Here is a 57228-nt window from a genome sequence, read left to right as displayed (position 1 = left end):
CAGAGCTGTATTAGTGGCTTTGGCGGCGGCTGTTAGTAGTTGAGTGCTGTTAGTTATTTGGCTGATATTGCCGGCTGCGGAGTTTATCTCGTTGACGGCTATTGCTTGGATAGAATCCACAACCACCAGATCGAATTCGCCACCGGAAATAGTAGCCGCGATGTCGTTAGCCACCGTAGATACCGCCAACTGCAAAGATTGTCGAGTGGCGCCAAGACGCTCAGCACGCAAGGCCACCTGGCGAGCTGACTCTTCGCCGCTGACATATAAAACCTTGTTTTTGTCAGCCGCAAGATAAGCAAGTTGCAGCAATAAGGTGCTTTTGCCAATGCCGGGTTGGCCGGCTACCAGATTAACGCTACCGGCAACCAAGCCGCCGCCCAAAACCGTATCAACTTCTTCGATGCCAGTTTTGATTCGAGTCATTTTGTCGGCGGCCGCGGCCGTAACTGATTGGATTTTGAGTTGATTGCCGCTGGCGCCGGCAGTAGCCGTGGTAATCTCGACTTGTTCAGTTAGAGTATTCCATTCACCACAGTTTTGGCACTTACCTGTCCAAGTTGAATATTCCGCCCCGCAATTGCTGCAAACGTACCGAACTCCCAGTGTTTTCTTTGCCATTATTTACATTTTACCTAAGTTACCAGCTTTTAGGTATCTCGCGGGGCTCTGTCCACTCTACGCCCGCGAAAATATCTTCTTGACCCTCATACTGCGCGGCGTGCCGAGCCAACACGCCAACCCCAAGAACCATGCTCAGCGATTGCCTGGCGTAATCCCAGTTATGCGCATTCAGATGATAAAGCTGCAATCGATCACTTCGTAGCGGAATATGGCCTCTGTCTTCGCCTAAGGCTCCCCAGCAAGCACAATCCCCTAGAGTGGTTAGCTTTAGGTTATTCCATGCCACTTCGCCGGTTGTTTCTACATAGAATTCAGGAGTTTCTTCTAGCTTATCCAGGCCGAACTTGGCTGGCGCCAAACCCAGATCAAAAGACCATGTTGTGTGCTTGCCGTAGTAGCCGCTATAGTCACTTATTGCCCTTTTTTCTAGCTCACTTCCAAAAGATCTAGCCATCGCAGTTAGCGTTTCTTTGGCCACGTCATCCGAAATGCCGGCATTTATATATCTTTGAAAACTAGGGAAAATATAGCCTTTGGCCGCCCGATCAAACCAATCTCTAAGAGATATAACGCGGTCCGAACTAAACGGGTCGGCAAATACCAATGATTCCATCCGATTGATTATCGAGGCGATCTCGGCGTCTTTTTTATTTTTAAAGGCATCGGCCATTAGTTTGAGAACTTCTATTCTGGTGTTCACGGTGCCATTTTCGACCTCGGCCTCTACGCCCGGTTCGCGAGCCAGCGCCTCGGCTATAATTTGCTGCCTGGCACTAATTTTAATGTCCTCATCAAGCTGGCTGTTGATTTCCAGAGAGTCGGTTTCTAGGTTATAGGTAATTTGCGGGGAATGCTCGGCCATTACCTCAGTATTCTCCACTTTTTCAAGGAATAATTGCAAGCTTAAGCGTTACTGAGCGGGTTGAGGCGCCAGGCGGGTGTCGATCGAATCTTGCAAGCTACGCAGCTCACCGGCTAAAGAGTTGTATTCGCTAACCAGCGAGTTGTATTCGCTAATATCTGATTGAAGTTGTTTAACACCTTGGTTATAAATGTCTACTTCGTTATTAAAGCCGGGCACAGCCGCGTTGTATTCATCCGTTTGACCGCCGTTAGCCATGCTGTCTAGCCGTGCACGATCCGAGTTAATTTGATTCAGCTGTTTTTGCAGCGAATTCTCTTCGGATGTAATCTTACCTTTTAGGTCGTCTAGCTTGACTTTATACGCATCTAGCTCGGTAGTTCGAGTGGTAAAGGCCTCTTGATAGTTGTCGGCTAGCGACACCACCGCCGATCGATCACTAAAGTAACGCTTATAATAATTCTCGAGCGGTGCTGGTAAATCCGAAGCTTCCGTGCCAAACACCGAATGCATTTCGTTCACCACGTCATTTGGTTCGGTCTTTTTGTAGCCGTTAATTTCATCTTTGATACGTTGGTCGGTCAGGTCTTTGTTGTAGTAATCTTCAAGCAGACCATCGATGTACTTTTTGTCGCCGCTAGACAGGCGATCGTAAGCGGCGTGCAACATTTCGTGGGCGGCCGTAACCTCTTCGACACCATTTAAGCGAGTGTCGTTAACCACATAAACAAAAATGCCATTTTGCACCGGATGGTAACATCCTAGAACAATCGCCTGCTCGCTCTCGGGGCAATCCTGGCGGAAGTTAGAGACACCGTTAATCAACTGGGGGTGGTTAACATAAAAATCATGGGTAGCCTGCGGCGTCATTGTATCGCGCTGAGCCAGTTCCGTTATGCTGGGCGGCGGCGTGTAGCCACGCAACTTCCACCAATCTTCAATAGCCTGAGCCCGCCACCAGCCAATAAATGGCAAAGACAACAAAGCAAGCGCCAAGACGACATTAAAAGCTTTTTGTATCCGCTTCATTGCCTCTAAAGTATACAGTTCCGGGAACTATTCGGCGATAGCGGCGTAAGCGAGTTCGGGCGTTTTATTTCTGGATTGGTGAGTGGTTACCTTAACAACGTCGCCCTTATGATAGCTTTCGTCCAGCAGACCAGCAGCTACGGCGTCTTCTAGGGTTTCTTGTAGCAAGCGGCGCATCGGACGGGCGCCATTGTGAGCATCGTAACCGTGTTCAAGCAAGTAATCCTTGGCTGTTTTGTCGACTTCCAGCCCAATACCTTTTTTGACCAAGCGTGAACGCAGATCGTCAAGCTGCAGGTCCAAGATTCTAAGAGCGTCTCTCTTAGTTAGAGCACGGAAGATAACAACTTTGTCGATGCGGTTCAATAGTTCCGGGCGCATCATTTTCTTGAGCTCGTCGGAAACTTTGTCTTTGTTGGTCTTGTGCAGTTCGTCTAAATTATCTAAATCAATTTCTTTAACCGCGCCAAAACCAAAGCTGGCTTCTTTTTGCAGCTTTTCGGCGCCAATATTGCTCGTCATGATGACGATCGTATTAGTGAAGTCAATTTTGCGGCCCTTGGCATCCGATAGTGTTCCGTCTTCCAAAATCTGCAGCATCATGTTGAACACTTCTGGATGAGCTTTTTCGATTTCATCGAACAGGACTACGCTATACGGCTGGCGGCGAATTTTATCAGTTAGCTGTCCACCATCATCGTAGCCAATGTAGCCGGCTGGCGCGCCCACCAAACGGGCAACATTGTGATGTTCGCCGAACTCGCTCATGTCGATTTTAACCAGAGCGTCTTCGCTGCCAAAGAACTCGCGGGCGAGTACGCGGGCAAGCTCAGTCTTACCAACGCCGGTTGGACCAAGAAATATAAATGAGCCGATTGGACGCTTTTCGCTAGAGATTCCTGAGCGGCTGCGGCGGACTGCTTTGGCGACAGTTTCTACCGCCTCGTCCTGACCAATGACATACTTGCCAAGATTCTTTTCAAGATTAATCAAGTACTTGGCCTCACTCTTGATAACTTTAGTAACCGGCACGCCTGTCATACGGGCTACGGTCTCAGCCACATCATCGCTAGTTAAAGTAATGGCCTTGCCGGCATGCAGGGTCTCTTCTAAAGACTTGATCTTTTCGTTGACCTGGCTGGCCTTTTGCTTCTGCTGAGCGGCTTTCTCGTAGTCTTCGTTGTCGACAGCATCCTCAATTCGGGTATTGATGAGCTTTAGCTCTTTTTGTAGTTGGCGCAACTGTGGTGGAGTTTTACCCTTGTTAACGCGCAGGTAGGCAGCGGTTTCGTCCAAAAGGTCAATGGCTTTGTCGGGCATATAGCGGTCATTAATATAGCGTTTGGCAAATTGGACAGTGTCCTCTAAAACCTCGTCGCTGACTTTAACATTATGATATTCCTCGTAATGGCCACGAAGACCTTTGAGGATGGCGATAGTTTCTGGAATGTTGGTTTCTGGAACCTGAACCGGCTGGAATCGGCGTTCTAGAGCAGCATCCTTTTCTACATAACGGGCGTATTCGTCAGTGGTGGTTGCACCGATCAGTTGGATTTTGCCCCGGGCCAAACTTGGCTTTAAGATATTTCCGGCATCCATACTGCCTTCGGCGGCACCAGCGCCGACAATCAAATGCAGTTCGTCAATAAAAACAATAGTGTTAGCGTCTTCTTCGAGCTCTGCAATAACTTTCTTGAGTCGCTCTTCAAATTCACCACGGTATTTAGTACCGGCGATCATGCCAGCGAGATCAAGCGTAACAATACGCTTGTCCAGTAGGCTGTCAGGCACTTCTTCGTTGACGACTCGCTGCGCCAGACCTTCAACAATAGCGGTCTTGCCCACGCCGGGCTCGCCAATCAGTACCGGATTGTTTTTGGTGCGGCGATTCAAAATAGTAATCACGCGCTTGATTTGAGCTTCTCGGCCGACTACCGGATCGAGTTTGCCGTCGCGAGCGAGCTTGGTTAGGTCTGAGCCAAAATGCTCTAAAGCGGTCTTTTTGCCATTTTTGCCGCGGCGGCGAGTGCCAGCGCCGGCCATTTGGTCGCCCTCGTACTGTTGGCGATTTAGGAATTGTTCAACCTCGGCAGACAGTTGATCAACATCAATGCTCATATCACGCAAAAGCGTGGTAGCACGGGCGTTCTTTTGGCTCAAAATACTGTAGAGGATATGTTCGGTACCGCAGTAATCCTGACTGAACTCTTGGGCAATTTCCCAAGCCATTTTGAGTGTTAACTTGGCAGTCTCACTCAAACCCTTACCGCCCATATTTATAACTAAGGTTTTAGGAGTAAGATTCAGGGCGAGACGTGCCCTATCCAGAGTTATGCCCTGGTTTTCCAAAATTTTAGAGGCCATTGAACCCTCTTGAGCGAGCACGCCCAAAAGTAAATGTTCGGTGCCAATATAAGCACTGCCCGAGGCCCGGGCAATAGCGTCAGCATGCTTTAAGCTGTGCAACGCATTATTAGTTAAATGGCTTAAAAATTCTTGAAAGTCTGGAGAGTTTGGAATCATCTATTTTTTGTAACCAATAGGGTTTGTTGGTTACTTCTCCTTTCTATATCGTTCTTATACCCGCTATTGTATTTCTTACTTCTTAAAGCTAGCTGTAATGACTTTAACGGAATCGCTTTAATTCAGTACTCCAATAATACCATAAATTAGCACTCACGAGTCAAGAGTGCTAATTGCGTCTTGGCGTCTTTACTTTCGACGTCCGTCTAATTTTTTAGCAATAGCTTCCAAGCTTCCGGCAAACAAGCGAATATACTCCTCTTGAGGATGCACGACTAAGTCTGCCTTTTCTGGGTCATAACCGTTCATCCTATAGCCACGCTTAGAAGCATCCACCAGAGCTTCGCGCTCGCTGGCCATCCTTGGTTCAATGCCATAGTCGGCCATTACCATGAGCCAGCGGGCTCGCGTACGACACTTGGCGGCATTGACCTGGTCGTCAAAATCTCTTTTTGAAGCTGCGTCTTCAGAGATTTCGCCGTTTACTCCACTGACAGAACGATAAAAATTTAGTCCCGTCTGGGGGTCTTGCACTTGGTACGAGGCTGGCTCTTCGTCTTCAGAACCAATTCGCAGTGGTTCGCCCATTTATTCTCCGTGTTCTTCGATAGCTTCGAGCAAGCTGCTTTCCAGCTCGGTCTTCTTTTTGAGCTTCTGAACTACCGGCTTAGATTCAACAGTGCTAACGGGCTGCTCTTCATCGCTAGCTGGCACTGAAGAGTTGGCTTTATCGGCTTCGACATCCAGCTCATAGCCAGTCAATTTGCCCGCCAAACGGACGTTTTGACCTGATTTACCAATAGCTATACTTAGCTGATCCTCGGCCACAACAACAGTAGCCTTTCCTTCTTTGCCAAGCTGAACGCGAACGACATTTGCCGGCTTCATGGCATTGGCAACAAAAGTGGCCTTGTCTTCATCCCAAACGACAATATCGATCATTTCTTGGTTGCCGATTTCGTCGCGGACCGCATTGATACGAGTACCGTGACCACCAACAAAAGTGCCAACCGGGTCAACTCCAGGCACATTGCTGGCAACGGCGATTTTGCTACGGACACCAGCTTCACGGGCGATGGCTTTAATTTCAACCGCACCGCCCTCCATTTCTGGAACCTCGGCCTTAAACAGCTCTTCGATAAATTCCTTGCAGCCGCGGCTGACAATCAGCTGTGGGCCACGGAAGCCTTTTTCGACGTCCTTCAAAAATAGTTTGAGGCGCTGGCCAGGGTAGTAGCGTTCACCTTGAATTTGCTCGCTGGCTGGCAATAAACCTTGGGCGCGGCCGAGCTCCATGCGAACTACACGGCCCTCTACGCGGGCAACGACACCATTAACCAAAGTGCCTATTTTGTCTTCGTACTCAGCCAGAACAATTTCGCGCTCGGCTTCGCGCAAGCGCTGCATAATAACCTGCTTGGCGGTTTGAGCGGCCACGCGGCCGAAGTCTTCCACCTTTTGTTCTAGCTCAACGGTCTCGCCAACCTTGGCGTTCTTGCGAATAACCTGAGCTTGGCTAAGGCTAATTTGAGTATGCTCGTCTTCGACTTCGTCGACGACTTCTTTAGTTACATAAGCCGTAACTTCGCCGGTGTTTAAGTTCATAGTCACGCGAACTTCTTGCTCGCGGTCGCCGTAGTCGCGGCGCCAGGCAGCAGCCAAAGCTTGCTGCACAACGTCCTGCACCTGCTCTTCCGGTAGGTTTTTTTCTTCGGCGATCAGTTTTATAGCCTGGGCTAGTTGTTTAAAATCCATTTCCACGATGTTTTTTCCTTTCTTAGGTTACCCAATCAGAAGTTTCACATTTGGATAAACTGCAAGGCGTCGGCGAGAAACGGACGGAACTGTATTGTAATACAGTGACGGAGTATCGCAGCCGACAACACTGCAGTTTGCCAAAAGCGTCGGCGGAGTTTCCGGCTTCACCGGAAAGCAGGCTGACGCGTTGTGAAAGTTCTGTTCTGAATGAAAAATCCGACCAATTCGGCCGGACATTAGCTCTAATTATAGCAAATTTCTAACTTCCTGCAAATTTTAGCCTGGTACAATAGAATAAGTGAAGAAAGTAAAACGACTGGTTGCGGAGTTTCGGCCGGAACATTATTCCCTTTATTTGGCCCCGGATCGAGAGGCCATGACGTTTGCTGGAACTATCAAAATCCGCGGGCGCAGGCATGGCAAGCCCAGCCAGCGGCTTACCTTTCATCAAAAAGGTCTTAAATTTACGTCGGCCAAAGTCACTAAGTTTGATAAAAAACGCGGTGAACTACAAATTGAAATAGACCGCATTAACCGCCACGAAACTTACGACGAAGTCCGCCTGCATTCAACCGAGATGGTTTACGCAGGTGAATACGAGATCGAGCTGGAGTTCAGCGGCAAAATAACAGATCAAATGCACGGCATTTACCCTTGTTACTTTACTCATAACGGCCAGGATAAAAAACTTATCGCTACCCAATTCGAAAGCCATTACGCCCGCGAGGTTTTTCCGTGCATTGACGAACCCGAAGCCAAAGCGACTTTTGATTTGAGCCTGCTCACACCAGCCGGTAAAAACGAAACCGTACTGGCCAACACGCCGGTTAAAAAACAAATTAAAAAAAGCGGTGGATTATTAACCGAATTTGAAACCACGCCCAAAATGAGCACCTACCTGGTAGCTTTTGTGTTTGGAGAACTGGCCTATACCGAGGCAAAAACCAACAGCGGTGTGGTCGTTCGGTCTTACGCCACGCCAGACAATGCTAAATTTACAGAATTCGCCACTGAAACCGGCGTACGCTGCCTGGAGTTTTATAACGAATATTTTGATATTCCCTATCCTCTGCCCAAACTCGACATGATAGCTCTGCCGGACTTTTCTAGCGGCGCTATGGAAAATTGGGGACTGGTTACCTACCGCGAACAGGCTCTGTTGGTTGATCCGGCCAACACGTCGATTGAAATGAAACAATACGTCGCCATGGTGATTGCTCACGAGCTAGCTCACCAGTGGTTTGGCAACTTAGTGACTATGCGTTGGTGGACTGATTTATGGCTTAACGAAGGCTTTGCTAGCTGGATTGAATATCTGGCCTGCGACGAGCTGTTCCCTCAGTGGGATATGTGGGCTCAGTACATTGTTGACGATCAGTTCTTAGGACTTCGAAGTGATTCACTAGCAAACACTCACCCAATAGAAGTGCCAATCAACCACCCGGACGAAATTCGCACCATCTTTGACGACATTAGCTACCAAAAAGGCTCGGCTGTAATTCACATGCTCCAAGCCTATCTGGGCGGTGAAGCTTTTCGTGACGGTCTGCGCTATTACTTAAAAACTCACGCCTACGGCAACACAGAAACTAACGACCTTTGGGCAGCACTAGCCAAAATTAGTGGCAAACCAGTTCGCGAATTTATGCACACATGGGTTGGCGAACCGGGTTATCCGGTGCTATCGGTTAAGCATCATAACGACGAACTAGTCTTGCATCAACAGCGCTTTTTTGCCCTCCATGGTGCCGGACACAACTCCGATACAGTCTGGCAAATACCACTGAACTGCCCAATGATTGGACTAGACGCCCTCACAGATAAATCCACTTCTATCGAATGGTCTTCTGATACTCCTCTACTAAATCAGGGTCACAGCGGTTTTTATTTAACAACCTACGACAAAGAGACTTATGCCCGCTTTGGAGCGCTCGTTGAAGCGGGTAGTTTAAATGAAGCTGAGCGGTTAGGTTTACTCTTCGATAGTTTTTCCGCCGCTCGCTCTGGCTATTTACCTACCGCTCAAGCGCTTAATTTACTGAGTTTTTACCACAGCGAACACAGTTCGCCCGTCTGGGACACCATATCTATGGTTTTGGCCGATATTCGCCGCGTGTTTGGCAGCGACGAGTTGATTGAAGCAATGAAACCATATCTTGCCCGGGTAACTGCCGAACAGGTTGAACGGCTAGGCTGGGAACAGGCCAAAAAAGAGACGCACTTCGATAGCTTGCTGCGCCCAACCGTACTGGGGCTAGCTTCTCTTGGAAATAATCAAGAGGTAGTCAAAGAAGCGCTAAGCCGTTTTGAAAAAATGACCAAACCAGAGGACGAACGACCCGATATCCGAGGCGTTATTTATGCCACGGCGGTAAGAAAGGGCGGCGATAAGGAATTTAAAAAACTAAAGAAATTTTACGAAGACTCTAACTCGGCCAGCGAAAAAGTCACTTTAGCCAGCGCCCTAACCGGCTTTAAGCAGCCCGAACTATATAAAGAAGCGTTGTCTCTGATTAAAAGTCCGGTAGTGCGGGCGCAGGACATTGGCTACTGGGTAGGCTACAGCTTTGCTAACCGTCACGCCAAGCACGCTACCTGGCAATGGCTGAAAGAAAACTGGAAGTGGCTAGAAAATAGTTTGGGCGCAGAGTTAGGCTTTGCCCGCATGCCAGCCTACGCCGCTCGCTCATTTTCTGATGATGAATTTAAAAAGGACTTCGTAAAGTTTTTTGAACCACAACTAACACCAAGTATCCGCCGCGAATACAAAAAAGCACTCGAAACTATTGAGTGGCAAGCCGCTTGGCGCAAGCGAGACTTTGATTCAGTCCAAGATTTCTTTAAAGAGCGATAGCTAAAGCTCGATCATTTCAATTTTGCTAGCATCAATGCCGCTGACCGCTGCGGCCAGCAAGCAATAGTCGCCGCGCCAGTCGTTTTCGGCCACCCAATTTCGTGCCGCAAATGTCATCTGCTGTAGTTTACGAGCAGTTATGTGGTCAAACCCGTCTCCCTGTAAGCTGGAGGCACGGTACTTAACTTCAACAAAATAAATGGTCTTTTTCTTTTTGGCGACAATATCGATCTCGCACAAGCGAGTCCGCCAGTTTTGGGCAATAATTTCATAGCCCTGAGATTTTAATTGATTAGCGACAGCTACCTCCGCCGCCCTGCCTTGCTCGGTAGTTTTCATAGCTGCTGTGGTAATTCCTGAAACGGAGCAAAGTTGGTGCGATGAACAAATTTAAGCGGGCCAAGTTTTTGAATTGCCAAATAATGCGCCTTGGTTCCGTAGCCGACGTGGCTTTCGAACCCATATTCGGAATATTTTATAGCTAGTTTGCGCATATAATCATCGCGTTTGACTTTGGCCAGTATGCTGGCCGCACTAACAATTGGATAATTATTATCGGCTTTAGCTTCGCACCGACGGTTGATAAATTTTTTGGGAATGTAATTGACGATGCCGTCCATCATAATCTCTTCGTCTAATTCAACCTGCAAATCATCAATTGCCCGCTTCACTCCCAGCCTCAGGCACCGGCCCAGTCCAAGTTTGTTAATTTCGGCCGCGCTTACCCAGCCTTCGCCAAAGTCGCAGACTTCAATTAAGTTTTTATAAAAAGCTTCGCGCTGGGCACGAGTTAATAATTTGGAATCCTTAAGCCCTGGCGGCAATTCGCCTTTTGACCGGGCGGCAACCACTAAAAGCGGCCCCGCCAAACAGCCCCTACCGACTTCATCAATGCCAATTATTTTACAGTCCCCCGCTCTATTGATATTTACAATTATACCGCTAATGAGTTTTCGAAGAAGAAGATTTGACCGCCGGCAGGCCGATCGACAAGCCGAACCGGTAGCCGCTCAGCTTTATTTAGATAACGACTACACTTTTCCTGTTTATGAAGTTCAGGTAATCGAGGCTAATCGAATTTTGGGCAAATATATCAGAGCGGTTACTAAAATGGCAGAAATAGCCGACGACATCGCCGAACACTCACGTTTGGTAGGTGCCAAGGCGCCCCTTATGTTCAATAGTTTAACTATCGACATTCTGGATGAGGCTCTTTTGATAGTAGACAGCCCAATAGACTATCAATCCTTCACATTAAATCCGGCAGACAATAAGCCGGTGACAGTAGGCGCAGGCACCAAACCGATAGGATCATTGGTCCGATTTGATTCTATTTGTTTAAGCGCCGCTCAAGACGAAGATTTGCTCTTTGTGCCACAGGCAGAGGTTATAGAATATCAGGCCGGAAGTCGACCGAGTGTTTATAATAAGTTGACCTTCAACCCAGACGAGCAACGCATCGCTCTGATGGACATCGACACCCCTCAAATACAAATAAGCTAACTAGCGCTACCACTCACGTTTTTGGCCAAAGCGCCAAAAAAAGCCGGATTCTTTCACCGTTTGCACGATATCGTAGATGTCTTGAGCGACCTCGTCTGCTTCCCTATCTGGCTGGAACACATCATCACCGGCTTCGTAGCCCATGTCCGTCCTTACCCAGCCCGGATCCAGAGACGAAATAATTACCCCTTGACCTTTTAGATGGAAGGCTAGGATACGCGTATACATATTGAGCGCCGCTTTTGACAATCTGTAGCCAACATGGGTGTCATCATCGATTGGTAATGATTGAGCTCCATAGTTGGAGTCTATGTTTATGACATGGGCGCCTTTGGCCATTAACGGGACGAGTCGCTGAGTCAAATCAACAAGGTTAAATAAATTAACCTCAAAAGTCTTTCTAATAACGTCTATATCTATGCCTTCGCTTTTTTGGTCCAGAGCTACGCCGGCGTTATTTATCAAAGCGTCAATATGCGACGAATGTTCGGTGATAGATTTTGCGGTTCCAGCAATATCTTTGGGCTGGGACAAGTCAAGTCTAACTCTAATCAGATTTTTGTGTTGAAGCGGAATGGCGGTTTTATTAAAAGTACCTATAACCCGCCAACCTTTATCTAAAAATAGTTGGGCCGTAGCCAAGCCAATGCCCCTGCTAGAACCAGTTATAACGACCGTTTTCATATTTGAATTATAGCCTAAAAGAAAAGAGCCCCGCTCGGTCCGAAGACCAAGCGGGGGGAGGTAGGTTCGCAGCGTCGGGTCGCTACAATCCTCTCCTAGGTTTTCCCGGATCTCTCTTGCGGAGTCCGGAGGGACCTTTGCCCCGGCTTTTTTGTGCGATCAGCTTTGGAGGCCGACCGACCCGAACACGTTGAGTGACGTCTTGGACGTCCGGGCCGCCCTCAGGCGACGCCACTCGGTGGAACCCGGCTTTGTAGGAGGAATAGTTCCTGCCTAGCCGTAAAACGACTAGAGGACAGCGGGAACTGTGTGCGACCATCGACTGCGGTTCACCGCGCCGATGCCCTCGATATCGCACTAGCGAATGCGAGTCTTCCTCAAGACCCGTCTCAGACAGTGCCCGAAGGCGCATCTCATCCCGAAGGACCCTGATGTTTGCGCGCTGAGCTCGCGACTTTAACAGGAACGGAGATCTGGTAGACCGAAGTCTTGCCAGTGGGAATCTTCCGTTATGGCCAGGTTTTGGCTCCCTTGATGGTGATCAGGCTCCCAAACCCGCCGGAGATTAGACCCTACCGGGTAGACGTGGCTCTCCGGAAGTCACGACGTTGGCGATATAATAACAAAATTAATAAACATTGTCAACAATGTTTTTGTAATAAAAGCAAACTTATTCCTTATTTTGCTGTTGAGCGGGAGATTTAGCTTCCGCTCTTTCTAGGGGTTGGGCTTCTAGTTTTTCGGCTTCGGTTTTTGGCGCTTCGGCCTTGGCTTCTGCCTCAGCTTCGGCTTTTTGTTCTTTAGCCTCTGCGGCTAGAGGTTCGTGCTCTTCGGTGTGTTCGTGAACAATACGCTCTTCTTCGGCGGTAGTAGCAGCATCGTGAACATCGTTTACGGCGCGGCGGTCAAAATCAACGCTGGTCAAGCGGGCACTCTTGCCGGTGCGGGCGCGCATGTAGGTCAGGTAGTTGCGGCGAACTTTGCTGCGTTTGGTAACTTCTACTTTCAAAACATTTGGTGAGTGAATCAAATAAGTCTTTTCAACCCCTACGCCGCTGGCAATGCGGCGAACAGTAAAGGTGCTAGTTAGGGAATTGGTACGGCTGACGCGAATTACTAGGCCTTCAAAAATCTGAACGCGCTCTTTGCCGCCTTCGACAATTTTTTGGTGAACGCGAACGGTGTCACCGCTCTTGATTGTCACTACGGCGCTTTTCTTGTGCTTGTCACTAATTTTCTGAGCTAAACTTTGCATAAGTCAAAGATCATATTACCTTAAAAACCCCTATAAATCAACTATTTAGGAGGCATCTTTGCTATATTTAAATAATATGAGCATGATGGTTGGTGAAGACCAGATATTCTATAACCCGGAAACAGACGGCGAACAAATGAGTTTATTAGGTGAAAATATAGTAGTAACGGATGAAGCCATTATTCCGGATGAGATCATTGGAGACGGCGAGTTAGTCAGGGCCAGCAACGCTTCTTATGGGGCTAGAGTGATGCGGGGCGATAATCCAATTTTAGACGTCGAAATATTTACTTCAGATCACCAAGCGGCGGGGCAAACCCTGGAAGTCTACCCTTTAGATGGTCGAGACAAGCCTGTCGTAGTTGAACTGCCTCGCTATTATTCACGCGAAGATGTTATTCCTGGAGCCGTTAGAGCGGTTCTAGTGGCTAAGGCCCTAGGGCAAATCGAATCCTAGTTTCAGCTGACTGATGGCTAGCCGACGACGCGGTAGACCCCGACACTAAAATCTTGACGCTCCAAAATAGAACTATTCATTCTCTTCTCCGCTCAGGATTTAGTGCGGGGCAGGCTTCTTTAATCAGCCAACAACCCTATAAACCTCTTCAATAGTCGTAAGCCCTTCGATAGCCTTCAGGACGCCGTCTTGGAGCATGGTCAACATGCCTTCGCTTACGGCTTGGTGCTCGAGCCCGTTAGTCGTCAGCTGCCCCGGCGGCAAACCCAGCATTTTTTGAACGCCAGGCGTCATAATTAACTGTTCGCGCAAGGCCATTTGGCCTTTGTAGCCAAATGGGTTTTCGGCGGTTTTGACTGGTTGATAAAGAGTTATATCGTCGATATTAGGGCGCGAGACATTTGGCGGCAAGGTATCAATTACAGTTTTAAGTTGAGCCTTTAAGGTTTCGTCTGGTTTATAAGCCTGCTTGGTAGCATCATCGAGACGCCGCACTAATCTTTGAGCCATAATCAGGTGAATGGCGCTGGCAAACAACGGATTTACGCCAATCATATCTACCATTCGGGTCAAAGCTGCTGCTGAACTGCTAGCGTGAAAAGTTGACAGTACCAAGTGGCCGGTAAGTGCAGCCTGCAAAGCTGTTTTAGCGGTGTCTTGGTCGCGGATTTCGCCGACCATCACGACATCGGGATCCAGGCGCAAAACGGCCCGCAAACTTTCGGCAAAGCTCTGTTCTTTCAAGCTACCTTCTACCGGAATCTGAACTACGCCAGGCATATTGTATTCCACTGGATCTTCGAGAGTTATAATTTTGCGTTCTGATGTATTAAGCGTGTTAATCAAAGAGTAAAGCGTGGTAGTTTTGCCACTGCCAGTCGGACCCACAACCAGCACCATGCCAGTTGGATGTTTAATAACGTCATTAACTATTTCGGCCTCGTCCGGACTTAAGCCAAGATTTTCAAGCTTGAAGAATTCCAGCTTGAGATTAAACAGACGCATTACTACGTCCATGCCGTAAACGCTTTGTACCGTTTCGACACGTAGGTTTAGAGTTATGTCTTCGCCGGTGGCCAAATGGTACTGGCGGCTAATGTGGCCTGTTTGCGCTTCTTTGGAGGCCGTCGATACGTTAGCCGCACTGGCCAAACTGGCGCTTAAATGTCGGTAGTTGTCGTGACTTAAATAAGCTACTGGATGCAAAACGCCGTCGACTCTAAAGCGAATGCGTACGTTTTCGCGCATATTTTCGATGTGAATATCGCTGGCCTTTAGCTTGTATGCTTGCTGCACCAAATAAGCCAGCATGTCATCGGGGCGAACCCGCTCTAAGCTGGCGCTAACTTCGGCAATTATGTCTGTTTTGTCAGCCAGCTCGATATTTTCGTAATGAACTTCTTTGGGCGGATCATAAAGCTTCATGTAGTCGCGATAGCCGGATTCACTTATAAGCGAAAAGTCTAAGCGCTGGTCACTAAAACGCTGGCGCAAGCTATTGATAGTCTGCTGAGAAGTAGTAGTCGTAACCCCGAACTGAATGTAGTGCTCATCGGCTACTAACGGAATGATTTTGAGCTGATAAAGTTCCGTCACACCAAGAATATTCGGGTACAACTGCTTATGCACCTTAGTAGTATCAACATAGGCGAGATTGAGAACCCCCGCCCGGCGTTGTGTAGCCGTCTCCTCAATGGTCCTAGCGTCTTGAGCCATATTCAAACTCTAGTATAAAGCACAACCATCTTCAACGCACGCGCCGCGAGCTCCTGCTTTCGGGCAGAGCCCGAAACACTGACCTCGCTTTTAGTACTCTGCGGCGTCACCGGCTACAGTACTCGCTAGCAGTATCTATAATACAGCCACGCTCCGTGCTTCGCCGGTTCCTTGCATAGTATCCAAACGCGCGCGTTTAAGTCAGCGAGCAGTAAATAGTTTATGCTGATGTTATGAGAGAAATTGTTTTGATAGTCAACGATATCCGCTCCACTCATAATGTGGGCAGCCTGCTAAGAACAGCCGACGGCCTGGGCGTAAATAAAGTTTACTTAACAGGTTATACGCCGTTTCCTAAAATAGCCGACGACCCACGCTTGCCGCATTTGGCTGCCAGAATATCCAAGCAAATAAACAAAACTGCTTTAGGCGCCGAAGAAAGTGTGGACTGGCAGCACTGCGAAGATATTAATGACGTTTTGGCCGATTTATATGCCGAAGGATTTGATGTCGCTGCATTAGAACAATCCAATACCTCCATTAAACTCAATGAGTATCAGCCACCCGAGAAAATAGCCTTGTTAATCGGCAGCGAAGTGGAAGGTGTAGATAAAAATCTGCTTAAGAAAGTTAAACTCCATATAGAGATTCCAATGTTTGGCAAAAAAGAATCCTTTAATGTAGCCAACGCCGCAGCCATAGCGCTGTATCACTTGAGATTTAATTAATTTTATTGTAAAATATGCACGTTTCGATCCTTCGACAAGGAGAGTGCACATGTTGGCACGGCAAGTCCGTGTGTTCCAGAATCCATGGAGCCACACGGTGCCCAACGAGATGCTGATCGCAATCGTCGATCGCATCTCCGTCCTGCGCGCCGAGCACGTGGAGAGGCTCTTCGCCGACCGCAAGTACAGCCGCGACAGCCTCGGCCTGGCGTTCCTGAACCCGATGGCGCCGCTCTGGTAACCCAGCAGCGACACGCTGCTGGCGACGATCGCCATCGGCCCAGAGGGCGAGCGGTTTGTCCCGAATGCGATCGCCAAGGCGGTCTACCACCGCGACCACGGACAGCCGGCAGGCTTCGGCGTCTACGTCGACCTCACCCAGTCAGGCGATGGCGACTTCACCTACGGCTTCTCGACCAAGGTCGATGGCACCATCGCGGGTGCCAGCGGCCAGTCGGAGCTACAGGACGCAATGGAAGCTGGTCACGCCGCCGTCACGTTCAACTATCTCACCCGCGAGACGCGGGAGGGGTGGCTGAAGGGCCAAGAGGAACGCCCGCGCTGGTTCTGCAACACGAACAAGCCGGGTGAGCAGTACACCGCGATGGCCGACGCCAAGGCGACGATCGCCGACTACGGCGCCTGAGCATGAACGAAGGATCGAGCACGGAGACGCCTCTACGGCGTCTCCTCGATCCCAAAACCTACAAAGTAATTTGCAAGTTTTGGGATCGATTGCCATAAACAGTTTAATATTTTAAAATCTAGCTAAGATGGCCAAAATCAAAACTCATCCTAAATACGACACTCGAAAAACCGCTACGCCCAAGCCCAAGGGCATAGACCACAAAGCTTTCGAAAAAGTCTATTGGCCGTTTATTCCTGTTTTTATTGCCACCGCCCTGCTGCTCAGCTTGGCTATCCAAACCGTGCCGTTGCATCATTTAACCGGCAAGGTTCTGGGCTACCAGACTAGCAAAAACTCAGATCAATTATTAAAGGATACTAATCTTCAGCGCGAGAAAGCCGGTGAGTCGGACCTTAAAATTAACGACGAACTTACCAAGGCCGCTCAGGCCAAAGCCGACGATATGGCTAAGCGCGATTACTGGAGTCATAACACACCGCAAGGAGTCGCTCCTTGGAGTTTCGTGACGGCCACCGGCTATGTTTACCAAAGCATGGGCGAAAACTTAGCTGCCGGCTTTAACGACGATGATGCTGTAGTGAACGCTTGGATGGCCAGCCCTCACCACCGCGAAAACATTCTTGATAAAAACTACAGCCAGGTTGGCTTTGGCTACGCTAATAATCCAAATTACACAGCTGCCGGTGGCGGACCTATGACAATAGTCGTGGCTTTTTACGCCCAACCGGCCAGCGTGTTCGTTAATCCAAAGACTAATTTTACAGGACAGACTCTGGGAGCCTCTACTACCCGTGTCGCTGCCGCCTTTAACAGTTCTTTGTCGCCGTGGCTGCCGGTAATATTGCTCTTTGGGGGATTGGCTGCTTTGGGTATATTTATCGAAAAGCACCGCCGCTATTTTGCTACCGCGGCTGCTCAGGGCGAGCGTTATATTTTGCGCCATCCGGCAACTGATTTTTGCCTGCTAATAATTGCTTGTCTGGTGTTCCTGCTGAACCAAACCGCCGGGTTTATCAAATAGTATGGCTAGCCAGAACCAGCCCTCATATCTACTTTGGTAAAGTAACAAACATTTCACCACCTTTTGCCGAAAAGGTGGCGCCAAAACTCTCGGGCTAGGTTCCGCCGAACTTGCAAGTGATGTAAAACCAGTCTTTGCTTGAAGAACTCCTCGCAAAATTGCCGACTGGCAAATTTGTTCGTCAAACACTTCAAGACTCTAAAGACAGACTGTTTTACATCACTTGGGCAAGTCGTCTCCACATGCCCGACCTTAGCTGCAATCCTCATCAGTTTCCTCAAGCCTGGATTAGCTGCACAGCTCCAAGCTAAACGTTATGCTATCGATGCAGCGGTGGGCCCGGGCATCGGCTTGAACAGATGAAGATAAACTAAATTGGCAGGATTAAAGCCGCAACTGTGCCGAGCCTATTCTTTGAAGAATAGGAGGTGAGGCCGCTTGCCGTTGTTGCGGCGCCTGCCAATTTAGTTTATCTTCAATCCAGCTTCAAACGTAGCCCGGTGGTTTTGGTTACTTTGGCCGAACCAAAGTAACGTAATATTTGGTTCTTTGGAAAAGAACATGCTGCACTGCTTTTGGGCCAAAATAAAACCTAGTTCTTAAGAAAAAAGGTTATCGGACCACTACGTTCGTAGAGCCGAAGATGGCGGCCAGGTCGCGCAAACATTGCTCGTTAATATCAATGGTTTGCGGTAATTTTATAATTTGTTTGTTATCTTGCGGGCCGGTGACCAGCACGACTTCGGTTCGGCCTTTGTGGCCATCCAGCTTTTCTTTAAGCGACATCAAAAGTTCCTGATTCTTGCTGTCTTCTAATCGCAAATAGAGACGTTGGCGGCTGATTACCACCGGATCGGAGCCAGTCCGCGCCGCTCTTACAGGCTTGTCTTTGAGATTATAGTTGAAGGATTTTTTGTCCTTGGCAAAAGCCGCCGCATCTTCTGGCGACAAAGCCACAGCATCATCAACCAGGATTTTTACTTCTGATCCACGGTCGGAAGCTCGGCCGCCGCCAACCTTGCCGCGAGCCAGAATAACTTTATCGCGTTGCCATATATCAACGCTCTTTAAATAAGTTTTAGGAAACAGCACGAGTTCGATTTCGCCGCTGATGTCTTCGAGTTTAACAAAGGCCATCTTGGACCCGTTTTTGGTAGTAATTTCTCGTATATCGCTCACAAAGCCGCCCACTGTCACGCTCAGTCCGTCCATGCCTTCGAATATTTCTTTGACGGGCGTCGCCTTTGACTCGAGAATCTCCTGATAAGCCTCCAGCGGGTTGCGACTCAAATAAAGCCCAAGCAGTTCGCGCTCCCAACCAAGTTGTTCGTGGGCCGAAGCAACAGGCCCCGATGTATCGAGCGTTAGCTTCAGAGCCATTTCACTGACCACATCCGACTCGCCAAACAAATCCACCTGACCACTGGCAGCATCTTTTTGAATCTTGTTAGATAAATTCAAGATATTTTCTAGGTTGTTATAAAGCACGCCGCGGTCGCCAAAACTATCAAACGCGCCAGCTTTAACTAAACTTTCCAAAGCTTTGCGATTACAAATCCGCGCGTTAACATGCTTGCAAAAATCTTCCAGCGAATTAAAACGACCGCCATTGGCCTCGCGAGCCCGCAAAATTTCTTCTACGGCGCCGTGGCCAACGTTCTTAATTGCGTCTAAGCCAAAACGAACTTGTTCTTTGGCCTTAACCACGGCAAATTCGTGGAAAGATTCATTAATATCTGGCGGCAGAACATTAATGCCCATGTGTTTGCACTCTGTGATTTCTATGGCTAAACGATCGGTATCGTCGTAGTCGCTAGTCATTAAGGCCGCCATGAAAGCTGCCGGATAATGCGATTTAAGATAGGCGGTTTGGTAGGCGATCAAGGCGTAGCAAGCGGCGTGGGATTTATTAAAACAGTAAGCCGCAAAATCTTCTAGCTGACCCCAGAACCTTTCCATTAATTTGCGCTCGGCACCAGAGGTTTTAACACCGCCCTCGATAAAGTCTTTTTTGAGCTTTTTCATGACTTCCGGAATCTTTTTACCGATAGCTTTGCGCATTGTGTCGGCTTGGCCACCGGTAAAACCGCACATTTCTTTAGATATTTGCATGACTTGTTCTTGGTAAACGATCACGCCGTAGGTGCTTTTAAGCGCCGGCTCCATGGCAGGATGCATGTATTCAATTTCTTTTTTGCCGGTTTTGCGTGATATAAAATCTTCGATCCACTGCATTGGCCCAGGACGATATAGAGCATTCATGGCTACCAAATCCTCAAAAACAGTAGGCTTTAGCTGCCTTAGGTAACGCTTCATGCCAGCAGATTCAAACTGGAATACACCGGTGGTATCACCGTTCTGGAATAGTTTAAAAGTTTTTGGATCGTCCATTGGAATAGACAAAATATCGATATCTTTGCCATAAACTTTTTTAACGATTCGAAGAGCGTTCTTAATAATTGTAAGGTTAGATAGACCCAAAAAATCCATTTTAAGTAGGCCGAGCTCCTCGATTGGACCCATTGAATACTGAGTGGCAAGAGAACCTTTCTGGGCTACTTCAAGCGGCGTGTATTTAACTATGTCTTCCGGAGCGATAACCACGCCCGCAGCGTGTACGCCGTGACTTCTAATAGTGCCTTCTAGTCGGGTAGCCAGGTCGAAGACTCTTGCTGATTGCTCGTTTTTTTCGTTCTCGGTTTTTAGGTCTGAATTTTCCGTGAGCGATGTGGTCAGTGGAATGTGACGGCCCTGGATTGGCGGCGGAATCATTTTGGCTAAACGATCAGCTTCCGCATAGGGGACCTGAAGCACGCGGGCCACATCTCGCACCGAGTTGCGAGCGGCCATTCGGCCGAAAGTTACAATGTTGGCTACCTGCTCGCGGCCGTATTTGTCTACGCAATATTCAATGACTTCTTCGCGCCTAGTATCCTGAATATCAATGTCCATATCCGGCATGCTAATGCGGTCAGGATTCAGAAAACGCTCGAACAGCAAATCAAATTCCAACGGATTTAGCTCAGTAATTCTTAAACCATAAGCCATTATCGAGCCAGCCGCACTGCCCCGTCCCGGACCAAACACGATGCCGCGGTCTTTGCCCCAGTTGATAAAATCCTGAACGATCAGGAAATATCCGTTGAAGCCCATGCTATCTACCACGCCCATTTCGTATTCGGCGCGCTCGATAATTTCTGGGCTTAATAATTTTTTGGCCTGCGTGATCGAAAGTTTAACTGCTTCATCTCGAGTTTTGCCGCCATAGCGCCAGGCAAGACCTTGCCAAATCAACTTATCCAGCATTTGTTTTTCGCTTTCGCCGTTGGGGGTTGGGAACTTTGGAATTAGTATTTCGCCGAGCTCAATATCAACCCGGCAACGATCGGCAATTTTTTTGCTGTTGGTTATTAAGTTGGGATCGATTTTTTCCCAACGTTCGATAATTTCTTTAGGGTCGGCAACATGCAAATGAAAGTCTTTAAGACTAAACCGGTTCTCGTCGGTTAAGAAAGCGCCCGTTTGAACACAGAGCAAAATCTCGTGCGCTTCCTGGTCTTCGTGATTTAAATAGTGAGCGTCGCATGTTAGAACCGCCGGAATATCTAATTCTTTGGAGAGCTTTAATAAGTCGTTGTTAACCCTGTCTTGCTCGGCCCAGCTCGACGGATGCTCCGGATGGCCATGGTCCATGATCTCAATGTAATAACGATCGCCAAAAACTTTTTTATACCATTCGGCGGTTTTTTTAGCTTGGTCGTACTGGCCCTCACGAAGGGCATCGCTGACTTCACCGCCAATGCAGCCAGATAAGACAATTAAGCCTGCGTTATATTTCTCTATTAAGTCATGGTCGATTCTTGGCTTATAATAAAAGCCTTCCAGGTTGGCTATACTCGATAGTCGCATTAGGTTTTGATAGCCTTCGTTATTCATAGCCAGCAATGTTAGGTGAAAATACTGGCGATCTTTGCCTGGATCTTTGTCTTTATAAGTTCGCGGCGCCACATAGGCTTCCATGCCAATGATTGGCTTAATCTCACCCGCATTCGCGGCTTTATAAAACTCAATTACGCCGCTCATGGTGCCGTGGTCGGTCATAGCAACGGCTTCCATGCCCATTTCTTTGACTCGGTCAATCAAAGCCGGTACTTTGGTTAACCCATCGAGCAAAGAATATTGAGTGTGATTGTGCAAATGCACATAATCAGATGGTTTTAGTTTTACCCTCTCGGACATCTTAAGTTAATTATACAAAAACTTAAGCCCTTTACGGTTGCTCAGCACCCTAAATTACAACGCCACAAATAAGAGAATGAAAGAGTTAGCTGGATGCAAAATATGGGCAGAAGCGAGGTGCGCAAACGAACTGTATTCTACATACAGAGAGTGCGCACCGCAGCTTATAACCGTATTTGGCGCCAGATAGACTAGCTTTTAAGGAATTTGGAAAGATTCTTCTGAGCTTGACGGGCCTGCTTCACGGCTTTGTTAAGCTCTGGATCGTCAGCTTCGCCGGCTTTTAAGGCCTTGAGCACCATTTTAGCCTTGTTCTGGGCGTCTTTAGCGCGGATTACTGCCTCGTTAAATTCATCACGGGCTTGGGAACTCAAAGCCACCGTTTTGGCCTGAGCTTTTTTAAGAGTATCCCCTAATTCTGCTTGGGCAGCCTGCAGTTGTTCGGCGGCGTCGCTTTTAAAATCATTAACTTTAGCTTGTAAATCATCCCGCGTATCTTTGCCGCTTTTAGGGGCTGTCAAAACACCGGCTAAATATCCGCCTATGCCGGCGACTGCCGCGCCAAGGGCAATTTTTCGACCAGTTTTAGGATCTTTACGCATTCTCATGAGAGTCTAGCCTTTCTTTTTAAAGCCGGCCGTCTGTTCGACGATCTTGCCGATTAATTTAATAACCGCGATGGGCGAGCTGGCGCGTTCAAACGCACTGGCTGCTGATTCTACAGTATCGGCCACGCTCTCAGCGCGCGCCGTAATTCTTTTTACTTGTTTAAGCACGCTGATAAAGTAGCCGAGGGCCACGATCAGAAAAACCAAAAAAACGGACAGAACCGAACTAACAATTATTAGTAAGACTAGGGCTGCTGTATTCATAAGCCAAGTATAACGCTACAGTGTCAAGTGGCGCAAATAGTCGGCAAAGTCATCTTTGATATCATCGTGCATTAGCGCAAAGTCGACAACCGTTTTAAGGTACTCGAGCTTATTGCCGGTGTCGTAATACGTGCCGTCGATTTCGCATGCATAAACGTCCAGACCATCATCCATCATACGCTGCACCGACGGCTGAAAAATTAATTCATGCTTGGGCTCCAGCTTCTCTAAATCCTGTTTTATGTAGTCAAAGATTTTTGAATCAAAAACGTAACCGCTCAGACTGGCTAAATTGGATGGCGAGGACTCCCGGCTACCGGGTTTTTCTATGATTCTTTCCATCCGCAACAACTGGCCCTGCCTCTCGCTGCCGCCCACAAAGGCGTAGCGTTTATAGTCTTCTTCGTGTTTGGCCGGCAAACAAGCAAAAATTGCCGAAGCTTTGGTCTGATCGTAGGCCCTCACTAATTGCGAAAATCTCGGCGGGCTGGACAATATGAAATCGTCACCCCATGTATAAATAAAAGGTTCGCCGCCAATCAAATGTTCAGCATTCAAAAGCGGCGTAGCATTGCCGTATGGACCTTTTTGGCGCACATAAACAAAGTTCGCGAGGTTGGCAATTTTTTTGATTTGATCTAAAAGCTCGTCTTTGCCGCCGTTTTTAAGATTGCTAACAAGGTCTTGGCTGGGATTATCAAAATGATCTTCAATCGCCCGTTTGGAATAGCCGGTAACGACTATGATGTCTTCGATTCCGGCGTTTACGAGTTCTTCGACTACATACTGAATGATCGGTTTATCTACGACTGGCAGCATTTCTTTGGGCATCGCTTTGGTCTGCGGCAAAAAACGTGTGCCGAAGCCGGCGGCTGCGATAACCGCTTTTCTAATTGGTTTTTGCGCCATTTTATACCCCCAGTTGTTTTTTGATTATTGCCTGAGCTAAACCCGGATTGGCTTGGCCTTTGGATTTTGCCATGACCTGGCCGACCAAAAAGCTGATAGCTTTCATTTCGCCATTCTTAACATCATTGGCGGCTTTTTCGTTTTCGGCAATGACTTGTTTAACAATTTCTTCAATCGCCCCTTCATCCGAAACCTGAATTAGTTTCTTTTCTTTTGCAATTAGCTCAGGATCATTTTTAGAGATAAGCATCTCATCGAAAATTTCCTTAGTGGCCGTAGAGCTTAATAGTCCGTCTTCTGCCATCTGGCATAATTTAACAAGGTTCTTGATGCTTATGTCGACTTTTGCGTCAGTATTGTCCGGCTCTTCGGGTTGTGGGCGTAAAAGCAAGAACGCTATCCGTCTGCCGAATTTTGCATTCAACTTGCCATCGTAGCGATATACAAGGTCGACATTTCTAGCTACGTCGGGAATAGCAACAATATCTTCAGTTGCTTTCTTATCAATTCCAATATCGCTCAGCGTTTTTCTGTAATAGCTTGGCAGATCGGGCATGTCTTTTCTGATATTTTCAATGAATTCATCGCTAAGTTCGGTTGGGGGGATGTCCGGTTCGGGCATGTAGCGATAATCTTCGGCTTCTTCTTTGCTGCGCTGGCTGGTTGTAACTTGCTTATCTTCGTCCCAGCCGCGGGTTTCCTGCACAACCTTTTCGCCATTTTCTAAAAGTTCAGTCTGCCTTTTAATTTCGTACTCAATCGCCGCCTCTACACTACGGAAACTATTCAGGTTTTTAACTTCCGCGCGGATTCCGGGTTTGCTGGGATCTTTGCTAACGCTGACATTCACGTCAAAACGCATGTGGCCGAGGTACAGGTCGCAATCAGAAACGTCTGCATATTTCATAAGTAAATAAAGTTCGCGTACGTAAGCTTTAGCGTCAGCGGCACTATGAATGTCCGGCTCGCTGACAATTTCTAGCAGCGGCGTACCAGCGCGGTTCAAATCCACCAAGCTATAATCAGCACTGGCCGGGTGAGTGTTTTTGCCGGCATCTTCTTCCAGGTGCGCCCTGGTGATGCCGATCTTTTTGCCGTCCGGCAATTCTACATGGCCGCCGATAATAATTGGGTTTTCATACTGAGTAATTTGATAGCCTTTGGGCAAATCCGGATAAAAATAATGCTTGCGTTCAAACTTAGAGAATTTCTGCGGAGTAGTATTTAGTGCAAAAGCGGCTCGGCAAGCAAGCTCCAAAGCTTTTTCGTTCAAAACCGGCAAAGCGCCAGGCATACCGACATCAATGTGGCTAATCAAAGTATTTGGCGCCGCGTCTCGAGCATCATTGCCCACAGCCGAAAACATCTTGGTTTTGGTCTTTAGCTGAACGTGCGTTTCGATTCCGATTGTCGGCAAGTAATCACTCATCTAAAGTACTCCCAGATCTTTAAGGCAGGCACGGAAACCAGCCAATGCATTTTGAGCTTCATTTTTTCTGAGCTTAACGTCCGGTTCATGTACCAAGCGATTGCGCAATTTATGCGCGTACCAAACAGAGTCGTTGTCTTTAATGTCGCGCTGAGCTGCAACAAGCCGCTCCCCAGTGGTTTTGCCTTTGTAATGTTTTTTGCGTAAGGCTTCGTCTAACAATTTATCCGCGTCAATTACGGCTAATACCATGCCTTCCGGCGTTCTGACGCGAGTTAAAAGTTCAACCCATTTTTCCTGGAAATACTTTTCTCCGGACGGGCCGAAGCGGCGCTTTCCAATCGTGGCTACTAACATCAGGACCAAAACACCAAAAACGATTATGCCAAGCAGAAAAATAACAGTCATCTATAGCTCCTCGAACCCTTTTGCCGCTGATAATAATTCTGCATCATGACGGCGGTCGGCTATCATCTGCAGACCAACCGGCAAACCATCAACCTTGCCGGCCGGCACGCTGATAGCTGGGTTGCCGGTAATATTGGCAGCTACGGTCATGATATCAGTTAAGTACATTTGCAATGGGTCAGCGGTTTTTTCGCCAATTTTAAAAGCAGTCATAGGTGCTGTCGGCCCAACCAAAAAATCAAATTTCGCGAACGCCTCATCCATTTCTTTGATAATTTTTGTCCGCACCGTTTGCGCTTTCTTATAATAGGCGTCGTAATAGCCAGAGCTCAACACATAAGCGCCAATCATAATACGACGCTTTGCTTCCGTGCCAAAACCCTCTTCGCGCGCCAGCTCGTAACTTTCGTTTAAATCTCTAGCTTTGTCGGCAAAATAGCCGTAGCGCTGGCCGTCGTAGCGGGCCAAATTAGACGAAACTTCAGCCGGACAAATAATATAATAAACCGCGAGCGCCAACGGCAAACTTGGCAAGCTAATCTCACTGATCTCGACGCCTGCGGAACGAAGCTTTTCAATAGCCTGGTCTACAACGCGCTTAACATCGCCTTCTAGGCCTTCAAAATACTCTTTGACAACGCCAACTTTTTTGCCCTTGAAACTAGCTGGCCCGGCGACATAAGTATCTTGGCGATCAATCGTAGTGCTATCTAGCTCGTCTTTGCCAGCCATCACATCAAGCACCAACGCCACGTCATCTACGTTACTCCCAATTGGCCCGATTACATCTGTGCTGCTAGCCATGGCAATCACACCGCTACGGCTGACTAAACCATAGGTCGGTTTATAGCCAACGCTGCCGGTAAAGCTGGCTGGCAAGCGAATGGAGCCGCCAGTATCGGTGCCGAGCGCAAAAGGCGCCATACCGAGCACAACCGCCGCCGCCGAACCGCCACTACTGCCGCCCGGCACACGGGTTTTATCGTGCGGATTCAAAGTGGTAAAGAAATCACTGTTTTCGGTAGAACTGCCGTGAGCAAAAGCGTCCAGGTTGGCTTTAGCCACACAAATGGCGCCTTCGGCCTCTAGTTTATTGATCGCCGTAGCCTGGTATGGTGCTTCAAAGGGTTTAAGAATATTACTTGCAGCTGTAGTTTTACCGCCGAATACCAAGAAATTATCCTTGGCAATAAATGGTACACCTGCCAGTTTGCCTGGGTTTTTGCCGCTGGCTACCATATGATCTATCTCGTGCGCGCGTTCGCGTGCGCGGTCTTCTAGTGTACTGATTATGGCTTTATACTCTTCGTTTTCTTTAATGGCAGTTAGTGATTTTTCAATTAGATCGATAGCTTTAGTTTCGCCTTTTTGCACAGACGCGACTATATCCGCTATTTTTGGCCAAGAATTTGGCATTTTATAAAACTCTCTTTACTTTGAACTGATTGTCTTGAATGGCCGGAGCATTAGACAACAATGTTTCAATTTTATAGCCGTAATCTTTGACTTCGTCTTTTCTAGTGACGTTCTTCAAACCCGTTACTTGATAGGTTGGCGCTAAGTCCGCAACGTCCACTTCATCTAATTGTTCAACGTAGCTAAGTATTCCTGATAACTCGCTACGAAACTTTTCTATTTCTTCTTCAGATAACTTCAGCCTGCTTAAATGCGCCAATTTCAAGACGTCTTCTCGGGTAAGTTTGCTCATAATCTTCTTTAAATTATAACAAACAAGCGTGGTAAATATCACTGTTATATTTCTGGTTGAACGGTGCTAAGATTTAATGCGTCATAGGGCTAACTTTAGGCAAGTGGGCTTCTTTATGACTGGCAGAGTAGTCAAACATCTTAAGAAGGGGGGTAGGCTGTGTCTAAGCACTGCATGCCGCTCGAGCGCGTGGACGACTTCACTCGCTGGTACGGGCTGCGGAGGTCCGTCGTCGGGCACTTCCACTTCAAGAAGGACGAGATCGTCGTTCAGCGCACCGGCTCTGGCAAGCTCGAGCTGACCTGCGGTGGCGCACCGATTCGGCTCGAGGAGCTCGACAGCTACGTGCGCGAGTTCATCGCGACGCTGTTCGCCAACCAGTCGGTCAAGAGACTCGCCTTGAGCAAGACGCAGTTCGCGCTCGAGGTCAACGAGCTCAACGCCTGGGGCAACATCGAGCAGCCAGCGATGGAACTCGCCGACAGGATGTATCTCGAGAGGAAGGTGTTCCTCTCGACTCGTCCCAAGCAGACAAGCATCGCGCTGCCGGCGACGGCGTAGACCTTCCCGAAGACCGGCGCGCTCAAGAGCGAGCGCGCCGGTCTTACCGGTCTTTAGATTTTTAGCTAAGGGAAACTTTGGCACTCAAGAAGCGACTACTCTGCCCTCTTCCCTGGTATTCCTATTTTTATAAAAATTGTATAATTTGCTTTATCGTGCTCCCAAAGGCGTCAAGCTACCGCTCCGCTACGGAGCCGACGCAACTTGAGGAGCAAATCTAGATCCACCTTCGGAAGGAGGTGAAGATGGAGTCTGACGATTGGGGCGTACTGAGCGTCGCAGTTCCGGCGGGAATCGTCGTAGGAGTGCCCTTGTCTGCGATCTTCGCGGCATTGCACTACATCTTCGGGTGGCCGCACAACCTGATGGAAGCCTGCGGCCTTTCGTTCGCGGTTCCGTTCGCCATCGTGCTCATTCTGGGCACCGGTGAATGAACCCTGACTCACCTTGGGAAGGAGGTGAAAGCAGTGAAACTCCTAGGCGCAAGATGGTTCGTCTTCGCCGGGCTGTTCGTTCTGGCCGCAGAAGTCACCGTCTCGTACGGCCTTTTCCGGCTATCGTGGTGGGCTGTCCCCGCCTTCTGGGCGATCATTGGCGTCGTGGTCCTTGTCTCGGGCCACATGGTCGACAAAGCTGGCGCTCGAATGCCACGCGTCGACAACGTGCAGGACGCCCTTTGGCTGTTCGCCGTGGTCGTCATTGCGTTCGCGGTCATCGTCGTCATCGGCGCCATGTGGATCGTCAGCACGATCGAGCGCCGAGGCGACAGCCATGCCCCGGTCCTCACCGGCTAGCCCCGAGCAAATCGACTCGTCTCGAAAGGAGGTGAAAACATGCAACAGCATCAGAAAGATCTTCTGATTAGCGTCTTCGCCGCCGTGCTCATTACTGGCGTCGAAGCGGCAGCGTTCTTCTGGGGCGGTCACGGATGGCAGATCGCCGGTGCGGTCTGGTACATCTGCGGGGTGGTGGCATTCTTTGCTGCCATGCTGACGAACCTTCCTGACCGTTCTCGCGCCCAGGACTGGAGTGGGTCGCTCATGGCCTACGTCCTCGGCGTGATCGGGCTTGCCTTCATGCCCATACGAGGGTGGAAGTTCTACAAGGCCGTAAAAGCGGCGTAGACCTTCAGGGGTTGGGGTGGGAGTCAGTATTGGCGACTCTCACCCCCGCAGCAAGCGCTCCTCAAGTTACAAAAACTTTATAATTTGCTTTTGACTTCTTCGATTAGGTCGCGCAGTTCGGCGGCTTTTTCGAATTCTAGGTTGGCCGCCGCCAGATCCATTTGGGCCGTTAGATCTTTGACCAAATGTTTATATTCGTCTTTAGGGATTTTGCGCAGATCAACTTTGGGCGCTTCCTCTTTGGCCGACCGCGGCAAATAACCTTCAGTAATCTCACGCTGGATGCCGCGCGGCGTAATGCCGTGCTCGTTATTGTATTTATTTTGAATCTCGCGGCGACGGGATGTTTCATCAATCGTACGCTTCATGCTACCGGTTATGTTATCGGCGTACATAATCACCCGGCCTTCTTCGTGGCGGGCGGCGCGGCCAACTGTCTGGATTAAGGCTTGCTCACTACGCAAAAAACCTTCTTTGTCGGCATCCAAGATAGCTACTAGGGATACTTCTGGCAAGTCCAGGCCTTCACGCAACAAGTTAATACCGACCAGCACGTCGTAAACACCCAGTCGCAAGTCGCGAAGAATATCGGTGCGTTCCAACGTGTCGATTTCGGAGTGAATGTAAGCAACTTTGATATTTAACTCTTGCAGATATTCGGCTAAGTCTTCGCTCATCCGCTTGGTCAGAGTGGTTACTAAGACGCGTTGGCCTTTTTCGGTTGTGCTGCGGATTTCGGCAATTAGATCATCTACCTGACCTTCTACCGGACGAACCTCTATAACTGGATCAAGCAGTCCTGTCGGGCGAATGATTTGCTGGGCCGGTTCAGGGCTGCGACTTAGCTCCCACTCAGCCGGAGTAGCGCTGACATAAACAACTTGATTCAAGTGGTGCTCGAATTCGCTGAACGTCAACGGCCGGTTATCGAGCGCGCTCGGCAGGCGGAAACCATACTCCACCAGCACTTCTTTGCGGGCACGATCGCCGTGATACATGCCGCGAACCTGCGGAATAGTCATGTGGCTTTCATCAATAATCATTAAATAGTCGTCCGGGAAATAGTCGAGCAAGGTAGCTGGCTGCTCGCCGGGCTCGCGGTTAGTTAAATAGCGGCTGTAATTTTCAATGCCCTTCACGAAGCCGGTTTGTTCGAGCATTTCGACGTCGAATTTAATGCGTTGCTCTAAGCGCTGGGCTTCGAGCAATTTGTTATTTTTCTTGAACCAAGCAATTCGCTCTTCGGCCTCGTGCTGGATTTTAACCAATGCCCTTTTGAGTTTTTCTTCTGGCGTTACATAGTGGCTACCCGGAAAGACGGTCAGCTCATCGAGATTAGCCTCGATTTCACCGGTAAGTGGATTAATTCGCGTAATTCTATCTAGTTCGTCGCCAAAAAATTCTACGCGGTAAGCCGCCTCTTCGCCGGCCGGGAAGATATCAACCACGTCGCCATGTACGCGGAAAGTGCTGCGGTGAAAATCTATATCGTTGCGGTTATATTGAATGTCGGTCAGCTGGCGCAGCATTTTATCGCGCAAGCGGCGTTCGCCACGCTTCAAGCGCAGGGCCATGTTATCGTAATCTTCCACTGAACCGATTCCATAAATACATGAAACCGATGCCACAATAATCACATCGCGGCGCGATAACAACGCTGCCGTAGCTGCATGTCGCAAACGGTCAATCTCTTCGTTAATATCACTGTCTTTTTCTATATAAACATCGGACCGGGGAATATAGGCTTCTGGCTGATAATAATCGAAGTAGCTAACAAAATAGTGCACGGCATTGTCCGGAAAGAATTGCCTAAATTCGTTATAAAGCTGTGCGGCCAACGTTTTGTTGTGGCTCAAAACCAGTGTCGGTTTTTGGGTATTCTGGATTAAATTAGCCATGCTAAAAGTTTTGCCAGAACCGGTCACGCCGAGCAACACCTGGTTTTTCTCACCAGCATTTAAACCTTCGGTTAACTTGGCAATAGCCGCCGGCTGGTCGCCCCGCGGCTCATAATCACTCTTTAAGCTGAACTTAGCCATCATTTAATTGTAACAAGAGTAGGCTTATTGGGGTATGACCTGAAGGTTGGGCAATAGTGCTTTGACTGCGTTGTTTGTTTGAGTTTCGACATTGCTCGAAGCTTGATTGTCACCGCAGGCGCTTTGGGCATGCTGGAAAAAATAGTAATAGTCGCCCGCATGGCCGTAATCAGACTTACTCAAGGTTGTGGCGTATTCTGCCGCAGTTTGACCCGAGGAAGTACCGTCGGCCAATCTCACGACATCCGTCGAGCGGTAGCGATCTATTGAGCCACCGTAGGTTTTATTCGCGCATTGAGCAGACGTTGCATCCAACTGAGTTGAGCTGAAAGTTCCTACCCACGGCAAGCTATCGCTGCTATTAAGGCTGTATTCGAGAGTTAAGTTGCCGCTGTATGGCGCGCGAACGCCCCACTGCGAAATCGTGAAATATTCAGTGGAGCTGGTCGAAGAACTGGAGCTAGATGTTTTGGACGAAGCACTTTGACTGGCTGAGCTTGATGCTCCGGAAATTTTTATTGAGTTAACGATTGACTCGAAGCCCGCTAGGTCTTGGCTGTCGCTCCAATTTTCGTAAGGCGAATCATGATAGTAGTTCTCCCGGAAGGTTAGGCTGATACTAAAGCTGCCAGAAGTAATTATGTACGTATCGTCCGTGTACTTTTCGGCAGCAGATGGCCCGGTAAAAACCAGCTTGTCGAGGATTGCCTGCTGCCCATTGATAGTTAATTCTTTGATCGTGTGGAATTTATCGGCTCTGGCCTTATCGTTCGGGATGGCATCGGCTGCGCCAAATTGGATGTTCAGTTGGTTTTTTTGATTATGCGGCGGCAGCAGGGTGAATGGCCGGCTTTGTTTCGAATAATCCGGCGTAGGTACCGGACTGTCGGTGCCAGCCGGATCGATATACTTAAATTCCCAGTCGTTTGAGTACTTAAGGCTGAACGCCCCGGCCGAGTCGGTGTAGGTAGCTATCGACGAAGTTGACGCCTGATCTGAAGTTGCAGCAGGCTTATTTTTAGAATTTTCGTTGTGCCATACTAGATAGATACCAACACCGATAACGATAACGTAAAGAAATATAATAACAGATTCTACGAATGCAAATCCTGTTTGTTTTGTTTTCATAAGCAGAGTGTAAGCTTAAGCACTTAAAAGCACAAGTAGCCTACTCATATAGATTTCTGTAGGGTTTATGGAGCTCATCGAGTATTTTAGTCAACTTAGCCACCAAGCTATCTGGATCATCGTCAAAGACAATCAAGTCAGGATTAGCGTTTGGCAGAAGTTTCATCAAGCCTTCGAGCTGTTCGCCAATGCCGCCAGCGCCGGTCAAAATTCCAATTGGCGTATGCGTCTCGGCGGCAATCGTGAATTCGTGCAAGGTGCCAAGCCGTCCGCCGACACTGACTACGGCATCGGATGAATTAATGAGCAAAGCATCGCGGCCGGAATAGTGCAGGCCTGTATACAAGATGCAGTCATAGGCTTTGATGGGCAGCCGATACTTCATAACGTGCTCGACTTTAGTGCTAGCCGGGCTGATGCCCAAACTCATCTTGCCACCGGCGGCCTTGTAGCCTTCGGCTGAATCGTTAGGTAGCCCAGTGGTGGCACCCGTCATCAAACTATGACCAGCACGGGCAATGGCTTCGCCAGCAGAATGAGCCAGCTTTTTGCCCTGCTCTACGCTTTGGCCCTTAGCCGCTCCAGAAACACAAAATTGATACTTACCCACCTTAAGCCTCAACCAATTCTGGCACCAAATCAATCGCCGGTTTAAACGCTTTGGTAACTTCTTGGCTGGCGGCAGCTGCCGATACTGGCAATTCTTCAACATATTGGCGATAGCGGTTCATTAGCCCTGCCCAAAAAAGATGGTGACCATTGCTGCGCAGACGGTCTTGGTAATTCGCGCCAACAAGATGGTTATGCGATACGTCTTTAAAATTGAGCGAAACCGGCTCGCCGTCATTAAACATTAGCAAGTGCTCGGCGCCCAGCCACCAGCTAAGTGCTGGATGCGCCCTATGTAAATTGTGGCTCAAACGATTTTCGCTCAGACTTTCTAAGCCGTCTATTAACAGCAGTGCCATTGTTAACGTAGGAGCATTGCCAACTTTAGGATTCAGAGCTATAGAACCTACCGCTCCGTTTGCTAACACTTTGAAGGCGTTCTCTGTTCCAGGAATTTTATCTGGCAAAGCAACCGTCTTTAGAGGCTTGAGTTCATAGCTGGTCGAACTAAGTCTGGCGAGCTTGGCCTCAACTTTTTTATGCCAAGTTGAAACTTCTAGCAAATCGGCGCTTACAAAAATAGCGGCAATATCTTCGCGCTTAAGCAAAGAGTCTACGGAACGATAATGCAAAGTTTTCATCAATTTTTTAGGCGGATTTTGCTTAATTAGATTCTTGGCCGCGGAGTTTTTCAGAGTCCAGACTTCTTTAAGATCAACGCTGTGATAAACAAGCTCGGCAGCTTTTTGCGCCCGTTCAGCAAATGAGGTTTGGGCATTAACTCCTAGCGCGCGGTCCACGCTAGCCGCATCCTTTTCATAGCGGGCTTGCAAAGCGTAATAAAGCTCTTCGCCGGTTGTATCATCTGGGTCTAAGCCGAGTTGTGCAACTTTGGCCCTTAGTGCTTGGGTGGTTTCTGATAGGTGCCTGACGTCCTCGCTCGGGAAACCGCTGCGCTCTTCTAGCTCGGCTACGATATCCTTAAACTCTTGCTCGTCTTTACCGGCAAGGGTTGCCAGCAAGTCGCTCATGGCTAGAACTTCTCCGGATGGTAATTGCGCGGAGCAATTCTTAAGTAATGCTCTAGTTCGTGTTCGGTCAAAAGCCCAGCTTGAGCGCCGACTTTCTGGACTACGCTCATGCTATTAACGGGCGCCCAAAGTAGTGCGCCTTCAATATCGGCGCCTTTTAGGATGGCAGCCACAAAGGTACTGGTAAAAGCATCGCCGGCACCGGTTCTATCATATGGTGGCTTGATATCGGGATAAATTGGCATCTTCAAACGCTTAACGCCATCGCTGGCATAAGCGCCGGCGTGGCCGTCGCTGATTACCACGATTTTGGGCCCGAGGGCATGCAGTCTATCTAACAAGTCGTGAACATTGCCGTGGTCGCCGCCGGTAATGGTGGTGGCCTCTTCTCTATTTACGGCTATGAGTTCGCTGTGTTCGTAAATTTTCTTTAGACGATGCGCGCCGGCCTCAATCTGGAAAGTACCCGGCTGAAAAGCCATTTTTACGGAAGGGTGGTATTCTAGCCAAGCAGCGATTTGGTCGTGGTATTCCATAGCGTGCTCGCTGATGGAGCTAAAATAAATCCAACGTGGTATATCGCTAATTCTGAAAGTCGGCCATTGGTAGTCGTACTCTTCGTGTTTAATTAAAATTGTGCGCTCATCTTTATACCAAAGCACGTAGTGATAGTTGCTTTTCTTGCCATGGTTTATATGAACAAAACGGGAATCTACTCCGGCTTTATGCAGGGCGTCTAAAATAGTGCGGCCACGGTCGTCGTCGCCAATGTTGGCCACCAAGCCGCTTTTTAGCCCGAGTTTGGCAAAAGCTACCGACGCATTACTGGCATTGCCCACCGCTGGCACCACCTCGTTATGATCGAACGGGATTTTGGTCCCAAACGGAATGGCCAGCCACTCGCTGCCGTCTTTTGTGTGTTCTACTTTTTCTTCTTTGTCTAGCAGGCGGATAAAGTCATCAATTACGACGTCGCCCACCGATAATACGTCTAGTTCTGATTGCGCCATTAAAATATTTTTCTTTCTATTACGCTCACGCTTAACTACCTAAATTGTACCACAAAACTGCTTATGCCAAGAGGTTAGGGTCGGGCGTGGCCAGTGCTGTTGAAATCATCGATCTTTGACAGCACGACTTTTTCGACTTCGTCTATAACTTCGCCCATTAATTTAACAACCGCAAATTCAGTCTTGTTTTCAGCCAACACCTTTTCTAGGGTCTCGCGGTAAGCCATGCGCATATCGGTATTTATATTTATTTTGGTAACACCAATTTTTACAGCCTCTATAAAATAATGTCCAGGCGTGCCGCTGCCGCCGTGCAAAGAAATATTGCAATCAAGTGCCTCGCAAATTCGCTTTAAAAGCTCCAGATCGAGTTTTTTGGGCACCGGGTAATGGCCGTGCAGGTTGCCAACTGCTGCCGCAAAAGTGTCCACACCAGTCTCGTCCACAAAGGCCTTTGCGCCTTCTGGGGTTGAGAAAGTTTTCTTGATCTCTGCATAATCGAATTTTTTGGTGAAAACGTTGCTACCACCACCGAAATAGTGCGGTTCGGCCTCTACCAAAGCGCCCGTAAATTTAGCAGCTTGCACTACTTGCTTGGTGCCGGCAATTATTTCTTCGTCGCTAGCGTCGTGCTTGGCTTGAGATATGTCAATGTGAATGCACTCAAATCCAGCCATAACGCCAGCAATCGCAGCTTCGACGCTTGGGCTATGATCGAGGTTTACGTACATCTCGATGTTATATTCGCGTTTGTAGTTATCGACTAGGTCACGAATATTATCGAGCCCCATGGCCTCGACTTCGCCATGGCTGACCTCTACTAAAACCGGAGCCTTCTTTTTGGCGGCTGCCCGAGAAACAGCTATCAAAGTCTCTTGGTTGTCTAGATTGAAGGCGCCCAAAGCAAAGTGTTCGCGGCGAGCTCGGGCAAATGTATTACGGGCCTTCTGGCAGTTATCACGTATTTCGTTAAGCGTAAGCGGCATTTCTTCCTCCTAATGTTTGTGCCCGTTATGATCTGATAGAAAATGTTGGGTAGCTTGAGTGATATGTTTGGCGGTCAGGCCAAAGTGCTCTAGCAATTCTTCTGGTTTGCCCGATTCGCCAAAACGGTCTCGCATACCCATTCTTATCATTGGCGTTGGCAGATTTTCGCTCAAAAGTTCTGCCACCGCCCCACCCAAGCCGCCATTGATCTGGGCTTCTTCGATTGTAATAACATGTCCGGTTTTGGCGGCACTTTCTAGGATGGTTTTGCCGTCTAAAGGCTTAATGGTGGCAACATGAATAACTTCGGCCTTTATTTTATGCTCGGCCAATAAATCGGCGGCTTCCATAGCTTGATAGGTCATGGTGCCGGTGGCTACGAGCGTGACGTCTTTGCCCGGCCAAAAAACTTGGGCTTTACCAATTTCGAAAGGCGTCTTTTCGGTGGTAAACACCGGAGTGGCTTCTCGGGCCAACCGCATGTAATTAGGCCGTTTATCACTCACCATAGCTAGCGTGGCTTTGTAGGCCTCCACGCTGTCACACGGCGCAATAACTACCATGTTTGGCAGGGCACGCATAAGAGCCAGGTCTTCAAGCATTTGGTGCGTAGCGCCATCCGGCCCCACACTGACACCGGCGTGTGATCCAATGATTTTCACCGGTCGGTCGTTCAAGCAAATAGTGGTGCGGATCTGCTCCCAGTTACGCCCAGGGCTAAAAGCAGCATAGCTCGAGACAAAAGGAATTTTGCCGGCTGCCGCCAACCCGGAGCCAACGGTTACTAAGTTTTGCTCGGCCACGCCAATTTCTATGAATCTTGAAGAAAAGGCTTCGGCAAAAAAGTGCATGTTGGTTGATTCGGTCAGATCGGCACAGGCTGCAACTACGTTATCCCAGCGCTTGCCGGCCTCGGCCAGGCCTAGGCCGAAGCCTTTACGAATTGGTTCACTTTTTAGCTCGCCGGCCGCTAAATGCATATCCGTCATTATTGGTGCTCCGATCTGATTTTGCCGCCCAGAGTTCTAAGCTCGGCCAAAGCTTTCTTGGCTTGTTCGTGGTTGGGCGCAATACCGTGCCAATGAAAATCTTGTTCCATAAAATCAACGCCTTTGCCAGGAACCGTGTGCGCTAGAATCGCAACCGGTTTTTCGGTGATGGCTTTGGCGGTCTGCAGAGCTTCGATCACGGCGCCGATGTCGTTACCATTAACTTCCATAACGTGCCAGCCAAAACTAGACCATTTGCCGTGCAGGTCTTCGAGCGGCATTACGTTTTCGGTGGTACCATCGATCTGAATGTTATTGCGATCAACAATTACCGTGATGTTGCTGAGCTTGTATTTGCCGGCCAGCATGGCGGCCTCCCAAATGTTGCCCTCATCCAGCTCGCCATCGCCAGTCGTCACATAAACGTGACGATGAGTTTGATTATCCATACGCATTGCGAGCGCTATACCGCAAGCTTGACTTAAACCACTGCCCAAGGGCCCGCTGGTAGTCTCTAGTCCAGGCAAACGAACTCTTTCCGGATGACCTTGCAATCGGCTGCCAAATTGTCGCAGAGTTAGAAGTTCTTGCTTAGGAAAATAGCCGGCCTCGGCCATGGCCGCATAGCGGACCGGCACAGTATGTCCGTTAGATTGCAGCAAAATATCTCGGTCGGCCCAATCTGGATTCTTCGGATTATGCACCAACATATAAAAATAAAGGGCCGTAAAGATATCGGCCTGGCCAAGGGAGCCCGCCGAGTGGCCGCTGCCAGCGTGCTCTAGCATCCTAATAATATTAACGCGGATGCGGTTGGCGGTTTCTTCTAATTCTATTAGTTTTTCTGGTGCCACACCCATCCCGTTAGAACTCAAAAAGCCTCCAAAGTTAATTGCGCGTCTTGAAGCAAGCACTGATTTTCAAACGATAACCAGAGGCTGGAAATTAAGTGAGTTCTAACGGGACTCATACTGCTTAAGATTATACACCTATTTCAAAGAGGGTAGATATTTACATATATGTCATATTATTATAAGATATATTTTTATGAGCGCTCCCGAGTTAAAACCCCTTAACGAATTTGAACCAAGCTACTGGTTCCCGCTGTCTTCGGCAAATGCCGAGTATAGCAGAAGAACCCCTGGGGAAGTTTTGAGGCGCTACCGGAAAAAGGCAGAAGACATCGCTAAGGTGTTTGAGATAAGGGCCGCCAAGCCCAAGCAGCCCATTAAAGAACTACTTTACGGAGAGGTGTTTGATTTAGCGGAGTTACCCGTTGAAACCTTTATTAAGTTCGGTCGAGAAAGGCTGACGGTAGCCACTCACGCCAATTTGGCCATCGCTAGCGAGGCCGCAGAAAAAGGCGTTTTCTCTAGAGGTGGTTTGGTGGGCATTCAATATTCTCCCAAGCCCGACCACGAATACTATCCAGAAGAGGGACTGCACGCCGTCTCTCGCTTCGAACGACAAGAAGGTTTGGGCGTAATACTTTACGACGATTGGGGTAGACCGGCAGTATTTGGAGTCCGCCCGGTGAAAGAACGAATCAATACGGGCATGTCCCGACCGTTCGGCGTTGGCTTTCATTCGAACGTGCAGGAAACTCTAAAATATGAATTTGAAGATTTACGATTGCCTACCAATAAGCCTGCGGTTATAGGAATTACGTCTCAAAGTGTTACTAAAACCGGCGAGGGCCTTAAAGAAGTAGAAGTTTGCCGGCTAGAACGAATAAGATACGTAGAGATTTTTGGCTAATTAGGTGGTGCCGGTTTCTTCGGCGATTCTAAGCAGCGAGCTATAGGCATGTTCTGGATTTTCGGCTGTTTGGATAAAACCGCCAACATTTACTACATCAACGCCGCCAAAGACTATCTGCGAGATATTCTGAGTATTGGCTCCTCCGTCCCAACCAATTTCTAGACTCGGTTTCTTGGATCTCAGCATATTCACTTTGGTTAGCAAATTAAGGTTGGCCTGACTGCCGCCCTGGTAGCCAAGATTGCCCGAAAAAATCAGCACGTGATCTATAAGTTCAAGCGCGCCATAAATTTCTTCCGGAGAAGTTTTGGGCAGCAAAGCTACGCCCACAGATACGCCATGACTTCTGCAAAGTTCTGCAAGTTCTTCAAAGTTGCCGTCGGCTTCGGCGTGTATGATTATTAAACTAGGCTTGTGCTTAAGGATTTCTTTGGCGGCTGGCAAAGGATTCTGAAACATTACATGAAAGTCTGCCTTAATACCCACCGGCCACCAGGCTTCTGCCGGCTGAACGGTTTGGCTAGGCGCAAATTTTCCATCCGTTAAATCAATGTGAATACGGTGGGCAAAGCTCGCCACCTTTTCCATTTGTTTATGGTACTCATCTAAATCCTCGGCGGTAATTGTCGGACAAATCCAGGGCATCAGGCGCGGCCTCCGGCCGCTACCTTAGGTTTTAGGGTATAGGGACTAGGGGTTAGGCAGCTCTGGTTTTCTAGACCCTTTACCCTAGACCCTAGGCCCTGATGATTCGCAAAGCTAATCATCATTGTTTGTCCAGTTTTTCGATTCGGCGAACATGACGCTCTTCGTTCGCATAAGGTGTTTCTAGCCAAAGCTTAACAACTTGCTTCATATCTTCTAAGGTTAGGTAAGAAGCCGCCAAGCTGAGCATGTTGGCATGGTTGTGCTCGCGACTTTTCTTGATGATCTCATACGGGTCGTGGCTGACCTGCCCACTGGCGTCAACGATATTTTTCGCTACGGCCGTTCCGTAAAAAACAGCGCAGCGCACACCTTTTACGCGGTTAGCGGCCATGGCTTCGCCCTGCCCGCTACGACCTAAGATAATGCCGGCTTCGCACTCACCGCCCGCCACGGCTTTGGCAGCCGGGAAGATAAAATCCGGGTAATCATCGCTCGGATCGAGCTTGGTCGGCCCAAAATTCGTATAAACGTGCCCTAGGCTCTCTAGAAAACCCTGAAGATCCTTGAGCTGTTCAAAGCCAGCGTGATCTGTAGCTAGGGCGATATTCATGCTATTTGCCTTAGAATTGTCGAAAACCGTCAATCGAACCGTTAGGATTCGTCAATGGTTGAGCTGGCGCCTGGTTGGCTGCTGCTGGAGTCGGTGATTCCTGGACTGATGCCGCTGGGGTTGGAGCAGGAGCTGCGAAATCAGAAGCTGGAGTTGGCTGGAAGGGTTGCTCAGCTTGGGGTTGCATGGATTGCTGCGGAGCCGGCAGTAGCTCTTCTTTGGCTTCGGCTGGCGCCTCTAGCATTGGCTCGGCCGCTGGTGTTGGAGTTTCTGGATCTACCGGTGCTACCCCTGGCTGTGGTTGAGCGTCGGCTGGAGCTGCGACAGCAGCTGGTACTGGAGCACCGCCAGAATCACCGCCTTGCAGTAATTTGCCGACGTCGGCGGTAACCTCTACCAAGCGGTTAGAATAGCCCCATTCGTTGTCGTACCAGGCAACCACTTTAAGCAGATTGCCACCAACAACGTGGGTGAGCTTAAGATCAACAATTGCCGAGTGGCTGTTGCCAATAAAGTCGCTAGAAACTAGTTCTTCTTCGGTTACATCCAAAATACCTTGGTAAAACGGATCAGCCGCAGCTTTCTTGAAGACTTCGTTGACTTCATCAACCGTGACTTCTTTTTTAGTAACCACGACAAAGTCACTCAAGGATACGACAGGAGTTGGCACACGCACGCTCAAGCCACCGAACACGCCTTCAAGTGCTGGCATAGCTTTGGCGGCCGCAATGCTGGCACCAGTAGTGGTGGGCACAATATTTTCGGCCGCGTTGCGGGCCTCGCGCAAGTCTTTGGCCGGTGCGTCTTGCAGCTTTTGACTGGCGGTATAGCTGTGAACAGTGGTCATCATGGCTTTGTCGATACCAAAATGCTGTTCAAGTACGGCCATAACCGGCGTAATGCAGTTAGTGGTACAAGAGGCGTTGCTAATAACTTCGCCCGCCAGTTTTAATTTATCTTCGTTGACGCCCAGCACGATAGTAGTCGCGCCTTCGCCCTTGGCTGGCGCGCTCAAAACCACTTTTTTGGCGCCGGCAGCAATGTGGGCTTTGGCCTTCTCTGGATCAACAAAGAATCCAGTCGATTCTATAACAACTTCAACGCCCAGATCTTTCCATGGCAAGGCTGCTGGATCTTTTTCGGCTAGCACTCGAATCTTTTGACCATTAACAATTAAGTTTTGGTCGTCGTAGCCAACCTCGGCATCATAAGCACCATAGTTGCTGTCGTGTTTTAATAAATGCGCCAAGGTTTTGGTGTCGGTCAGGTCGTTAACGGCCACAATTTCTAGATCACTTCGGTCGTGCGCGATCTTAAAAGCGTTGCGTCCAATGCGGCCAAAGCCGTTAATTGCGATTTTTGTCTTCATGAATTAAATGCCCATCCTTTTAAGTTCAAATTTAAACTATGTCTTTATTGTAAAAGCATTAGGATTATGGTGCAAGTTTAGAGAAGTCTACTGGTTTTTGTAGCGCTCGATTGATTCGGCAATAATTTGCTTGGCAGCTTCAATATCGCCCCAGCCCAGAACTTTGGTGCTGCCTGGCTTCTTGAGGTCTTTGTAGTGTGTGAAATGATGAACGATTTGCTGCTTCCAGCGCTCGCCAAGGTCATCGAGACTTTTAATAGAGTCGTCGGTTTGACGATTGTCGGCTGGCACGACCACGACTTTATGGTCGGCTTCCCCGTCGTCTTCGAAATTTAAAACACCAATAACTTTGGCTTCCAGCCAAACGCCGGTTGGCAATGGTTCGTCAGTAACTACCAATGTGTCCAGTTCGTCACCATCCTCATCCAGCGTTTGCGGAATAAAACCGTAATTTACCGGTTTGGCAAAAATAATTGGTTCAACGCGGTCAACCATAAAACAAGCGCGCTTGCGATCCCACTCGATTTTGTTGGTCGAGCCTTTAGGAATTTCAATTACGGTATTTACTGTGCTGTTTTTATAATCACCAGAATCTAGAACTTGATTGAAATCAGCCATTTTTTCTCCTTGTTTCTAACAGATATTGTACACTAGTTGCCATACAGAGTCTGGACGGCGGTTTTTGATACTTTTTGATGGTTTTCTAGATATTCGCGGATCATTAATGCCGCCGTTGCGCCTTCGCCGGTGGCACTGGCAATCTGCAATGTCGCGCCGGAACGAACGTCGCCGGCGGCAAAAATACCCGGCACTTTGGTCATTAAATGCTGGTCAGTTTTAACAAAGTTAGCTTCATCTAGCTCCACGCCGGTGTCTTTTAGAAATTTAGTATTGGGATCTAAACCCACGAATACAAACACGCCGTCAGTTGGGAACTCTACTTTTTTGCCAGCGGTTTTATCGGTGCCGATAACTTTGGTGACTTTGCCGCCCTCGCCCACAATCTCGTCAGTTGTGGTATTAAAATGCACGGTAATTTTATCTTTGAACTTTTCTAAATCTTTTTGCAAAACGTCGCTAGCGCGGAATTTATCAGCCCGAACCAACATATCGATGTGGCTGGCAAACTTGGTTAGGAACATTGCTTCTTGAACAGCCGAATTGCCGCCGCCCACGGTTACGATTCGTTTATCGCGGTAGAAGGCGCCGTCGCAAGTAGCGCAGTAGTGCACGCCGCGAGCGTAATATTCGGCTTCGCCAGGCACACCAATCTGGCGGTACTCGCTGCCGGTGGCTATTAGCACGGCTTTGGCGGTAATTTCGCCGCTGGTAGTGTCTAGAATGTGATGGTTGTTTTCGCTCTTTATACCCATCACCTCGCCAAGCTCGATCTTAGCGCCAAAGCGCTCGGCTTGTTGGCGCATTTGTTCGGATAAGTCTAGGCCGGCGATTCCTTTGGCAAAGCCAGGGTAGTTATCTACCCAGTCGGTAATGGCGGCCAGCCCGCCAATGGCGCCCTTTTCGAATAATAAAGTGTCGATGTCTTCACGGCAGGTATAGATGGCCGCGGATAGAGCGGCTGGTCCGGCGCCGACTATAACGAGATCGTGAATTTTGTTGTCTTCCATATCAACCTATCTTACTTAAAAACAAACTCTTTAACCAGCTCGGTTAGCTCGGGCAAATCGTCGTAATCGTGCGTTTCGCCGGGCAATTCTACCATTTCAAAATTAGCCGGACCGTTTTCGGTCATATATTCTTTTAGCTCGGCAAACGAAGCGACCGGGTCGTCGCCGTTATGAATAAATAGTACCGGGCATTCCACTGCTGATAACCAGCGGGCAAAATCCAAGTTCTCGTTTTTGACCATAGCGAGCGCCGTACCAGCAAAGACGCATTTTTTAGGAGATATCAAGCCGTCGTAAATACTTTTAACGATCAGGATTGAGCCGGCAGACTTGGCGAACACTACATAGTCGCCAAGACCGGCGGCTTCCTTAGCGATTACCGGCTGCTCATCCGCTAGATTAATGTTCGGGCGACCCTCTAACCAGTGTTTGTAGTCGTGCACTTTTAGATGGTTGAACAAAGGCGAAAAAGCTTCGCCAACCCGGTGAATCCATTCCTGATTCCTCAAGCTGTTACCACCCAGCAATAACGCATTCATCTCGAACTCCTTAACTATATTCAAATTAAGCTTTAGGCGAGTGCAACGCAAGGAAGAGTTAAGCATTGCAACGAGCTTTATTTCAATACTGCTCGCGAAAAGCGCAGACTCTGACGCAGCATAGCGCCACAAAAAAGCTACGCAACCGCTGGGGCGAGCTTTTGTAAGTTATAACCAACTATCACAGCCTGACTGTCGTCTTGCTGAGTAACAATGGTGACTGGTACGGTCAACGCACCGCTCATGGCCAAGACTTCTTGCTGGCGCTCTGGATTGTCTTCCAGGTTTACTTCGTCGTAGGTTAGGCCCTTGCTTGCCAAATAGCGTTTGACCATTGGGCAGTAGCTGCAAGTGCTAGTTGTAAATACAGTGATGTTCTTAGGCATCCTTGATAACCCTCTCTAAATTAGTTTTTGTTTGGTGTTTTCCTAAACTCCTTATGTATTGTAGACCCGCTGGAAAATAGGCGTCAATACACTATATATTGTGCTTTTTACCTCAATCGAACCACAACGGCCACCCAACCGACTGGCAAAGCCAGCCGCTCTGATGGCCTTTTGGCACACTGCTGCGGCAACTCACTGCGAGGCTCACTCAAAGTACATCTTTGTACTTTTCGCTCGCTTCTCGTGGCCTTCTTGCATTGCGCTCAAATGTGGCACGATTAGCATTAACGGTGTAGTTACTGGGCGAGAAATATTATTTTCGGCACTCGAGAAAACCGATCGAGCAAAAAGTGAATCAAAAGCAGAAGCGAGGACTGTTTGATCCGCCAGCCAGCGGAGAGTTCCGCAGCTTCACTTTTGGTGAAGGTTGAGTGAGAATCGCGTTTTCGAATGTGCCAAGAGTTTTTGCATGCTTTTGTCGATACAAAAGTATGAGTAACCTATTTGATGCTAAGGAGTTTGACGACAAAAACCAGGTCGGTATTTGGAGGAATAGCAAAGTCGGCACACTTTTCTGGGTTATTTGGGTCCTGGGTTTTACATTGGCCGCTGGCACCGTAGCCTAAGTTTGATGGAATTACCAAACGACGCTCGCCGCCAACTTTCATGCCAATCAAGCCCTGATCCCAGCCCGGAATCACATAACCCTCGCCTACTAAGAACTGCAACGCGAGCGGCTGAGTATAATCTTCGTCGAATTTCACACCGGTATTGGCAATTGTGCCGTAATATTTCACCAGCAGACAATCACCCTTTGCGGCGGTCTGGCCGCTGCCTTTTTGAAGATCAGTGATCTGTAAGTTAGAGGTTTTGCCTGAGGTTTTATACACCGCCGGAGCAGACATTACCGCAGCGCTCTGGGCTCCGCTGAACGAGCAAGCCGTGGTGTTATTTGGCTGCGTGGTACTGTTGGCTGCTTGATTAGTATCGGTTTGGTGAGTGCTAGCGTAAAAAGCGTAAACCCCAACCCCTAAACCAGTAAAAATAAACAAGGCCGTTAAAAATAACCAGCCTGCGCGGCGTAATTTATCACCAAAATTATTAATATGCGGTCTCTTCATGCTCAATTTATTCTACAGAATATTCACACTTGGATAAAGCTGCTAAATTCTCTCGGCGCCAAGTTTGTCGTGAGCCGCGGATGACAGTTCGTCCAAAAGATTGTTAACTTCCTCGGTTTTAAGAGTCTTTTCGGGATGGCTCAAACTAATGTGCCAGGTGATTTGCCTGTGAGTTTTATCACCCTCTTTCTGGAAGATGTCGAGCGTGTCCATCTGGCAAAGATAGCCTTGTTTTTTAGATAATTTTTGCAGATTCTCCCAAACAAAATCATCAGCCTCTTCGTAGCTAATTTTTGCCGGCAGTCTCAAACAAATATCTTGTGACGATTCCGGGAACTTGTTTAGCGGATGATAGCTCTTTGGCTTTTGGGTCTCGTAAAGAGCTTCGATATTGAGCTCGAACATCGAGACGCCGGCTGGAAGTTTTAGAACTCGACGCAGTTTTTGTGACGGCTCGCCTATTATTCCAAGACCAGTGCCGCCGGACCAAATCGTCGCAGAACGACCCGGTTCAAAGAATTTAAAAATCTTGGAGTTTTCTAAGTCTTTGGCGCCCAGCGAGTAATATTCACGCGAATCAATGTTCAACTCGTTCAAAAGATAATCGGCAATAGCGCGCGCCTGATAAATAGGCTCGCCTTTGAGATAAGGGTTGTGCACTACCATGGCAATCATTTCTGATTCTTTTGGAAGCTTATTTTCGTCGGCGTAATCTTTGGCGTGGCCTTTGCCAAGCTCAAAAAGCGCAAACAAATCGTAGCCGGCTTTTTTATTGGGACGAACTTTATCAAGCAGGCTCGGCAGTAAATCGAAGCGATAATACTGCAACTCCGGACTAACAGCGTTACGGATATGAAAGGCGCTAGCTGGGTCTTGATCGGCCGCCTCTAAAAGTTTTTGGTTAACAAAGCTATAAGTTAAAACTTCATTAGCGCCGGCAGCCACCATAATCTTGCGTAGATGTGATTTGAATGCCAAGCGATGGTCGATTTGAGCCGGTTCTAGGTTGCGCTTTGGCAAAATTTGCGGCAACTTGTCGTAGCCATAAAGCCGGCCAACTTCTTCGACAATGTCTTCGGGTATTTCAATATCGGTGCGCCAGAACGGCACGTCGATGCCGACTTCATCGCCGGCTACGTCGACCTTGAATTCAACGTTTTCCAAAAGCTCCTTAATCTTCGCGCCGGATAACTCTTCACCCAGCCGACTATTTATAAGCTTAACGGACGTGGTTAAAGGCTTCGGCTCTTTTACTTTCGGCGACTTCTCGTCAATCAAGGCGCTGGCTACTGCCGCACCGCTAAAGCGTTCTAAGTCGTCAACTGTCTTGGTTAAGACAGCCAGATTTTGCAATGGGCTTTGACCTTTAGTAAAGCGGGTGACGGCGTCGGTAAACAAACCGTAGGCCATAGCTGTTTTACGAGTAAGATTCATGTCAAAAGTAGCGCATTCTAGAATAATATTTTTGGTATTCGCATCAACCTCGGTTTCGGCACCGCCCATTACACCGCCGATACCAATTGGTTTTTGGCCATCAGTTATAACAACTGCGCCGTCATTTAGTTCTAGCGTCTTTCCATTAAGCAGCGCGACTTTCTCGCTTTTTTTACTCAAGCGCACGCCGAGGATACCAGTTTTAACCTTATCGTAATCATAGGCGTGCAGCGGCTGGCCGGTCAGATACATGTAGTAGTTCGTGAGGTCGACAACGTTGTTTATGGGGCGAATACCGACGCGCGATAAGCAGCTTTGCATCCAAACCGGACTGGGCCCAACCTTGACGTCTTTAAGAGCGATAGCGGTAAATCGTGGCACGAGTTCCGGCACTTTGTTTTCAACCTTTAGCTCTAAGCCAAAACCTTCTTCTGGACGAGCGTTTTCTTTGTACCAATCTGGGCTCTTGAAAGGCTTGCCACTGATTCCGGCCAGTTCGCGGGCCACACCCAAAATGCCAAAACAATCCGGACGATGCGTGAACATCTTGTTTTCGATATCAATAACAAAGTCGTCGAGTGCGTAAGCTTCGGCGAAAGAGGTGCCCGGCTTTTTATCTTCGAGCAACAATAAGCCTTCGTGACTATCGCCGATGCCAAGCTCTTTAGCACTAGCTAGCATTCCGTTGCTAACAATTCCGCGCAGCGGACGGGCTTCGAGCACGAACGGATCTTTATCGAAAGTACTTGGTACCGTGGCACCTGGTGGTATCCAAGCTACCGTGACGCCGGCTTTAACATTTGGCGCGCCGCAAACCACTCGCACAAGCCCACGAGACCGCCCGCCCTGCTTACTGGCAGAGCCAGTAACTCCGCCGGGCTGCGGCACATTTTCGGTTGGCGAGCTCCGCTGCTCAGTCACAGTAGCCTTACCTACAGCTTCTTCCGCTGCTCGCTCGCGTGCCGAAACTGCACTCGCTCTCGTGTCTTGTGGCCAGTCAGCCCTCTCAACTCCTTCAACAACTCCGCCGTCATCTACCAAACAAACGCTCAATTTATCAGCATCAGGGTGTTTGACGCATTCAATAACCTTCACGACTACGACACCTTTGTAGCGTTCGCCTAAGTCTATAACTTCTTCAACAGCGCCGAGCTGCTCGCCAATTTTCTCTACCAATTTATCAACGTCTTTAAGCTCCGAGCTATCGCTCGTGCCGTAGTTTTTGTTCAGTTGCCGAATCCAGTTTAGGCTAACTTTCATGCTGAAATCCTTTTCTCTAGTTCGCCCATAGTCTTTGCAAATTCAACTTCTAAATTCACCCCATAGTGTTCGGCGAGGACCAAGATTGACCACAAATTATCAGCCAACTCATGAGAGAGCTTCGCGTCGACGTTGTCGATATGTCGCAGATTTTCTTTGGCCATAATCAACTTTGCCAGGTCACCAACATCGCCGACAAAACCCAGCATAAATTCTTTTGCCGACCATTCTTTATGGCCGCTCGTGGCATTCTTGAGCGCATACTTATCTTTAATCACAAGCGCCTGCTTAGTTAACTCATCAATGTTCATGAAAATTGCCTCAGGAATTTTAGGTTGGCGGAGTGGAAGTGGCGAACGTCTTCGATGTCATATTTGAGCATCACAAGGCGGTCGATGCCGAAACCCCAGGCAAAACCAGAATATTTGCTTGAATCAATGCCAGCTTCTTTGAGCACGTTCGGATGGATCATGCCGCAGCCTCCCAACTCGATCCAGCCAGTATAACTACAAACGTTACAGCCTTTTTCTTCGCAGAAAGGACAAGACGCAGCGAATTCAAAGCTCGGTTCAGTGAACGGGAAATAAAATGGCTGAATTTTGATTTTGACATCACGCTCGTAGTAGCTGGACAACCAGGTTTTAATGGTCGCCACTAAGTGGCCAGCATTGATGCACTCGTCTACGTAAATTCCTTCCAGCTGGTAAAAAGTGTGTTCGTGGCGAGCGTCGACATCCTCGTTACGGAATACGCGTCCGGGAATCACCGCGGCAATCGCCTTGCCCTTTTCTAAATCTTTTTTATGATCCTTGAGCACGCGGTTTTGCATGGTAGAGGTGTGGGCCGGGGCAATCAAACCCTCGTCGGTCATAAAGGTATCGTAATCATCGCGGGCGGGGTGGTCGGGTGGGAAGTTCAGGCTAGTAAACATGTGGTAATCGTCATCGATTTCGCGTGATTCAACAGCCGTAAAACCCATGCGCTCGAAAATAGATAGAATAACTTCCATCTCTTTTGTTAGCGGATGTTGGCTGGCGTGCTCGACCGGTAATAAGCCCGGACGGTCTTCTGGCGCAATATTAGTATCAAACGGCGCCGTTACGTCAATTGGCTCGAGCTCAACCTTTTGTTCGGTAGCTTCGCGCACCAACTTTTCTAATTCGCCGCGCAGCGCATTAACTTCACGGCCAAATTCGCCGCGTTCTTTGCCGGTCGGCAAAGTCTTCAAATGTTCATAAAGGGCGGCTAGTTCTGGCGCGCGCAAAACAGCCCGCTTATCTTTAGCTTTGTCTAGTCCTGCCTTTAGCTTGTTAGCGGCGGCCGCAACTTGCTCATTTTGATACTGCATAACTTCTTAAAAGTATACCACCAGTCGGCTTAAGCTTAACTTTTTAAAAATATTCTAGCGAGCAGCAGTGCGGCCAGGCCGGCGCTCCCCCATATAGGCAGCGCCAAATAGCTCGTATCACCGTTGATTGAATAGCGATAGTAGCGCCACAAACGCGCACCGAAAAATACCGTATAAGATCTATCGACAATGTATTCGCAAAGAGCACCCAAAAATACAGATAAAATAAACATATAGACTGCGGCTGAGCCTAATTTATAAATTGCAAAACCCGTCGAAGCTAGCGGGCCGACTAAAAATAGCAAATAGTTTTTAACATTTAAGCGGTGTTTTTTGCGCTTAATATCAAACCAAAATCCCTCGATAATCCAACCACTAAACAGAATAATGGTGAAAATTATTAGGTCAGCCAGTTTAGCATCCATGCTAACATTATAATGCTTGTGGTTTTTACCTAACAGCTTAAAAATACTTCGCAGCGATATACTCTACTCATGAATGATGCCGACGCCAAATCCTTATTTGATCACGCTCTAGCAGTTCTTCATGGCAACGACCGTGGCAACTACATCGTGCCAGCCGGCGATCTTTACCCGCACCAATGGTTGTGGGATAGCTGTTTTATTTCTATCGGCCTTCGCCACTTAGACGTTGAACGGGCTCAACAAGAAATAGAAAGCTTATTGCGCGGGCAATGGGCTAATGGTATGGTGCCGCACATTATTTTTGATCCGCATCCGCGCCACCGTCGTGACCATAATATTTGGCAAAGCTGGCTCAATCCGCACGCCCCAAACGGCGTGATTACTAGCGGCCTCACCCAGCCGCCGATGCTGGCAGAAGCCATAATTCGTGTTGGCCAAAAAATGAAGCTCGTCGATCGGCGCAGTTGGTATGCCAAAATCTATCCCCACCTGCTGGCCTACCATCAATGGTTATACAAGGACCGCGCAAGCGACAGCGGTCTAATAATTCTTTTGCACCCTTATGAATCTGGTATGGATAATTCGCCGCCAGAAGTTTACGAAATCCGTGAGCACGCCTGGCCCTGGTGGCTAAAACTTCTAGAAGTCTCGCGCCTGGATTGGCCGGTTAATTTAGTACGCCGCGACGTCCGTCACGTGCCGCCCGGCCAGCGCATGAGCAACGTTAATGCCATAGCTTATTGGGCTTTGCTGCACCACCTGCGCAATCGTTCTTACGACAGCCACGACATTTTGTCGCACAAGCCTAAGTTTGCGCTCGAAGATCTGGCTTTTAATTGCATTTTAATCAGAGCTAATAAACTTTTGAAAGACATTGCCAAGTCTATCGGCAAAGAATTGCCCGAAGATATAGCCGAGGCCATGAAACACACCGAGGAAGCACTAGACACTTTATGGGACGAGCAAACTTGTCGCTACTACAGCCGCTGCCTGTCTGGCGACAGCATTTACGAAGCTACGATTGCCACGCTTTTGCCGCTTTATGCCGGCGTAGTCACCCAAAAGCGCGCTGAAGAGCTAGTGCGGTTAATGAAAAAACGCACGCAGTTCCGCACCAACTTCCCACTGCCGAGTGTGCCGACAATCTCGCACTCGTTTAATCCAGAAAAATATTGGCAGGGGCCAACTTGGGTCAACATGAACTGGTTGATCATGGATGGACTCGATCGTTACAGCTTCAAACTCGAAGCCGAAGAACTCAAAAAGAAGACTCTGAAAATGGTGGCCGAGCACGGTTCTTATGAATATTTCAATCCGCTGGACGGTTCGCCCGCCGGCGCGCCCAATTTTTCTTGGACGGCCGCCCTGACTATAGATTTATTGAAGAGCTAATTTGCTCACTGGGCCGTAAAATGTTTTTATAAAGACAAATGAGGAGCTTTATTTGTTAATTGCTACTGAGAGACTGCGCGGCGAGGTGGCCTACCGCGAAGCAGAAATCGCCGAGCGTCTAGGTCAGCTAGCCGCACAAGTTACCAATGATATGCGCCACCTTGATCCGGTTGTGGTCCCTATGCACCGAGGCGGCAGGGAAACCTCAGACGAGCTGGTTAGACAGTTTGGTCTGCTCCAAGAACCATTTAACCCGCCCGTAGCCCCCATGAAAGTCAGCCGTTACGATAATGGACAGGCTCGCGAACCTCGGGTAGAGCGACCGGTCGAGGTAGATGTTGCGGGGCGGGTCGTCCTGTTGACTGACGGAATTGTCGAAGGCGGGCATAGCTTAGATGTAGCCGCAGCCGATCTCCGCGAAAGACAAGCTCTCAAGATTGTTCGCCTGGTACTGGTTAAGCGGGCCAGCAAGGGAGCAATGGTAGACTATGTGGGTTTTCACTACGAAGGTGAAGAATGGCTAGAGGGCTACGGCGAAGATGATGGCACAGGCCAGGGCCGAGATCGCCGCGACATCATTGTATCCTTCCGTCAACCAAGCGACCTGGTAGCTTAATCTTCTAAGGTTGGGCGGTCGATGAGGACCGGCTCGACGGTCGGTTCGACTTCGGCGATTTTGACGATGTCTTTATCGATTTTGCCTAGTTCTTTATAGGTGGTGTTAAAGTGGCCTACGGTTGTGCCCAAGCTGGCGCCAAGCTTTTGCATGTAGCCATTGTGCGCCATTAAGTGCTTAGATAATTGCTCGATGTTTTTGCGGATTTTATCGGTGTCTTTTTGGATTTCGATGCTGCGCAGGCCCTGCACAATCACCTGCAGCATAGCCGACAAAGTACTGGGGCCAACGATAGTTACTTTCTTGTCTTTGGCGGCGTATTGCATTAAGTTGCGGCCACTTACGCCGGCAGCGCCGACTTTATTGGCCAATAGGTCATAATAAATCGCCTCGCTCGGTATAAACATCAGAGCTTGGTCAAGAGTTCCCTTGCCCGGGTTGATATATTTGGCGGTCTCGTCGATGCGGCGCTTTAAATCTTCCTTGAAAGCCCGCTCTAGCGCCGGCCGCTCTTCGGGTTTGGCGTCCAGTAAGCGATTATAATTTTCCAGGCTGAACTTGGAATCAATCGGCAACAACTTATCGTCGAGCCTAACCACGGCGTCGACAGTCATGCCGGCGCCCATTTTATATTGCAGTTCATAAGCACCTGGTGGCAGCAAATTCTTAAGAATCTGGTCTAGATAATATTCGCCCAAAACCCCACGCTGCTTGGGGTTCTGCAAAACGTTTTGCAAAGTTTTGAGCTCGCTAGCTACGTCGCCAACGGATTTGTTTGTGCGATCAAGTTCGGTCAGTTTCTGCGTAACGTCAGCGATAATCTTAGCGCTGGCCGCGAACTGAGCCTGCATTTGTTTATTGCTTTGCCCCATCTGCTCGGTAAGCTGCTTTTGCAAAGAATCTTTCAGCGCGCCCATGCCTTTGGTAAGTTCCTGCATGTCAGCTTTTAAAAGCATGGTTTCTGACGCGCTGGTTTTAGGCCGAGTCAGCATCCACAAAATAAAGCCGACAAGCGAGGCAACCAGAACTCCCAAAATAATTACTACCGCTATCATTACCTACTATTATAGAGCTTTAGGTTAGCTCTGGATAGTTACGGTCGTGCCGATGGTTGACCAATCATATATCCATTTGGCTGTAGCCAGCGGAAGCTCGACACAGCCGTGCGAACCAGATTTAGCGGTAGTAGTAAACGGCGCATTTACGTCAATATTGCCGAAGTCCGAATTTGCCCGCCATGTGGCATCATGGAATCCATAAGCTCCGTATTTGTTATAAAGGAATGGCTCCCAATAACTGACTGGGTCACTCCAGCTGCCGGTTGCGTCTGAACCGGTCAGTGTTTGGTCTGTTTGCTTGCCGTAAATATGGTAAGTGCCAACGGGCGTAAGATCGGCAGCGTAGCTTTCCATGCCGGTTACTACTGCAGAATCATATTTGCTGGTGGCGCCTTCGCAAGCCCATAAATGCTGTTTAGAAATACTAACAATAATGTTTTGATCTAGCTTATTAGTGGCGCATATTGCTTCGGCCTCGGCCTTAGCTTTGGCAGCACTAGTGGCACTATTTGCCGCATCGCTCGCTGCGTTATCTGCAGCTGACTGGGCCTTGTTGAGTGCGTCGGCCACAATTGGCTGATCGTGGTCATGTTTGTAAACTAGAAAGCCGGCCGCAGCAACAATCAAAGCAACTATTAAAAGCTTAATTTTCACTTTTTAAGTATACCTTTTTAGGCTAAACGGGTCACGATAAACATAAAAACAGTGCCCAGTACGGTGAGCCCAATAGTGATGCGCGAAGATTTTTTAGAATGAGCCTGGGGCAAAATTTCGCTGGCACCGATATATAGCAAAAAGCCCGCGAAAAACCCTAAATAAATCGCCAGCGACTTCTCGGATAAACTAAAGATTTGAGTAAAAAGCGCGCCAAGTATCGGCATAGCGGCGGCTACCATTAGCATTTGCCTGGCGCGCTTAGGCTGGTTCTTGTTATAAAGCATGACGTTCGTAGTATTAAACCCATCGGCAAAACGATGGGCGATTACCGCAATGGCCACGGTCGTACCAATTGAGCTATTAACCTGAAAGGCCAGGCCAATGGCCACTCCATCCAAAAAGCTATGGCCGGCCAGCGCAATGGCGCTCACAAAACCTACGTAGGGGTGCACGTGTGGACCGTATTCCTGCTCCTCGGCGTGGTGAAACAAAATAAGCTTTTCAACCACATGCATAAACAAAAACCCAAAACACAGCGCAATCATCGGCCATTTGCTATCAAGGCTGGTCGAATTTATGATTTTAAAAATTTCCGGCAACAGATCAAAAGCCACTAAGCCCAAAATGACTCCGGCGGTAAAACCTAGAGCTTTATATAAATGACGACGGCTATTCAGCGCGATAAAGCCGCCTACCAAAGCGCCCAGCGCGGCAATGATCGAAAGCAAAAAAGCATCCATGAAGTTAATTTATCTGGCACCAGCCCACTTTTGCAAATATGTCGCAAAAAATATAAAATTCGCTTATGCATTACGAATCATTGAAGGCTCTTTTAAGGAAGAACGGCTCGAGCCTGACCAGGCCTAGAAAGATTATTTTTGATCTTTTGCTCAACCAGGAACCGCAAAGTATGCAAGTGCTGGTCAAGCGCGCCGAAGACAAAGTAGACAGAGCGACCGTGTACAGGATTATCGAGTTGTTCGAAGATCTGGGAATCGTTCACCGACTAAATATTGGCTGGAAATACAAAATCGAATTATCGGATATTTTCTCCGAGCACCATCACCACTTTTATTGCACTAATTGCAACCGGGTTTACCCCCTGCCCGCTAATGCTATGTTAGAAACTATGATTAATTCCGTTGTGTCCAAAGAGAACTTCAGCCCACGCGGCCATCACCTCGAAATCTATGGCTTGTGTGCCAACTGCCCTAAAGCCTAAGCAGCAGCAACCGCGGCTAGATCTTCGGCGTTGACTTTTTCGTTTTTGACTACCAGTAGTGCAACTATGGCGGCGACTACAGCCAAAGCGACACCAACGTGCAAACCAGCTTGAAAGCCGTGAATTTTAGCATTGGCTACCGACGTACCGTTTGCTAAACCGGTCTTAAGATCAGAGGCATATACGGCCGACAAAATAGCCAGGCCAATGGCGCCACCCACCTGCTGGGAAGTGTTAAGAACGCCAGAAGCAATACCCGAAAAATGCTTAGGCACGCCGCTAGTTGCAGCCAAAGTCATAGAGATGAACGAACAACCCATTCCAAGAGCTATCAGCACTAAGCCTGGGAAGACATTTTGCCAGTAATGGCCATTGACCTTCATTAAGACACTCGTTACATAGAGACCGATGGCCAAGAATATTGGGCCGGCAACCAAGAATGGCTTATAGCCAACCTTATTGACTTTCTTGGAAACGAAAGCGCTGGTTCCGCCAATCACTACCGTTACTACCATGAAAGACACACCGGACTTAGCCGGACCGTAACCCAACACCGTCTGAACATAAAGCGTCATGAAATAGAACATGCTAAACAACGTACAGGCTATGGCCAGAGCCGTTGCGTTACCACCCGAAACGTTGCGGATTTTGAATAGGTCAAGCGGCAGCATGGGTTGATCGGTACGGCGTTCATTAAGTACAAAGCCAATTAGCAGAACAATAGCGGCTACGATAAATTCCCAAACGGTTGCCGAGCCCCAGCCATCAGCTGGTGCTTTTGATAGGCCGTAAACCAAACTCATCAAACCGGCCGTACCGAGCACGGCGCCGGGCAAGTCCAGATGAAGTTTTTTGTTTTCTTCACCAATATGGTGCGGCAAGAGTTTAACAGCTGCGTAAACTACGCCAATACCGATTGGCACGTTTACAAAGAAGTTCCAGCGCCAGCTTAGGTACTGAGTCAAAATACCGCCGAGCAACAAGCCAACGGCCGATCCACCGGCCGCCACACCCGCCCACACACCAAGCGCCGTGTTGCGTTCTTTACCTTCGTTGAATTCGCTAATTACGATCGAAAGTGCCGCCGGCGACATGATGGCGCCCGCTAGTCCTTGTAACGCCCGGGCGATAATTACCTGAGTATCAGATTGAGCTAGGCCGCACAGTAAGCTCATTGCGGCAAAAAAGGCAACTGACCAGATAAAGATTTTGCGTCGGCCGTAAAGATCAGCCGCTCGGCCGCCAAGCAGCAAGAAACCGCCGAACGTCAAAGTATAGGCCGTGATTACCCATTGCAAGTTGTTGGCCGTAAATTTGAGGGCCTGGGCCATTGATGGCAATGCCACGTTGACGATGGTTACGTCTACCACCACCATAAACTGAGCCATAGCTAGTAACGCCAAGATCACCCATTTGTTCTCAGAATGTTTTGATAATTGTTTTTTTGCCAAAATATACCCCTCACTTTTATAAAGTTGTTAAAGCATCATAACCTATGGTCGGTAAGCGGACAATACTCGATAAATTACCGAAAATGTTATAAACTTAAGCTTGATGGAAAAAAACAAAAAGAAAATCCTAATAATAGGCGGCGGCTTTGGCGGTATTAAAGTAGCGCTGGAGCTAGCTGATAACGATAGGTTCGATGTAGCGCTGCTGAGTGAGCAGGATAATTTCCGCTACTACCCCACCCTCTACCATGCGGCAACTGGTGGTAGGCTATCAGCTTCACAGATACCACTCAGTGAAATTTTCGCTGGCAAAAATGTGAAGTTAATCAAAGACAGCGCCAAAAATATTGATCGCACCGCCAAGCACGTGGTCGGCGAGTCCGGCAAAAAATACTCTTACGACGACCTAGTGATCGCTCTTGGCGTGATAACCAATTACTTTGGTATTAAGGGCCTTAAAGAATATTCTTACGGCATTAAAACCATAGAAGACGCTACGGAACTACGTGACCATTTGCATAAACAGATGCTAGACGAAGGTAAGCCCGATCTTAACTACGTAGTCATCGGTGGCGGCCCGACCGGAGTTGAGCTAGCTGGCGCTTTGCCCGCCTACTTAAAATCGATTATGGCGCGCCACGGAATTAAAAAGCACTCGCTACATATCGACCTAGTAGAGGCCGCGCCGCAGTTAATGGGCCGCATGCCCAAGAGTTATTCAAAAGCTGTAGCCCGGCGGTTGCGCCGTTTGGGCGTCAAACTTTATCTAGGCCAGACAGTCAGTGCCGAGACCGCCGAAGGCTTAACAGTCAGCGGCCACGATATTGCCAGCCATACCGTGGTCTGGACGGCCGGCGTTACTAACCATCCTTTCTTTTCAGCTAACGAATTCAAGTTAAACGAACGCGGCAAGGTCCTGGTGGACGATCACCTGCAGGCCGAAGACAATATTTACGTTATTGGCGATAATGCCGACACTCTGTATTCGGGCATGGCTCAAACTGCTCTTTATGACGCGTCTTTCGTGACTCGTAACTTAAAACGCTTGGCCCGCGGCAAGGCAGCCAAGGCCTACACGCCAAAGCGGCCGATTTATGTGACTCCGGTCGGTCCGTGGTGGGCAGCCGTACTTTGGGGCAAAGTACAAATCTATGGCAAGCTCGGCTGGTTGCTTAGAAGTGCTGCCGACTTTAGAGGCTTTAATGACTACGAACCGTGGTGGAAATCCTCCAAGCACTGGCTAGCCGAGAATATGGAAGGTCCAGAAGATTGCACCATATGCGCGCCCAAAAAAATCGCTTAAAGATATTTTAAGTTCGCCCTCAGCAATTTAAGATGAAATTAAGCGTATGCTTACCCAGATCAACCTAACTTGGCAGCGATGCGTCTCGCTTGTTGATAAAATCAACGACCAACTCACTTCCTACCGGTTGGTCCTTTACGTTTTGTTAGCACTGCTGGGCTGGAGCGTAATCGGCAGCTTTTTTCACCAAGTGGGATTCTCGTGGGATCACATTTTAGCCTCGACAGCTTTAATACTCGCCGTTTGCTGGATAGCGAATAAGATTCTTTCACGCGCGCTTAATATTCCGGCCAA

Annotated in this window: 60 protein-coding genes (2 of these 60 running past the window's edge); 17 read left to right on the top strand and 43 right to left on the bottom strand. The window is 48.6% G+C overall.

Going from position 1 to position 57228, the window contains the following annotated elements:
• The 6 genes from radA to nusA all read right to left on the bottom strand — a co-directional run.
• Positions 1-621, bottom strand: the 5' end (the start) of a protein-coding gene (gene radA, locus VFT49_00945) for a DNA repair protein RadA (protein ID HEU5004638.1). The gene continues 726 nt to the left of window position 1, outside the view; only the first 621 of its 1347 coding nucleotides appear in the window; it begins with the start codon at positions 619-621; the stop codon falls past the left edge of the window.
• 19 nt (positions 622-640) lie between these two features.
• Entirely contained in the window at positions 641-1486 is an 846-nt protein-coding gene (locus VFT49_00940) for a hypothetical protein (protein HEU5004637.1), read from the bottom strand.
• A gap of 48 nt (positions 1487-1534) precedes the next feature.
• The gene (locus VFT49_00935) at positions 1535-2515 is read right to left on the bottom strand and encodes a hypothetical protein (protein ID HEU5004636.1); all 981 of its coding nucleotides are present in this window, start codon (positions 2513-2515) and stop codon (positions 1535-1537) included.
• Between the two features lie 27 nt (positions 2516-2542).
• A complete protein-coding gene (locus tag VFT49_00930; GenBank protein HEU5004635.1) occupies positions 2543-5038 on the bottom strand; it encodes an ATP-dependent Clp protease ATP-binding subunit in 2496 nt (831 codons plus the stop codon).
• Between the two features lie 189 nt (positions 5039-5227).
• Positions 5228-5626 (bottom strand): hypothetical protein, encoded by a 399-nt coding sequence (locus VFT49_00925; protein ID HEU5004634.1) that lies wholly within the window; start codon positions 5624-5626, stop codon positions 5228-5230.
• Positions 5627-6793: a transcription termination factor NusA gene (gene nusA / locus VFT49_00920; GenBank protein ID HEU5004633.1), complete on the bottom strand. Its 1167-nt coding sequence runs from the start codon at positions 6791-6793 to the stop codon at positions 5627-5629.
• Positions 6794-7094: 301 nt separating this feature from the next.
• On the opposite strand from nusA, the gene VFT49_00915 reads away from it, so the two are divergent.
• Positions 7095-9650 carry a M1 family metallopeptidase gene (locus VFT49_00915; protein ID HEU5004632.1) on the top strand — a complete coding sequence of 852 codons (2556 nt, stop codon included), beginning with the start codon at positions 7095-7097 and terminating at the stop codon, positions 9648-9650.
• Here VFT49_00915 and VFT49_00910 read toward each other — a convergent pair whose 3' ends face one another.
• Together VFT49_00910 and VFT49_00905 are read right to left on the bottom strand one after the other, a co-directional pair.
• Positions 9651-9989 carry a YraN family protein gene (locus VFT49_00910; GenBank protein HEU5004631.1) on the bottom strand — a complete coding sequence of 113 codons (339 nt, stop codon included), beginning with the start codon at positions 9987-9989 and terminating at the stop codon, positions 9651-9653.
• Positions 9986-10543 (bottom strand): ribonuclease HII, encoded by a 558-nt coding sequence (locus VFT49_00905; GenBank protein HEU5004630.1) that lies wholly within the window; start codon positions 10541-10543, stop codon positions 9986-9988. The genes VFT49_00910 and VFT49_00905 overlap by 4 nt, the downstream gene beginning before the upstream one ends.
• 52 nt (positions 10544-10595) lie before the next feature.
• Here VFT49_00905 and VFT49_00900 point away from each other — a divergent pair, with 52 nt between their 5' ends.
• Complete coding sequence (locus tag VFT49_00900; GenBank protein ID HEU5004629.1) at positions 10596-11153, top strand: hypothetical protein; 558 nt, start codon at positions 10596-10598, stop codon at positions 11151-11153.
• Between the two features lie 6 nt (positions 11154-11159).
• Here the strand turns inward: VFT49_00900 and VFT49_00895 are convergent, their stop codons facing one another.
• Together VFT49_00895 and rplS are read right to left on the bottom strand one after the other, a co-directional pair.
• Positions 11160-11837, bottom strand: a complete 678-nt coding sequence (locus VFT49_00895) for an SDR family NAD(P)-dependent oxidoreductase (GenBank protein HEU5004628.1) — start codon at positions 11835-11837, stop codon at positions 11160-11162.
• A gap of 670 nt (positions 11838-12507) precedes the next feature.
• A complete protein-coding gene (rplS, locus tag VFT49_00890) occupies positions 12508-13092 on the bottom strand; it encodes a 50S ribosomal protein L19 (GenBank protein ID HEU5004627.1) in 585 nt (194 codons plus the stop codon).
• A gap of 76 nt (positions 13093-13168) precedes the next feature.
• Between rplS and VFT49_00885 the strand changes: the two genes are divergently transcribed.
• Positions 13169-13549 (top strand): hypothetical protein, encoded by a 381-nt coding sequence (locus VFT49_00885; GenBank protein ID HEU5004626.1) that lies wholly within the window; start codon positions 13169-13171, stop codon positions 13547-13549.
• A 123-nt stretch (positions 13550-13672) separates the two neighbouring features.
• Here VFT49_00885 and VFT49_00880 read toward each other — a convergent pair whose 3' ends face one another.
• Positions 13673-15265, bottom strand: coding sequence for a GspE/PulE family protein (locus VFT49_00880; GenBank protein ID HEU5004625.1), 1593 nt, complete (start codon positions 15263-15265; stop codon positions 13673-13675).
• A gap of 233 nt (positions 15266-15498) precedes the next feature.
• Between VFT49_00880 and VFT49_00875 the strand changes: the two genes are divergently transcribed.
• The 4 genes from VFT49_00875 to VFT49_00860 all read left to right on the top strand — a co-directional run bounded on the left by VFT49_00875 (position 15499) and on the right by VFT49_00860 (position 17663).
• Positions 15499-15993 (top strand): TrmH family RNA methyltransferase, encoded by a 495-nt coding sequence (locus VFT49_00875; GenBank protein HEU5004624.1) that lies wholly within the window; start codon positions 15499-15501, stop codon positions 15991-15993.
• A gap of 70 nt (positions 15994-16063) precedes the next feature.
• Positions 16064-16234 carry a hypothetical protein gene (locus tag VFT49_00870; protein ID HEU5004623.1) on the top strand — a complete coding sequence of 57 codons (171 nt, stop codon included), beginning with the start codon at positions 16064-16066 and terminating at the stop codon, positions 16232-16234.
• Between the two features lie 231 nt (positions 16235-16465).
• Positions 16466-16639, top strand: a complete 174-nt coding sequence (locus VFT49_00865) for a hypothetical protein (protein ID HEU5004622.1) — start codon at positions 16466-16468, stop codon at positions 16637-16639.
• Positions 16640-16766: 127 nt separating this feature from the next.
• Complete coding sequence (locus VFT49_00860; protein ID HEU5004621.1) at positions 16767-17663, top strand: CAP domain-containing protein; 897 nt, start codon at positions 16767-16769, stop codon at positions 17661-17663.
• A 612-nt stretch (positions 17664-18275) separates the two neighbouring features.
• Here VFT49_00860 and dnaE read toward each other — a convergent pair.
• The 8 genes from dnaE to gatC form a co-directional block, all read right to left on the bottom strand.
• Complete coding sequence (gene dnaE / locus VFT49_00855) at positions 18276-21902, bottom strand: DNA polymerase III subunit alpha (GenBank protein ID HEU5004620.1); 3627 nt, start codon at positions 21900-21902, stop codon at positions 18276-18278.
• A 191-nt stretch (positions 21903-22093) separates the two neighbouring features.
• A complete protein-coding gene (locus VFT49_00850; GenBank protein HEU5004619.1) occupies positions 22094-22504 on the bottom strand; it encodes a YtxH domain-containing protein in 411 nt (136 codons plus the stop codon).
• Positions 22505-22516: 12 nt separating this feature from the next.
• The gene (locus VFT49_00845) at positions 22517-22774 is read right to left on the bottom strand and encodes a hypothetical protein (protein HEU5004618.1); all 258 of its coding nucleotides are present in this window, start codon (positions 22772-22774) and stop codon (positions 22517-22519) included.
• Positions 22775-22789: 15 nt separating this feature from the next.
• On the bottom strand, positions 22790-23683 hold the full coding sequence (locus tag VFT49_00840; protein ID HEU5004617.1) for a sugar phosphate nucleotidyltransferase: 894 nt from the start codon (positions 23681-23683) through the stop codon (positions 22790-22792).
• Position 23684: 1 nt separating this feature from the next.
• Complete coding sequence (gene gatB, locus VFT49_00835; protein ID HEU5004616.1) at positions 23685-25112, bottom strand: Asp-tRNA(Asn)/Glu-tRNA(Gln) amidotransferase subunit GatB; 1428 nt, start codon at positions 25110-25112, stop codon at positions 23685-23687.
• A complete protein-coding gene (locus VFT49_00830) occupies positions 25113-25520 on the bottom strand; it encodes a hypothetical protein (GenBank protein ID HEU5004615.1) in 408 nt (135 codons plus the stop codon).
• On the bottom strand, positions 25521-26936 hold the full coding sequence (gene gatA, locus VFT49_00825; GenBank protein ID HEU5004614.1) for an Asp-tRNA(Asn)/Glu-tRNA(Gln) amidotransferase subunit GatA: 1416 nt from the start codon (positions 26934-26936) through the stop codon (positions 25521-25523). It lies immediately after the preceding gene.
• A gap of 1 nt (position 26937) precedes the next feature.
• Positions 26938-27228 carry an Asp-tRNA(Asn)/Glu-tRNA(Gln) amidotransferase subunit GatC gene (gene gatC, locus VFT49_00820; GenBank protein ID HEU5004613.1) on the bottom strand — a complete coding sequence of 97 codons (291 nt, stop codon included), beginning with the start codon at positions 27226-27228 and terminating at the stop codon, positions 26938-26940.
• Positions 27229-27402: 174 nt separating this feature from the next.
• Between gatC and VFT49_00815 the strand changes: the two genes are divergently transcribed.
• From VFT49_00815 to VFT49_00800, 4 genes are all read left to right on the top strand, one after another.
• Entirely contained in the window at positions 27403-27789 is a 387-nt protein-coding gene (locus VFT49_00815; GenBank protein ID HEU5004612.1) for a hypothetical protein, read from the top strand.
• Positions 27790-28034: 245 nt separating this feature from the next.
• Entirely contained in the window at positions 28035-28223 is a 189-nt protein-coding gene (locus VFT49_00810; GenBank protein HEU5004611.1) for a hypothetical protein, read from the top strand.
• Between the two features lie 24 nt (positions 28224-28247).
• On the top strand, positions 28248-28583 hold the full coding sequence (locus tag VFT49_00805; protein ID HEU5004610.1) for a hypothetical protein: 336 nt from the start codon (positions 28248-28250) through the stop codon (positions 28581-28583).
• Between the two features lie 39 nt (positions 28584-28622).
• Positions 28623-28913, top strand: a complete 291-nt coding sequence (locus VFT49_00800) for a hypothetical protein (protein HEU5004609.1) — start codon at positions 28623-28625, stop codon at positions 28911-28913.
• Positions 28914-28990: 77 nt separating this feature from the next.
• Here VFT49_00800 and uvrB read toward each other — a convergent pair whose 3' ends face one another.
• From uvrB to VFT49_00760, 8 genes are all read right to left on the bottom strand, one after another.
• Complete coding sequence (uvrB, locus tag VFT49_00795) at positions 28991-30952, bottom strand: excinuclease ABC subunit UvrB (protein HEU5004608.1); 1962 nt, start codon at positions 30950-30952, stop codon at positions 28991-28993.
• A 24-nt stretch (positions 30953-30976) separates the two neighbouring features.
• Positions 30977-32080 carry a hypothetical protein gene (locus tag VFT49_00790; GenBank protein HEU5004607.1) on the bottom strand — a complete coding sequence of 368 codons (1104 nt, stop codon included), beginning with the start codon at positions 32078-32080 and terminating at the stop codon, positions 30977-30979.
• Positions 32081-32120: 40 nt separating this feature from the next.
• Positions 32121-32690, bottom strand: coding sequence for a hypothetical protein (locus VFT49_00785; GenBank protein HEU5004606.1), 570 nt, complete (start codon positions 32688-32690; stop codon positions 32121-32123).
• 1 nt (position 32691) lies between these two features.
• Positions 32692-33720 (bottom strand): hypothetical protein, encoded by a 1029-nt coding sequence (locus VFT49_00780; protein ID HEU5004605.1) that lies wholly within the window; start codon positions 33718-33720, stop codon positions 32692-32694.
• Between the two features lie 2 nt (positions 33721-33722).
• Complete coding sequence (locus VFT49_00775) at positions 33723-34730, bottom strand: carbohydrate kinase family protein (protein ID HEU5004604.1); 1008 nt, start codon at positions 34728-34730, stop codon at positions 33723-33725.
• 74 nt (positions 34731-34804) lie between these two features.
• Positions 34805-35716 (bottom strand): class II fructose-bisphosphate aldolase, encoded by a 912-nt coding sequence (locus VFT49_00770; GenBank protein HEU5004603.1) that lies wholly within the window; start codon positions 35714-35716, stop codon positions 34805-34807.
• Between the two features lie 9 nt (positions 35717-35725).
• Positions 35726-36706 carry a transketolase C-terminal domain-containing protein gene (locus tag VFT49_00765; protein HEU5004602.1) on the bottom strand — a complete coding sequence of 327 codons (981 nt, stop codon included), beginning with the start codon at positions 36704-36706 and terminating at the stop codon, positions 35726-35728.
• Positions 36706-37581, bottom strand: a complete 876-nt coding sequence (locus tag VFT49_00760) for a transketolase (GenBank protein HEU5004601.1) — start codon at positions 37579-37581, stop codon at positions 36706-36708. The genes VFT49_00765 and VFT49_00760 overlap by 1 nt, the downstream gene beginning before the upstream one ends.
• A 172-nt stretch (positions 37582-37753) precedes the next feature.
• Between VFT49_00760 and VFT49_00755 the strand changes: the two genes are divergently transcribed.
• Complete coding sequence (locus VFT49_00755; protein HEU5004600.1) at positions 37754-38464, top strand: hypothetical protein; 711 nt, start codon at positions 37754-37756, stop codon at positions 38462-38464.
• Here the strand turns inward: VFT49_00755 and VFT49_00750 are convergent, their stop codons facing one another.
• The 12 genes from VFT49_00750 to VFT49_00695 all read right to left on the bottom strand — a co-directional run bounded on the left by VFT49_00750 (position 38465) and on the right by VFT49_00695 (position 49235).
• Complete coding sequence (locus VFT49_00750; protein ID HEU5004599.1) at positions 38465-39112, bottom strand: hypothetical protein; 648 nt, start codon at positions 39110-39112, stop codon at positions 38465-38467.
• A gap of 121 nt (positions 39113-39233) precedes the next feature.
• On the bottom strand, positions 39234-39725 hold the full coding sequence (locus VFT49_00745; protein ID HEU5004598.1) for an RpiB/LacA/LacB family sugar-phosphate isomerase: 492 nt from the start codon (positions 39723-39725) through the stop codon (positions 39234-39236).
• A 10-nt stretch (positions 39726-39735) separates the two neighbouring features.
• On the bottom strand, positions 39736-41094 hold the full coding sequence (gene gap / locus VFT49_00740) for a type I glyceraldehyde-3-phosphate dehydrogenase (protein ID HEU5004597.1): 1359 nt from the start codon (positions 41092-41094) through the stop codon (positions 39736-39738).
• Between the two features lie 87 nt (positions 41095-41181).
• Positions 41182-41712: an inorganic diphosphatase gene (locus VFT49_00735; protein ID HEU5004596.1), complete on the bottom strand. Its 531-nt coding sequence runs from the start codon at positions 41710-41712 to the stop codon at positions 41182-41184.
• Between the two features lie 32 nt (positions 41713-41744).
• A complete protein-coding gene (locus tag VFT49_00730) occupies positions 41745-42722 on the bottom strand; it encodes an FAD-dependent oxidoreductase (protein ID HEU5004595.1) in 978 nt (325 codons plus the stop codon).
• 11 nt (positions 42723-42733) lie between these two features.
• Positions 42734-43261: a hypothetical protein gene (locus VFT49_00725; protein HEU5004594.1), complete on the bottom strand. Its 528-nt coding sequence runs from the start codon at positions 43259-43261 to the stop codon at positions 42734-42736.
• Positions 43262-43398: 137 nt separating this feature from the next.
• Positions 43399-43647, bottom strand: coding sequence for a glutaredoxin family protein (locus tag VFT49_00720; GenBank protein HEU5004593.1), 249 nt, complete (start codon positions 43645-43647; stop codon positions 43399-43401).
• 500 nt (positions 43648-44147) lie between these two features.
• A complete protein-coding gene (locus VFT49_00715; GenBank protein HEU5004592.1) occupies positions 44148-44768 on the bottom strand; it encodes an FKBP-type peptidyl-prolyl cis-trans isomerase in 621 nt (206 codons plus the stop codon).
• A gap of 42 nt (positions 44769-44810) precedes the next feature.
• The gene (gene pheT, locus VFT49_00710) at positions 44811-47462 is read right to left on the bottom strand and encodes a phenylalanine--tRNA ligase subunit beta (protein ID HEU5004591.1); all 2652 of its coding nucleotides are present in this window, start codon (positions 47460-47462) and stop codon (positions 44811-44813) included.
• The gene (locus VFT49_00705) at positions 47459-47773 is read right to left on the bottom strand and encodes a hypothetical protein (protein ID HEU5004590.1); all 315 of its coding nucleotides are present in this window, start codon (positions 47771-47773) and stop codon (positions 47459-47461) included. The genes pheT and VFT49_00705 overlap by 4 nt, the downstream gene beginning before the upstream one ends.
• Positions 47770-48810, bottom strand: coding sequence for a phenylalanine--tRNA ligase subunit alpha (locus tag VFT49_00700; GenBank protein HEU5004589.1), 1041 nt, complete (start codon positions 48808-48810; stop codon positions 47770-47772). The genes VFT49_00705 and VFT49_00700 overlap by 4 nt, the downstream gene beginning before the upstream one ends.
• A gap of 35 nt (positions 48811-48845) precedes the next feature.
• Positions 48846-49235, bottom strand: coding sequence for a hypothetical protein (locus VFT49_00695; protein HEU5004588.1), 390 nt, complete (start codon positions 49233-49235; stop codon positions 48846-48848).
• A gap of 69 nt (positions 49236-49304) precedes the next feature.
• Between VFT49_00695 and VFT49_00690 the strand changes: the two genes are divergently transcribed.
• Both VFT49_00690 and VFT49_00685 read left to right on the top strand, forming a co-directional pair.
• On the top strand, positions 49305-50627 hold the full coding sequence (locus VFT49_00690; protein ID HEU5004587.1) for a trehalase family glycosidase: 1323 nt from the start codon (positions 49305-49307) through the stop codon (positions 50625-50627).
• 52 nt (positions 50628-50679) lie between these two features.
• A complete protein-coding gene (locus VFT49_00685) occupies positions 50680-51243 on the top strand; it encodes a phosphoribosyltransferase family protein (GenBank protein HEU5004586.1) in 564 nt (187 codons plus the stop codon).
• Here the strand turns inward: VFT49_00685 and VFT49_00680 are convergent.
• Genes VFT49_00680 through VFT49_00670 form a run of 3 tightly spaced genes read right to left on the bottom strand, consistent with a single transcriptional unit; the run spans position 51240 to position 53698 of the window.
• Positions 51240-52298: a DNA recombination protein RmuC gene (locus VFT49_00680; GenBank protein HEU5004585.1), complete on the bottom strand. Its 1059-nt coding sequence runs from the start codon at positions 52296-52298 to the stop codon at positions 51240-51242. The genes VFT49_00685 and VFT49_00680 overlap by 4 nt on opposite strands.
• Before the next feature lie 24 nt (positions 52299-52322).
• Positions 52323-52955 (bottom strand): L,D-transpeptidase, encoded by a 633-nt coding sequence (locus VFT49_00675; protein HEU5004584.1) that lies wholly within the window; start codon positions 52953-52955, stop codon positions 52323-52325.
• A 17-nt stretch (positions 52956-52972) separates the two neighbouring features.
• On the bottom strand, positions 52973-53698 hold the full coding sequence (locus tag VFT49_00670) for a ZIP family metal transporter (GenBank protein ID HEU5004583.1): 726 nt from the start codon (positions 53696-53698) through the stop codon (positions 52973-52975).
• Positions 53699-53763: 65 nt separating this feature from the next.
• Here VFT49_00670 and VFT49_00665 point away from each other — a divergent pair, with 65 nt between their 5' ends.
• Entirely contained in the window at positions 53764-54180 is a 417-nt protein-coding gene (locus tag VFT49_00665; GenBank protein ID HEU5004582.1) for a Fur family transcriptional regulator, read from the top strand.
• Here the strand turns inward: VFT49_00665 and VFT49_00660 are convergent.
• The gene (locus VFT49_00660; protein ID HEU5004581.1) at positions 54177-55631 is read right to left on the bottom strand and encodes an MFS transporter; all 1455 of its coding nucleotides are present in this window, start codon (positions 55629-55631) and stop codon (positions 54177-54179) included. The two genes, VFT49_00665 and VFT49_00660, sit on opposite strands and share 4 nt — an antisense overlap.
• Before the next feature lie 103 nt (positions 55632-55734).
• On the opposite strand from VFT49_00660, the gene VFT49_00655 reads away from it, so the two are divergent.
• Positions 55735-56934, top strand: coding sequence for an FAD-dependent oxidoreductase (locus VFT49_00655; GenBank protein HEU5004580.1), 1200 nt, complete (start codon positions 55735-55737; stop codon positions 56932-56934).
• A gap of 46 nt (positions 56935-56980) precedes the next feature.
• On the top strand, positions 56981-57228 hold the 5' end (the start) of the coding sequence (locus tag VFT49_00650; GenBank protein ID HEU5004579.1) for a hypothetical protein. It continues 1258 nt past the right edge of the window; only the first 248 of its 1506 coding nucleotides appear in the window; it begins with the start codon at positions 56981-56983; its stop codon lies off the right edge, out of view.

Source organism: Candidatus Saccharimonadales bacterium (assembly GCA_035758565.1).
GTDB lineage: Bacteria > Patescibacteriota > Saccharimonadia > Saccharimonadales > UBA10212 > DASTXL01.
The sequence above is the reverse complement of the archived record's forward strand: the minus strand, read 5'-3'. Positions and strand labels throughout refer to the sequence as shown.

Excerpts from the sequence above, each read along its gene's own strand:
- VFT49_00940 (HEU5004637.1), bottom strand. The coding sequence starts at position 1,486 with ATGGCCGAGCATTCCCCGCAAATTACCTATAACCTAGAAACCGACTCT.
- VFT49_00935 (HEU5004636.1), bottom strand. The coding sequence starts at position 2,515 with ATGAAGCGGATACAAAAAGCTTTTAATGTCGTCTTGGCGCTTGCTTTG.
- VFT49_00930 (HEU5004635.1), bottom strand. The coding sequence starts at position 5,038 with ATGATTCCAAACTCTCCAGACTTTCAAGAATTTTTAAGCCATTTAACT.
- VFT49_00925 (HEU5004634.1), bottom strand. The coding sequence starts at position 5,626 with ATGGGCGAACCACTGCGAATTGGTTCTGAAGACGAAGAGCCAGCCTCG.
- nusA (HEU5004633.1), bottom strand. The coding sequence starts at position 6,793 with ATGGATTTTAAACAACTAGCCCAGGCTATAAAACTGATCGCCGAAGAA.
- VFT49_00910 (HEU5004631.1), bottom strand. The coding sequence starts at position 9,989 with ATGAAAACTACCGAGCAAGGCAGGGCGGCGGAGGTAGCTGTCGCTAAT.
- VFT49_00900 (HEU5004629.1), top strand. The coding sequence starts at position 10,596 with ATGAGTTTTCGAAGAAGAAGATTTGACCGCCGGCAGGCCGATCGACAA.
- VFT49_00895 (HEU5004628.1), bottom strand. The coding sequence starts at position 11,837 with ATGAAAACGGTCGTTATAACTGGTTCTAGCAGGGGCATTGGCTTGGCT.
- rplS (HEU5004627.1), bottom strand. The coding sequence starts at position 13,092 with ATGCAAAGTTTAGCTCAGAAAATTAGTGACAAGCACAAGAAAAGCGCC.
- VFT49_00885 (HEU5004626.1), top strand. The coding sequence starts at position 13,169 with ATGAGCATGATGGTTGGTGAAGACCAGATATTCTATAACCCGGAAACA.
- VFT49_00880 (HEU5004625.1), bottom strand. The coding sequence starts at position 15,265 with ATGGCTCAAGACGCTAGGACCATTGAGGAGACGGCTACACAACGCCGG.
- VFT49_00875 (HEU5004624.1), top strand. The coding sequence starts at position 15,499 with ATGAGAGAAATTGTTTTGATAGTCAACGATATCCGCTCCACTCATAAT.
- VFT49_00865 (HEU5004622.1), top strand. The coding sequence starts at position 16,466 with ATGGAAGCTGGTCACGCCGCCGTCACGTTCAACTATCTCACCCGCGAG.
- VFT49_00860 (HEU5004621.1), top strand. The coding sequence starts at position 16,767 with ATGGCCAAAATCAAAACTCATCCTAAATACGACACTCGAAAAACCGCT.
- dnaE (HEU5004620.1), bottom strand. The coding sequence starts at position 21,902 with ATGTCCGAGAGGGTAAAACTAAAACCATCTGATTATGTGCATTTGCAC.
- VFT49_00850 (HEU5004619.1), bottom strand. The coding sequence starts at position 22,504 with ATGCGTAAAGATCCTAAAACTGGTCGAAAAATTGCCCTTGGCGCGGCA.
- VFT49_00845 (HEU5004618.1), bottom strand. The coding sequence starts at position 22,774 with ATGAATACAGCAGCCCTAGTCTTACTAATAATTGTTAGTTCGGTTCTG.
- VFT49_00840 (HEU5004617.1), bottom strand. The coding sequence starts at position 23,683 with ATGGCGCAAAAACCAATTAGAAAAGCGGTTATCGCAGCCGCCGGCTTC.
- gatB (HEU5004616.1), bottom strand. The coding sequence starts at position 25,112 with ATGAGTGATTACTTGCCGACAATCGGAATCGAAACGCACGTTCAGCTA.
- VFT49_00830 (HEU5004615.1), bottom strand. The coding sequence starts at position 25,520 with ATGACTGTTATTTTTCTGCTTGGCATAATCGTTTTTGGTGTTTTGGTC.
- gatA (HEU5004614.1), bottom strand. The coding sequence starts at position 26,936 with ATGCCAAATTCTTGGCCAAAAATAGCGGATATAGTCGCGTCTGTGCAA.
- gatC (HEU5004613.1), bottom strand. The coding sequence starts at position 27,228 with ATGAGCAAACTTACCCGAGAAGACGTCTTGAAATTGGCGCATTTAAGC.
- VFT49_00815 (HEU5004612.1), top strand. The coding sequence starts at position 27,403 with ATGCCGCTCGAGCGCGTGGACGACTTCACTCGCTGGTACGGGCTGCGG.
- VFT49_00810 (HEU5004611.1), top strand. The coding sequence starts at position 28,035 with ATGGAGTCTGACGATTGGGGCGTACTGAGCGTCGCAGTTCCGGCGGGA.
- VFT49_00800 (HEU5004609.1), top strand. The coding sequence starts at position 28,623 with ATGCAACAGCATCAGAAAGATCTTCTGATTAGCGTCTTCGCCGCCGTG.
- uvrB (HEU5004608.1), bottom strand. The coding sequence starts at position 30,952 with ATGGCTAAGTTCAGCTTAAAGAGTGATTATGAGCCGCGGGGCGACCAG.
- VFT49_00790 (HEU5004607.1), bottom strand. The coding sequence starts at position 32,080 with ATGAAAACAAAACAAACAGGATTTGCATTCGTAGAATCTGTTATTATA.
- VFT49_00780 (HEU5004605.1), bottom strand. The coding sequence starts at position 33,720 with ATGAGCGACTTGCTGGCAACCCTTGCCGGTAAAGACGAGCAAGAGTTT.
- VFT49_00775 (HEU5004604.1), bottom strand. The coding sequence starts at position 34,730 with ATGGCGCAATCAGAACTAGACGTATTATCGGTGGGCGACGTCGTAATT.
- VFT49_00770 (HEU5004603.1), bottom strand. The coding sequence starts at position 35,716 with ATGCCGCTTACGCTTAACGAAATACGTGATAACTGCCAGAAGGCCCGT.
- VFT49_00765 (HEU5004602.1), bottom strand. The coding sequence starts at position 36,706 with ATGACGGATATGCATTTAGCGGCCGGCGAGCTAAAAAGTGAACCAATT.
- VFT49_00755 (HEU5004600.1), top strand. The coding sequence starts at position 37,754 with ATGAGCGCTCCCGAGTTAAAACCCCTTAACGAATTTGAACCAAGCTAC.
- VFT49_00750 (HEU5004599.1), bottom strand. The coding sequence starts at position 39,112 with ATGCCCTGGATTTGTCCGACAATTACCGCCGAGGATTTAGATGAGTAC.
- VFT49_00745 (HEU5004598.1), bottom strand. The coding sequence starts at position 39,725 with ATGAATATCGCCCTAGCTACAGATCACGCTGGCTTTGAACAGCTCAAG.
- gap (HEU5004597.1), bottom strand. The coding sequence starts at position 41,094 with ATGAAGACAAAAATCGCAATTAACGGCTTTGGCCGCATTGGACGCAAC.
- VFT49_00735 (HEU5004596.1), bottom strand. The coding sequence starts at position 41,712 with ATGGCTGATTTCAATCAAGTTCTAGATTCTGGTGATTATAAAAACAGC.
- VFT49_00730 (HEU5004595.1), bottom strand. The coding sequence starts at position 42,722 with ATGGAAGACAACAAAATTCACGATCTCGTTATAGTCGGCGCCGGACCA.
- VFT49_00725 (HEU5004594.1), bottom strand. The coding sequence starts at position 43,261 with ATGAATGCGTTATTGCTGGGTGGTAACAGCTTGAGGAATCAGGAATGG.
- VFT49_00720 (HEU5004593.1), bottom strand. The coding sequence starts at position 43,647 with ATGCCTAAGAACATCACTGTATTTACAACTAGCACTTGCAGCTACTGC.
- VFT49_00715 (HEU5004592.1), bottom strand. The coding sequence starts at position 44,768 with ATGAAGAGACCGCATATTAATAATTTTGGTGATAAATTACGCCGCGCA.
- pheT (HEU5004591.1), bottom strand. The coding sequence starts at position 47,462 with ATGAAAGTTAGCCTAAACTGGATTCGGCAACTGAACAAAAACTACGGC.
- VFT49_00705 (HEU5004590.1), bottom strand. The coding sequence starts at position 47,773 with ATGAACATTGATGAGTTAACTAAGCAGGCGCTTGTGATTAAAGATAAG.
- VFT49_00700 (HEU5004589.1), bottom strand. The coding sequence starts at position 48,810 with ATGCAGTATCAAAATGAGCAAGTTGCGGCCGCCGCTAACAAGCTAAAG.
- VFT49_00695 (HEU5004588.1), bottom strand. The coding sequence starts at position 49,235 with ATGGATGCTAAACTGGCTGACCTAATAATTTTCACCATTATTCTGTTT.
- VFT49_00690 (HEU5004587.1), top strand. The coding sequence starts at position 49,305 with ATGAATGATGCCGACGCCAAATCCTTATTTGATCACGCTCTAGCAGTT.
- VFT49_00680 (HEU5004585.1), bottom strand. The coding sequence starts at position 52,298 with ATGATAGCGGTAGTAATTATTTTGGGAGTTCTGGTTGCCTCGCTTGTC.
- VFT49_00670 (HEU5004583.1), bottom strand. The coding sequence starts at position 53,698 with ATGGATGCTTTTTTGCTTTCGATCATTGCCGCGCTGGGCGCTTTGGTA.
- VFT49_00665 (HEU5004582.1), top strand. The coding sequence starts at position 53,764 with ATGCATTACGAATCATTGAAGGCTCTTTTAAGGAAGAACGGCTCGAGC.
- VFT49_00655 (HEU5004580.1), top strand. The coding sequence starts at position 55,735 with ATGGAAAAAAACAAAAAGAAAATCCTAATAATAGGCGGCGGCTTTGGC.